This is a genomic window from Bacillus sp. AC266 (assembly GCF_979253805.1).
The window spans coordinates 115,344-173,014 of the sequence record NZ_CEEDEC010000009.1; the positions used below are offsets into that span (position 1 = coordinate 115,344).

The following is a 57,671-nucleotide window of genomic DNA, read 5'->3' on the forward strand; positions in this document are numbered from 1 at the left end:
TATTTGAAAATTTTGACCGTACGTTCGCTACTTAGTGATGGATTATATTCTTGAATAGCAAATGTATTTTCAGCAATCTGTGTCATATTACTGGTTGAAACGTTTTCTACGGCATCATGATTTGTAGAAATTTCAACAACTCTTTCACCGTTGAAAAATAAAAGAACGATTACTAAAACAACTAAACATATTCGTATATAGCGAAGTTCTTTACTTATAGGATGTTCTCCCAAAATAATCATCCTTTCTATAACTATTGTATAGTAGTGGTAGTCATCGTGAAGAAACTAAGAATACCAAGACCGGCTAAAAGGATAAATGAGATTAAAGCGATAAAGAGACAAATACGCCCAACTTGCTTTTTTTCAGGATCTTTACTGAAGAGCGAGATGATCCAAGTGATAATCCCGATTGGGGAAAATATAAAACTAAGAATATATAATAGTATTTTTTCAAATAGATTCATAAAAATCCCCCTTTTTGAAAGTTCTACATGTGCAGTTTTCTTCGTATTAGCGCTAGCGTTATGTAGGAAAGTACAGAATAAACAGCACTATAAACAATCCAAGCGTCTAAGTTTTGTAAAACTAGGTGTATATCAAATCCTGAGACGATAATGAAAAATATAAGTGGAACAGTAAAAGAAATAATAATTACAGCCCATTTGAATTTGTATAGTAAGGTGCTAAAAAAAATACATAATAATGGTAAAGTGAAAAAAACAAAAGTGAAAGGGTTGATAAGTAATTGTAAAATACATATCACCTCGCAAGTTTTGTATTTATTTCTAATTATATGATAAAAAGGGAAATATTTCATCCGGACTATAAATATTCTAACTATTTCGACTGTGAATATTTCCAAGCTTGTCCGTATAAGCTAAAATAAGGTATATAGTATTTTGGTGATTATGTAATAAGAAGATAAACACGTAAGGGTGATATAATATGTGGCGGAAGCTTACCATTATTGTAGTGTTACTTTGTTTAGCGGGATATGCAGCTTATGAACAGTTTGGTAAAGAGGATCAAGTAATGCAAGAAAAGCCTGCCAAAAGTGAAGCTGCTATGAAAGAGATTTTCGCAAGGAACGGTATTGAAATTGGAAAGAGCGCACCAGATTTTGAATTAGCAAAGATAGATGGAACGAATGTAAAGTTATCCAATTTAAAAGGAAAGAAAGTTATTTTAAACTTTTGGGCAACGTGGTGTGGGCCTTGTCAGCAAGAAATGCCTGATATGGAGGCCTTTTATAAAGAACATAAAGAAAACGTAGAAATTTTAGCTATAAACTATACTCCTTCAGAAAAAGGAGGGGGAGAAGAAAAGGTAAGGAACTTCGCTAAAGAAAAAGGAATTACTTTTCCTATTTTATTGGACAAGAACATTGATGTGACAACAGCGTATAAAGTAATTACCATTCCAACTTCTTATTTTATTGATACAGAAGGTGTCATTCAAGATAAGTTCATTGGACCGATGACGCAAAAAGAGATGGAGAAACGGATTGCTAAATTAAAATAACGGTGAAAAGGTAGAGGTGGAAAGTTACCATTTCTGCCTTTTCTTTTTCACGTAGTGATAGCAGCATGTTATGATAAAAGAAATATAAATGTTTAGAGGTAAAGGAGTGTTTGGAGTGGGGAATATATCCTTACCGTTAGATTATGTTGTAATTGATTTTGAAACAACAGGATTTAACCCTTATAATGATAAAATTATTCAAGTCGCAGCAGTGAAATATCATAATCATGAACTAGTAGATCAATTTGTTTCTTATGTGAATCCAGAGCGTTCAATTCCGGACCGAATAACAAGTTTAACAGGTATTACAAATTATCGTGTTTCAGATGCACCGACGATTGAAGAAGTATTACCTTTATTTTTAGCATTTTTACATACAAATGTTATTGTCGCTCATAATGCATCTTTTGATATGCGTTTTTTAAAAAGTAATGTAAATATGCTTGGACTACCTGAGCCTAAAAATAACGTTATTGATACTGTGTTTTTAGCGAAAAAATATATGAAGCATGCGCCTAATCATAAACTTGAAACGTTAAAACGAATGCTTGGAATTCGATTAAGTTCTCATAATGCATTTGACGACTGTATTACGTGTGCGGCTGTTTATCAAAAATGTGCAGCGGTTGAAGAAGAAGGAAAAAGAAAAGCGAATAAGGAAGTACTTGATGAAACAGCGGTATTTGAAGCAGTAAAAGAAATGCTTGTACGAAATAAACGTGATATTGAGTGGATTCGTTGTATGAATGTTGGGAGTTATTTAGATATAAAAGCCTTTTACCCAATTATAAGGTTAAAGGTCAAAGGGCGAAAGAAATATGTGTTAACAGAAAAAATGGAAGACGATGTAAGAGAAATTTGTACGAGCTTAACATACGAGGCAGCATTGAAAAGTGAGATTGGCAACACGAGAATTATGATTGACAGTGTAGAGGACATTTTGAAGCTAGAGAGCTACATTGTAGCAGAATACGATTCTGTATTACGAGCGCTGGATGAATATAGAGCAAATAAAGTAAATGCGGATGAAGAAATTAAAAAATATTTAAATACGATGGTGTAAAAAATCCCATGTGCAATATATGCGCATGGGATTTTTTATCAAAACATAAAATTTTCTTGCAAATCTGATTAAAGAGTTTTTCATTTGCTCATACTATGTAATAAGAAAGCGTAGAAGAAAGGGTGAGCAACATGAGAAGAAGTCGCCGTAGATCGTTTGAAGAACTTGTAAATGAAAATAAACAACAATTATTAAGCGATCGTGATGCAATGGATCGAATTGAAAAACGAATTGAAAAACGTTATGAAATGAAACTTTTTAAGCAGGCTGAATAATTCTTAACACTAGTACGATACTAGTGTTAAGGAGGCGATAGTAATGGGTAATCCGAAAAAGAATTCAAAAGACTTTGCACCAAATCAAATTGGAACACAATCGAAAAAAGCTGGTGGCAATAAAGGGAAGCAAATGCAAGACCAAACTGGCAAACAACCAATTGTTGATAACGGTTAAAAAAAGGAGAATGTCATCATTCTCCTTTTTGTGTGTTTGGATAATATTATAAAAATATTTAAAAAGCTGACTTTCGTCAGCCTTTTTTCGTAATTGTAAAGTTTTCAACGAGTAAACGCCAATTTTGTGGGAATGGTAGACCAATCTTCCAGTAACTAATACCGCCAATGCCTTGTTCTTTCATTAAATTGAATTTACTTTGAATAGACCTCGAATCTTCAAACCAAACCTCGTGTTGTACGCCGTTTTCATCAAAGTAATTAAAATGTGGAGCTTGGGCTGTGAAATCATAGCGGATAGGAACATTGTATTTACGAGCAAGTGCAACAGCTGCGACAGAGCTAACTGCTTTTGCGGGTGGATTCCCTTGTTTGAAAGGAAGTTTCCAATCAAATCCATATAAATTTTGCCCCATCATAATTTTTTGTGGAGGCATTTGAGATTTTGCATATTGAAGTACTTCTTTTACAGGACCAATAGGGGAAATCGCCATCGGTGGTCCACCTTGCCAACCCCAGTCGTATGTCATAATGACGACGAAATCTACAATTTGTCCTTGTGCTTTATAATCGTGAGCCTCAAAAAATTTCCCTTTTTGATTTGAGCTCGTTTTCGGTACAAGTGTTGTACTTAATGTGTACCCGCTAGGTAAGCGTGTTTTCACATTTCGTAAAAAACGATTATACGCTTCGCGATCTTCAGGTGCCACACTCTCGAAATCGAAATGAATGTCTCGCATGCCATATTTTTCAGCTGTTTGCAAAATGTTAGTAATAAACTTGTTTTGAATTGTTGCATCGCGTAAAATAACCGAGGTCAGATCGGCACTGAAATTTCCATTTTCAATATTTGTAATAACGAGCATAGGGATGGTGTTACCTTGCGTTGCAATATTAGCGATTTTCGCTGTTTCCGTCGGTTCTTTTAAAGTGCCGTCTCTTTTTGCTTCAAAGCTGAAGTAGGCTAAATATGTTAAAAATGGATTAATAGCACGTGTAGCATTTACTAAACTTTCTTTTATCGGTATTGTTGAAGGCTGTAAATAAGCAATGGATTCTACTGCTCGTTTTGTTCCTTTCGGTATATATAATTGCTGTCCGACATGGAGAATAGATTTTAATGAAAGGTTATTAACTTTAGCTAAACTGGCGAGAGGGACGTTATACGTTTGAGAAATTCGATAAAGGCTGTCACCTGGCTGTACATAATAATTATTGCCTTTTGTATTAACGATAAGTGCCTGACCAACAACGAGTGTTTCAGCTGGATTTAGTCCATTGTCTTTTACAATTTCTTCAGGTGTAGATCCGTACTTTGATGCTAAACCATAAACACTATCACCGCTACGAACAGTTACAATTTGGATCATGTGCTTGCCCCTTTCGGTAAAAGATTCACTGTTTTTATTTTATTTTTGATTCCACTGTATTATGATTAAATGTATGCAAGGTAGCAGAAGTGAAAGAAGGCGAATAGAAATGTTTGTAGCAGAACATGAAGTTGAAATCCGCTATGCGGAAACAGACCAGATGGGTGTTGTTTACCATTCAAACTATTTAGTGTGGCTGGAACTTGGGCGCACTAAACTTATACAAGAATTAGGATTTTCATATGTTGAAATGGAGAAAGAGGGAATTATTTCTCCTGTATTAGACTTGCAAATTTCATATCGTAAAGCGATGCGTTACGGCGAAAAAGCTATTGTGAAAACGTGGGTTGATACTGTGAGCCCGCTCCGCGTTGTATATGGATATGAAATTTATAATAGTGATGGCGAACTTTGTATTACTGCAAGCACGACGAATATTTGTGCGAAAAAAGAAGGTTTCCGCCCTGTATCATTTAAAAAATTATATCCTGAGTGGTATGCGAAATATGAGGAAATTAAAAAGAAATAAAGTGAAACTTTAATCAGTGGGGGTCTTACTACCCGCAAATAGCGGGATAAAAAAAGCGTGGCAGAAGCCACGCTTTTTTATTTTTCATAATTAAATTGAGGGAAATCATCACCGTCGTTAAGTGTAACTAATAAATTATGTCCATCGAAGAACCACTCATCATCGCCTTCAATAAAGAAGTTAATACCTTCTTCTTGAGTTTGAACAGCAGGGTGCGCAGGGTCATCTTTACGAATACCTAAAGAAAGTCCTTTTTGCACAGTACTGCAACCGCCGTATTGTACGAAAAGGCGTATTGTTTCACCCGATTGTAAGTTTAATTCGTTTTTATACCATTGTGCTGCTTCTTTTGTTACGGAAAGATTCATGTATAGTTCCTCCAAATTATGTTGCCTTTTCTTTTAGTATAAAAAATAACGCAAAAAGACGCTATTAATATGCTTCACGTTTTCTTTTTGCGTTATGTGGGTTACGATCTTATTTTTGCTTTTTTGAAAAGTTTGCTTTTGGTTCAGTTTTATTTATAATTCGTCCGATATTTGCACGGTGTTTATAAATAACCATACCTGCTAATAAACACATCGCAATAATGAAGATTTTATCCCCGCTAACAATGGATGCAATAACAGCAACGACAGCTGTTATCATAGAAGAAAGTGATACGTATCTTGTTGTAAATAAAAGGCTGAAAAAGACAACAGCTAATATTGCAAAAACAACTGGTGAATAGCATAATAGCACTCCAGCAGAAGTTGCAACTGCTTTCCCCCCGCGGAATTTTGCGAAAATCGGATAGACATGTCCAAGAACAGCGGCTAACCCAAACCATAGTGGGTGAATATCTGACCCGAAAATAATCGGTAGACCTGTTGCTAATGTACCTTTTAAAATGTCAGCAATTGTTACGATAAAACCTGCTTTTTTCCCTAATGTACGGAATGTATTTGTTCCGCCTAGATTACCGCTTCCATGCTCACGAATGTCGATTCCATAACCAATTTTTCCAACGACTAATGCAAATGGAATCGAACCGAGTAGATAGGCAACGATAAATAAAAGATATGTAATAACCATGAGTTCAGTCTCCTTTATACAAATGTGTTGATAAAGGGTAAAAAGAGTTTTTCCCATTTATTGTACCATACATTTGTAAAGAGCACATTTCTTTTTTATAAATGAAAAAGTCATTAATTTTTAAAAAAACTTTCACAGGAATGTTACATTTTTCACAGGAACAGAAGAACTATATGTTGTATGATTTTAATCAAAAGACAACAACATGTTGGTGGAGGGTTATGAATGTTGAAACAAAATGTACGTGGAGAAGAATTAATGAAAGTATTTGAGACAATTATCCACGGTAATGAACAAGATTTAATGCAGGAAAATGCAAATGTAGATGGTCGATCTCCAATGGGAGTAATGGGAACGTTCGCATCTGAGAGCGCAAAGTATTATGCAGTAGAAAAATTATTATCAGATCAAGTGAAAAAAGCGATAGATCAAAATATATTATATCCACATGATTTAGATTTTTATGCAACAGGAACGACGACTTGTTCGCAAATTCCGTTAGCGCAAATGCTAGCTAACGGTTTTCATACTGGACATGGACATATGAGACAACCGCAAGACATTAAAAGTGCGTTGGCGCTTTCTTCAATTATTTTTCAGGCGAATCAAAATATGCAGCACGGTGGTCAATCGTTTGCACTCTTTGATATTGATTTAGCTCCATATGTGAGAAAAACAGTAAAGAGACATAAAAAACGACTACAGTCATATCCGCTTACGAAAGAACAAATAGAGGAATTTGCATGGAAAGAGACAGAAAATGATACGTATCAGGCGTGTGAGGCTTTCGTTCATAATTCAAATAGTATGCATAGTAGGGGCGGGGGACAAGTACCATTTATTTCAATTAATTACGGAACAGACACATCGAAAGAGGGAAGACTTTTAATTAAGCAACTTTTAAAAGCGACGCAAGCTGGACTTGGTAAAGGAGAAACACCGATTTTTCCTATTCAAATTTTCAAAATGAAAAAAGGCGTGAACTTTGAAGAGTGTGATCCGAACTATGATTTATTTGAATTAGCGTTAGAAACGACCGCTGAGCGATTATTCCCTAACTTTTCGTTTTTAGATGCTCCGTTTAATGCTGTGCATTATGATGGTCGACCTGAAAGTGAAGTATGTTATATGGGGTGCCGTACTCGTGTTATGTCTAATATACATGGGGAAGAAACAGCAATTGGAAGAGGGAATTTATCGTTTACTTCTATTAATTTAGTAAAATTAGCGCTAATTAGTGGATCGAAAGAAGCGTTTTTTGAAGCGCTAAGTTATTATTTAGATTTAGGCGTTAAGCAATTATTAGAGAGATTTGCTTATCAATGTACAAAGAGAGCAAGAGATTTTCAGTTCTTATATTCACAAGGTGTATGGCGTGGTGGAGAGACGTTACAACCTGAAGATGCTGTGGCACCGATTTTAAAACAAGGGACGTTAAGTCTTGGTTTTATCGGTCTTGCAGAATGTTTAGTAGCGTTAACTGGAAAGCATCATGGAGAAAATGAAGAATCGTGGAAGCTTGGATATGAAATTATTTCCTTTATGAGAGAGAGCATGGATAAGGCGATGGAAGAACATCAACTCAATTTCTCTGTAATTGCAACGCCTGCAGAAGGTTTATCAGGTAAGTTTGTGAAAAAAGATAGAGAAGAATTTGGTGAGATTAGCGGTATAACGAACCATAATTACTATACGAATTCATTCCATATTCCAGTTTATTATAACATTCAAGCGATAAATAAAATTCGTTTAGAAGGACCTTTCCATGCCCTATGTAACGGGGGACATATTACGTATATTGAACTAGACGGAGCAGCTATGCATAACAAAAAGGCATTAAAGCAAATTGTGCAAGCGATGGCAGAGAATGGCGTTGGGTACGGTTCAATAAATCATCCTGTTGATCGTTGTAAGTGCTGTAGTTATCACGGAGTTATTGGGAATGAATGTCCAAGCTGTGGAAATGAAGATGAGGCTAATATAGAAAGAATTCGCCGTATAACGGGCTATCTTGTAGGAGATATGTCGAAGTGGAATAGTGCGAAACGTAGTGAAGAGATGGATCGGGTGAAGCATAAATGAAAGTTATGAATATCATTCATGATAGTGTAGTAGATGGAGAAGGGTTGCGGACAGTCGTGTTTTTTGCGGGCTGTCCGCATCGTTGTTTCGGGTGCCATAACCCGAAATCTTGGAATGTTTGCAATGGAACTGAAATGACGGTAGAAGAAATTGTGAAAGAGATTGAAAGTAATTCATTAACAGATGTAACATTTTCAGGTGGAGATCCATTCTTCCAAGCTGCTGAAGTGAAAAAAGTAGCAAAAGCTGTGAAAGATTTGAAAAAAAATCTATGGATGTATACAGGTTATACGTTAGAAGAGATACAGAGTTCTCGAAATAATGATATGATAGAGTTGTTACAGTATGGGGATGTTTTAGTCGATGGAAGATTTGAAATCGAGAAAAAAGATTTAACACTTCCATTTCGCGGAAGCTCCAATCAACGTATTATTCGATTGAAAGAGTAAAAAGGCGGGATAGATTATATGAATAAAACAGTATTACTTGTTGAAGATGAAAGAAGATTACGTGAAATTGTTAGTGATTATTTTCGTAATGAAGGCTTTGAAGTAATCGAAGCAGAAGACGGGAAAAAAGCGTTAGAATTATTTGCAGAGCATGAAATTGATTTAATTATGTTAGATATTATGTTACCAGAAATAGATGGATGGTCTGTTTGTAGACGAATTAGAAAAGAATCAGCAGTACCAATTATTATGCTAACAGCACGTTCGGATGAGGATGATACATTACTAGGTTTTGAATTAGGTGCAGATGAGTATGTAACGAAACCATTTAGCCCGAAAGTGTTAGTAGCTCGCGCGAAGACGTTATTGAAACGTGCGGATGGAGCGGTAGGAGTATCAGAAGAAAATACTATGTCTTTAGCTGGAATAGAAGTCAATCGACTATCTAGAACAGTTTTAGTAGATGGTGAAGAAATTATATTGACACATAAGGAGTTTGAACTTCTTGTTTATTTAATGGAGAACAAAGGAATTGTGTTGTCACGTCAACATTTATTAGATCAGTTATGGGGATATGATTACTACGGTGATGACCGAACGGTTGATACACATATTAAAAAACTGCGAAATAAGCTAGGAGATAAGGCGAAGCATATCGGCACTGTTATTCGAGTAGGTTACAAATTCGAAGAATAACCTTTAAGTTACTATGCATCTCGGCTTTGGGATATAGCAAATTTACACTCTCCTTTGTAGGTGGAATGTACAAAAAATACTTTTCTTGTCTACAATGGTAGATAGGAGTATTTTTTTAATTGGATTTCACGATGAGTTCACAAGAAGGACACAAAATGTGACTATACTGAAAGTACGAATTCACCAGGGAGGGGAAATAAAACATGGGATATTACGACGGACCGAATTTGAATGAAGAGCATAGTGAAACGAGAGAAGTGAAAAAATCAGGTAGTAAAAAAGGATATTTTTTCACAGGTTTAGTTGGAGCTGTAGTCGGGGCGGTTTCGATTAGTTTTGCAGCACCGTACATGCCATGGGTGCAAAATAATAATGCAGCTGTTTCGTCATTCAATGCTAATAAACAAGTAGAAGGAACTGTAGTTCCAGTTGTAAATAAAGCGAAAAATGAAACTGATTTACCGGGAATGATCGAAGGCGCGAAGGATGTTGTTGTAGGTGTTATTAATATGCAACAAAGTGTTGATCCATTTGCAATGCAACCGACAGGCCAAGAGCAACAAGCTGGCTCAGGATCAGGTGTTATTTATAAAAAAGCAGGAAATAAAGCGTATATTGTAACGAACAACCATGTAGTAGATGGAGCAAATAAACTTGCTGTAAAACTAAGTGATGGTAAAAAGGTAGATGCAAAGCTTGTAGGGAAAGACCCTTGGTTAGATTTAGCGGTTGTAGAAATTGATGGATCTAATGTAAATAAAGTTGCCACTTTAGGTGATTCAAGTAAACTTCGTGCGGGTGAAAAAGCGATTGCAATCGGTAACCCACTAGGGTTTGATGGAAGTGTAACAGAAGGTATTATTAGTAGCAAAGAACGTGAAATTCCAGTAGATATTGATGGCGATAAGCGTGCAGATTGGAATGCTCAAGTTATTCAAACAGATGCAGCGATTAACCCAGGTAATAGTGGTGGTGCGTTATTTAATCAAAACGGTGAAATAATTGGGATTAATTCAAGTAAAATTGCACAACAAGAAGTTGAAGGAATTGGATTTGCTATTCCAATTAATATTGCAAAGCCAGTTATTGAATCCCTTGAAAAAGAAGGAGTGGTGAAACGTCCAGCACTAGGAGTTGGTGTCGTTTCATTAGAAGATGTGCAAGCTTATGCAGTAAATCAATTAAAAGTGCCAAAAGAAGTAACAAATGGAGTTGTATTAGGTAAAATCTATCCAATATCACCAGCGGAAAAAGCTGGTTTAGAGCAATATGATATAGTAGTAGCGTTAGATGATCAAAAAGTAGAGAATTCACTTCAATTCCGTAAATATTTATATGAAAAGAAAAAAGTAGGCGAGAAAGTAGAAGTTACATTCTATCGCAATGGCCAAAAAATGACGAAAACAGCTACATTAGCAGATAATTCAGCTACAAAGAATCAATAATCGGAATAAAAGAAAGTCTCTTTCATGTTGAAAGAGACTTTCTTTATCGGATATACTAAAGAAATAGGAGGGATAAATTATGATAATTGAAAACCCAACTCGTACGGAAATTGGTGAAGTATTAAAGAAAAGTAAAACGATTGCAGTTGTTGGATTATCAGATAAGCCAGAACGCACATCGTATATGGTCTCAAAAGCAATGCAAGATGCTGGGTACCGCATTATTCCAGTAAATCCAACAGTAGATGAAGTACTCGGAGAAAAGGCGGTTTCTTCACTGACGGATATTAAAGAACATGTTGATATTGTAAATGTGTTTCGTCGCTCAGAATTTTTAAAGGATGTTGCGAAAGAGTTTGTAGAGATTGATGCAGATGTTTTCTGGGCACAATTAGGAGTACAAGATGAAGATACATATAAACTTTTACAAGAAAAAGGCTACACAGTAATAATGGATCGTTGCATTAAAGTAGAGCATGTAATGACAAAATAGTATAGATTTTAAAGATAGAAAGATTGATTCAGCCCTCGCTTTTTACATAAGTAGGGCGGATGAACGAGGTGTTCATCATGAGATTTTTTAAAGGCTGTTTTTGGGGATTGTTACTTGTTATCCCATTTTGGATATTGATCATTTGGATCATGATAAAGGTTTGGAATGTATAATGTTGGAATACATATCCATTTCTCGTTGACAAACGATTATTTTTCTGAAATAGTAGCCTAGAGGAATCCTTGTGAAAAAAAACAAGGATTTTTCTATTGAAAATAGTATATAAAAGAGATAAGATAACTTGCCAAAACTATAGTCGAGGCGTTATTCTATAATAGAAACATATGTTCTGATTTGATTAGGAAAGGGGCAAGGAGTTTGGCGAAGCATCAGTTCCAATATAATGAAGATGCAATTCAAGTGTTAGAAGGACTTGAAGCCGTTCGAAAACGCCCGGGTATGTATATCGGGAGTACGGATAGCCGTGGATTGCATCATTTAGTATATGAAATAGTAGATAACTCCGTTGATGAAGCATTAGCGGGATTTGGCGACGAAATTTCTGTCGTAATACATAAAGATAATAGTATTAGCGTAATTGATAAAGGGCGAGGAATGCCTACGGGAATGCATAAGCTTGGAAAGCCGACACCTGAAGTTATTTTAACAGTACTTCATGCTGGTGGTAAGTTTGGCCAAGGAGGCTATAAAACGAGTGGTGGTTTACACGGTGTTGGGGCATCAGTTGTAAACGCCTTATCAGAATGGCTAGTAGTAACGATTAAGCGAGATGGTAGCATTTATGAACAACGCTTTGAAAATGGTGGTACTCCTGCAACGACGTTAGAGAAAATCGGGAAAACGAAAGAGTCTGGTACAACGATGCACTTCAAACCAGATACAACTATTTTCAGCACAACAAATTATAATTATGAAACATTATGTGAGAGATTACGTGAATCTGCATTCTTATTAAAAGGAATGAAAATCTCGATAAAAGATGAACGTAATGATTTAGAAGATGTGTTTCATTATGAAACAGGAATTGAGGCTTTCGTTTCATACTTAAACGAAGAGAAAGATTCGATTCATCCAGTTGTATATTTCTCGGGTGAGCAAAATGGAATTGAAGCAGAGTTAGCCTTTCAGTTTAATGATGGTTACTCAGAAAACATTCTTTCGTTTGTAAATAATGTACGTACAAAAGACGGTGGTACACACGAAGCTGGATTTAAAACAGCAATGACACGTGTGTTCAATGAGTATGCTCGTAAAGTTTCTTTATTAAAAGAAAAAGACAAAAATTTAGAGGGTACAGATATTCGAGAAGGATTAGCTTCGATTGTTTCTGTACGTGTACCAGAAGACGTACTCCAGTTTGAAGGGCAAACGAAAGGGAAACTAGGTACAAGTGAAGCTCGTTCTTCAATTGATGCAATTGTATCTGAGCATTTAGCTTACTTTTTAGAAGAAAACCCGGATGTAGCTACACTTCTTGTGAGAAAGGCAATTAAAGCAGCACAAGCACGTGAGGCTGCTCGTAAAGCGAGAGAAGAAGCGCGTACTGGTAAGAAGAAGAAAAAATCAGAAGGTACTTTAAGCGGGAAGTTAACACCTGCACAATCACGTAATCCTCAGAAAAACGAATTGTATTTAGTAGAGGGTGACTCGGCTGGTGGTTCAGCAAAGCAAGGGCGAGATCGTCGTTTCCAAGCGGTACTACCATTACGTGGTAAAGTAATTAACACGGAAAAAGCAAAGCTTGCTGATATTTTTAAGAACGAAGAGATCAATACGATTATTTACGCAATTGGCGGAGGCGTAGGGAATGAGTTCGCTGTTGAAGATATTAACTACGATAAAGTTGTTATTATGACCGATGCAGATACGGATGGAGCACATATTCAAGTGTTACTACTGACGTTCTTCTACCGTTATATGAAACCACTTATTGAAGCTGGTAAAGTATTTATCGCACTTCCACCTTTATATAAAGTAAGTAAAGGAAAAGGGAAAAGTGAAGTAATTGAATATGCATGGTCTGATGAAGAATTAGGTGATGTAACGAAAAAGGTCGGTAAAGGCTACATGTTGCAGCGCTATAAAGGACTTGGCGAAATGAATGCCGATCAATTATGGGAAACAACGATGAACCCTGAAACACGTACGTTAATCCGTGTGAAAATTGACGATGCATCAAGAGCTGAGCGCCGAGTTACGACATTGATGGGGGATAAAGTAGAACCTCGCCGTAAATGGATTGAGCGTAATGTACAATTTGGTATGCAAGAAGAAGGAAATATTTTAGAAAATGAAATGATTATGGAGACGGAGGTGGAATAACATGCAGGCAGAGAAGTTTCATGACCTCCCGCTTGAAGACGTGTTAGGTGACCGCTTTGCACGTTATAGTAAATATATTATTCAAGACCGCGCGCTTCCAGATGCGCGTGACGGTTTAAAACCGGTACAAAGACGTATTTTATATTCTATGTATGTAGAAGGAAACGTACATGATAAAGCGTTTCGTAAATCAGCTAAAACAGTAGGTAATGTTATCGGTAATTATCATCCACATGGTGATTCCTCTGTATATGAGGCGATGGTCCGTTTAAGTCAAACTTGGAAAGTACGTAATGTTTTAGTTGAAATGCACGGAAATAACGGTAGTGTTGATGGGGATCCAGCAGCGGCAATGCGTTATACGGAAGCACGTTTATCACCAATCGCATCTGAGTTATTACGTGACCTTGATAAAGAAACAGTAGAATTCGTGTCAAACTTTGATGATACGAGTGAAGAACCTATTGTATTACCGGCAATGTTCCCGAACTTATTAGTGAACGGATCTACAGGGATTTCCGCTGGTTATGCAACAGAAATTCCACCGCATCATCTTGGAGAAGTAATTGATGCTACAATTATGCGTATCGATCAACCGAATAGTTCTGTGGAGGACTTGTTAACAGTTATTAAAGGACCAGATTTCCCTACAGGTGGTATTATACAAGGGATAGATGGCATTAAAAAAGCGTATGAAACAGGTAAAGGTAAAATTATTATTCGCGGAAAAGCAGAGGTTGAAACGATTCGTGGCGGGAAGCAACAAATCGTTATTACAGAAATTCCGTACGAAGTAAATAAAGCGAATCTTGTTAAGAAAATGGATGAATTGCGTATAGATAAAAAGCTAGATGGAATTGCTGAAGTACGTGATGAGACAGATCGTACAGGTCTTCGTATCGTTGTAGAATTAAAAAAAGAAGCGAATGCTGAAGGTATTTTAAATTATTTATATAAAAATACAGATTTACAAATTCCATACAACTTTAATATGGTAGCGATAAATAATCGTCGTCCGACACTTATGACATTACCTAAGATTTTGGATGCATATATTGGACATCAGAAAGAAGTTGTTACAAGACGCTCACAATATGAATTAAGAAAAGCAGAAAATCGTCAGCATATTGTAGAAGGTTTAAAGAAAGCATTATCAATTTTAGATGAAGTGATTGAAACAATCCGTGGGTCTAAAGATAAGCGTAATGCGAAAGATAATTTAAGTGCGAAATTTGGATTTACAGAGGCGCAGTCAGAAGCAATTGTTTCACTGCAATTATATCGTTTAACAAATACAGATATTACAGCGCTAGAGCAAGAAGCAGCGGAACTTAGTAAGAAAATTATAGAGTTACAGTCAATTTTACAAAGTGAAAAAAGACTTTTTCAAGTTATTAAAACAGATTTGAAGAGAGTAAAGAAAACATATAGTGATAATCGCCGTGCGATAATTGAAGAGGAAATTGAAGAAATTAAAATCGATGTGGAAGTTATGATTCCGCAAGAAGATGTCATCGTTACTGTAACGAAAGAAGGCTATGTGAAACGAACAGGTTGGCGTTCGCATAATGCATCGAACGGGAAATACTTCGGTATGAAAGAGGGTGACATCTTACTTGAGCGTTTCGATACAAACACGACAGAAACCGTTCTTTTATTTACGAACAAAGGAAATTATATTTATCTTCCTGTGTATGAAATGCCAGAAATTCGTTGGAAAGATTTAGGTCAACACGTTGCGAATCTTGTTTCACTCGAGCGAGATGAATCGTTAATTTGGGCAACAGTCGTACCGAATTTTGAAGAAGAAAAACGATTTATCGTATTTGTTACACGAAACGGTATGATTAAGAAAACAGAATTAAACCAATATAAAGTGCAGCGTTATTCACGGGCATTCGTTGCTGTAAACTTGAAAAAAGATGATGAAGTTGTTGATATATTTGCGACAGATGGGACAAGTGATATTGTTCTTGCAACACATGGTGCATATGCACTTGTATTCAATGAAGAAGAAGTAAGTCCAGTTGGTGTCAGAGCAGCTGGTGTGAAAGCAATTAATTTAAAAGAAGATGACTATGTTGCTTCTGGTAAACCGTTAAATGGTGAAAAAGATCAACTTATTCTCGTTACGCAGCGAGGTGCTGTGAAACGTATAAAGGCATCGGAAATTGAGAAATCAACGAGGGCGAAGCGAGGCCTTGTAATTTTTAAAGAGTTAAAACGTAATCCGTACCGCATTGTCGGTATTGAAATTGTTCGAGATGATGAATTAGTTTACATGAAGACAGAGAAACACATTGTAGAAGAAATTGATCCGAAAGCGTTTCGAAATAAAGACCGGTATAGTAATGGTAGTTTAGTACTAGATGTTAATGATACTGGTGAAGTAATTGAAACGTGGACAAAGAAAAGAACGGAATAAAGTGAAACTTTAATTAGTGGGTTTTTTTCCATCCCCCACTGATTATTAGCCTTCACCAATCGGGCTTTTACGGGCAGTTGGTCTCACGCCTAACTTCCCTCGCATTCGCCTTATTTTGAGGTGGGAGTCTTACTGCGCGTTAATGCGGGATAAAGGGAGCATCTTGCTATGAATGATAGTAAGATGCTTTTTTCTAAGCAAATCATTATGTATATAAAAATAATCTTGTTATAATGATGAAATGAAATCGTTCTCATAAAGTGAAACTTTAATCAGTGGGGATTTTCTTTATCCCCACTGATTATTAGTTGAACCAATCGGGCTTTTACGAGTAGTTGATTCCTCACCTAATTTCTTTGCTTTCGCTGAATTTTGAGTTAGGAATCTTACTGCCCGTTAAAGCGGGACAAATGGAGGGGCAACATGAAAAAAATAGGTGTAGGGATTGTAGGATTTGGATTTTCTAGTACAACATTTCACATCCCGTTATTACAAACGATAGAAGAATACGATATTCGTGCTATTTTATCATCAAAAGAAGAAGTAGTGAAACAAGCATTACCAAATGCTGAAGTTGTTGGTACAATTGATGAATTAGTAAATCGAGCTGATATTGACTTAGTGGTCATTACTTCGCCGAATACAACCCATTTTCCATATGTAAAAGAAGCAATTGTACACGGTAAGCATGTTGTTGTGGAAAAACCATTCGTTGTTTCAATTGAAGAAGGAGAAGAACTTATTTCATTAGCGAACCGACATAATGTCGTTTTAAGTGTGTATCATAATCGCCGTTTGGATAATGATTTCTTAACGATAAAGAAATTATTACAAGAAAAAAGAATAGGGAATGTATACGCATATGAAGCGCATTTCGATCGTTTCCGCCCACATGTACGCGATCGCTGGAGAGAAAAGAACTTACCAGGATCAGGTATATTATATGATTTAGGATCGCATTTAATTGACCAAGCATTATCATTATTTGGGAAACCAGATGCGATAAGCGCAGATGTAATAAAACAACGACCAGGTGCAGAAGTGGATGATTACTTCCATGTTGTACTTCACTATGGAGTGAAGCGCGTTATTTTACATAGTAGCAGTTACGTAAAGCAAGCTGGACCACATTTTACACTGCATGGAGATAAAGGTTCTATCGTGAAGTATGGTATGGATTCACAGGAAGAACAATTAAAGACTGGAATGAAGCCAGGGGATAATGGTTATGGAGCAGACTCTGAAGAGAATTTTGCTACTTTAGAAACAGAAGAAAGCTTAGAGCGTATTCCAACAGAAGTCGGCTGCTATGACATGTATTATAAAGGCGTGCGAGATAGCATATTAAATGGTGAAAAACTACCTGTAACTGCTCAAGAAGGTTTAGACGTTATTAAATTGATTCAATTGGCGACTGAAAGTAGTGAAACGGGTAGAGTCATTGCGGTAAAATAAAAAAAGACACGAATTTCGTGTCTTTTTTTATTAGGAATATGCGAATATGACTCATTATTTAGTTTAGTCGTTTATCATACATTAACTGGATTTGTATGCCGTAAGGATCTTCAATAATACCATATGCTTCACTAAATATATTTTTTTCTAGTGGAGAGATTATTTTCACATGCTTATCGGAAATTAAATTATTATAAAATCTTTGTATTTCTTCTAAATTAGCACTTTGAATGCAAAGTGACATGTTATTTCCAACGCTATAACGTTCAGTAGGGTTCATTGTATCTTCGGCTATCATTAGCTTTGTATTCCCAATTTGTAAAACAGAGTGGGCAATATGATCTTTATTTTCACTTGTAATTTCAAAAGAACTATCTCTTTTGGCCAGTTCTTCATACGTAACAATCATTAACTTCTTGGCCTCTAAATTACGTGTATAAAAATTAATTGCCTCCTTTGCTTGCCCATTCATTGAAAGAAAAATAGCTATTTCTAATGTCATAAATATATAACTCCTTTATTAGTTAATAATTATAATATAGACTAAAAAGGTTTCAATACATGACACCTTTTATGGAGGGAAATATGAAAAAAACTGAACGAATAAATGATATGCTTATCTTCTTAAATAATAAAAGATATTTTAATTTAAAAGATTTAATGGTTAGATATGATATTTCTAAAAGTACCGCTCTACGAGATATTCAATCATTAGAAGAAATAGGTGTACCAATATATTCTGAACTAGGTAGAAATGGGAGTTATAAAATTATAGAAAATAGTGTGTTATCACCAATATATTTTAGTGTGGATGAAATGTATGCGTTATACTTTTCGATTCTTACATTAAATGGTTACAAAACAAAGCCATTTAATATAGAAAGTATTGCGCTTGAAAATAAATTTAAACATGTATTACCTGATAATGTGAGTAAAAATATTTCAATCATGGAACGAACACTTTCCTTTGAAGTAACAAATCATAGTAACTTTAGTCCGTTCTTAAAAGAACTTTTACAGGGGATTTTTGCTGAGCGAGTTTATCATTTAACATATTTAAAAAAAGATGAGGAGAAAGTATTGGTCGCCCAATTTATTCGAATAGAATCTAAATTTGGCCAGTGGTATGCTAAAATCTTTAATTTTGAGACAAATCATGTTCAAATAATTAGATGTGATAAAATTCTTTCTATTGTGGAAACAAGCAATACGAATTCAAAAAATCTTGAAGAATTGTTAAGTTATCTTACTAATTTTCATAGAAGGCCTGATGCAACTGATTTTATTGTCGTTGTTAATCAAAAAGGAAAAGACATTTTTGATAAAGAGAATTATCCCTCCATGAAGATACAAAAAGAAAACGAAAATTACATTATAACAGGCTATTTTAACAAGAAAGAAGTTGATTTTGTTTCAAGTTATTTTCTGAATTTCGGTGAAACGATTATCTCAATTCAGCCTGTTATGCTAAAAGAGTTAATTTATAATAAGGTATTATCTATAAAGCAGCATTTAACTTCGTTAAGATAAAGTTAGTATTAATAATTTTTTTAACACCAAAAAGCCCTTGAAATCTAAATATCCAAAGGGCCTTTTGGTGATTTTATTTGTTCTTTAGAAAAAAATTATTTTTCTGGGACGGACAGTCCATAAAAGAACATCGTAACGATATCTTGTATATGTTTTTCGCGATCTCCTTCAAGAAACTGTGCCCCGAAATCATCACCTAATTTAGTGAACATTTGAATGTATAGCAACATCATTTCTTTAGTAAGGTGAGGGTTAATTTCATTTTTTTGCTGTGCTTGTTCTAGTATTTCTAAATACCAAGGCAGGATTTTTTCGTTTTGATAACTATAAATAAACTCTCGGAGCTCTTCATCTCTTTGCATCATTTGTAGCAACATATCAGGTTGGAATAACCCGCCAGTATTCATTTTTCTAATGATCATCTTTTGCATCATCTCATGAAAAGGTAATTTTTCTTCTGCAAGTTTTTTATAATATTGAAATTCAGATATTATAAATTCTTGTATAAGCTCCCTAAATAACGCATCTTTACTTCCGAAATGATTATAAATTGTCACTTGAGAAACGTTTGCTTTTTTTGCAATATGTTCTATTTTCACTTCATTAAATCCACGTTCTGAAAATAATGTAAAGGCCGCATCTTTAATGGCACGTTTTTTCTTTTCTTTCACTTTTTCAAAGCCGTTCAATACAATCACCTCAATTAAAATATACAAGAAAAAATAATTGAAAACAATATTTTTGAAATATGGACATATAAATATTTCAAAAAGTTGTTGCGAATATGAAAGATGAGGAGTACAATAATTTTGAAATATCACATGTTAAATATTTCAAAAAATGAGGTGGGTTTATGATTTCAGTTCAAAATGTTACAAAACAGTTTTCAAATGGAAAAGGCTTGTTTGATATTACATTTGAAGTGAAAGAAGGAGAAGTTTTTGGCTACTTAGGACCAAATGGTGCTGGGAAATCAACAACGATTCGTAATTTAATGGGATTTATAAAACCGACGGCTGGTAAAGCGACAATTTTCGGATTAGATTGTTGGGAAGATGCTGCGAAAATTCAAAGAGAAGTTGGCTATTTACCAGGAGAAATTTCTTTTATTGAAGGAATGAATGGATTAGAATTTTTAAATTTGATGCAAGGAATGCGTGGGTTAAAAAATATAAAAAGACGAGATGAATTGATAGAACGTTTGCAGTTCGATGTGAAAACACCAATTCGAAAAATGTCTAAAGGAATGAAACAAAAAGTAGGTATAGTTGCGGCATTTATGCATGATCCAGAAGTGTTAATTTTAGATGAACCGACATCAGGACTCGATCCACTTATGCAACAAGTATTTATAGATTTAATATTAGAGGAAAAGCAAAGAGGAAAAACAATCCTTATGTCATCACATATTTTCACTGAAATTGAGAGAACTTGTGACAGAGTAGCTATTATTAAAGATGGTTGTCTTGTAACCGTTGAAAACATTCATGATTTACAAGGCATGAGAAGACAGGTGATAGATGTAACAGTATCATCTCAAGAAGAAATCGAATCTCTTAAACAATGTGATTTGCAATTTGAAGGAATGAAAGGTAGAGAGGCGTCAATTATTGTGCAAGGAAACTATCAAACTGTTTTACAAATACTTTCAAACTATAATGTAACTGCACTTCAAACGAGAGCGACGGATTTAGAACATTTATTTATGCATTATTACGAGAAGAGAGAAGGGGTAAAGCATGAATAAACAACTATTTTTAGCTAGTTTGAAAGAAACGAAAAAAAGTATATTCAGCTATGCTACTGGTGCAGCTCTTTATTTATGGTTATTAATTTGGATATTCCCATCGATGGTTTCAGCCAAAGGTTTAAATGAATTAATAAGTGCCATGCCTGATAGTGTGAAAAAAATTGTTGGAATGGAAAGTCCGATTCAAAATGTAATGGATTTTTTAGCTGGTGAATATTATAGTCTATTGTTTATTATCATTTTAACAATTTTTTGTGTCACGGTTGCAACGCATCTAATTGCTCGTCATGTAGATAAAGGGGCGATGGCATATTTATTAGCAACACCTGTATCCAGGGTGCAAATTGCAATTACACAAGCTACTGTTCTCATATTGGGGCTACTAATAATTGTAATTGTCACTTATGTAGCTGGTATATTAGGTGCAGATTGGTTTTTAAAAGATAATAACTTAAATAAAGAATTATTTTTGAAAATAAATGTAGTTGGAGGGCTTATATTTTTAGTAGTTAGTGCCTATTCATTTTTCTTTTCTTGTATATGTAATGATGAAAGAACGGCACTTAGCTACTCAGCCAGTTTAACAATCTTATTTTTCGTATTAGATATGGTAGGGAAATTAAGTGATAAGTTAGAGTGGATGAGAAATATATCTTTATTTACATTGTTTCGTCCGAAAGAAATTGCTGAAGGAACATATAATATATGGCCAGTAAGTATAGGCTTAACTGCTGGAGCACTTTGTATCTTCATAGTAGCAATTGTAGTGTTTAGGAAGAGGGATTTACCGTTGTAAATTAGAAAGTCCACTGAGAAAGTGGGCTTTTTTTGTTTTTGTAGGAAAGAGATCTCTAGAATATACATTATTTATTAACGACAATTTACAGTCTATTTATTGGAAAGTATCATTAACACTATTAAATTAGTGTATATGTAACGATAATAAATGATGTTAAAAAACTATATGGAATTTTTATGAATATTACTGTAAGAAAATAATTTTTTAATAATTTTCAATAATAACACTTTACAAATTTTAAAAAATTAGTAGAATAAGAAGTAGTAAGAATCGTCTGATAAATATATAAAGAAAAACAGAATTATCAGAAAATTCTTAAATAGCTATCGTTTAGAATTAGGGAGGGTACAAAAATGAAAAAGAAAAAAATGAAAAAACTAACAGCAGTTGTAGTACCGGTTTTAGCAATGAGCATGGCATTAACAGCATGTTCTACATCAGGCGGAGATAAAAAGACAAGCACAAATTCTAGCTCTAGTGGAGATAGTAAGTCAGGGGAAAAATTAGCGGCAAAACAAGTGTTGAATCGAACAGTAAACCAAGAGATTCCAACGATGGATTCTTCTAAATCAACAGATACAGTATCTTCACAAATGCTAGGGAATACGATGGAAGGATTATATCGTCTGGATAAAGATAATAAGCCTATTCCAGCGGCAGCAGAATCTAGCACGAAAAGTGAAGATGGTAAAAAATATACATTTAAACTGCGTAAAGATGCAAAATGGTCAAATGGAGATCCAGTAACGGCGAAAGATTTCGTATATGCTTGGCAACGTCTATTAGATCCAAAAACAGCTGCTGAGTATGCATTTATCGCATTCCCAATTAAAAATGCAGAAGTGGTTAATAAAGGTGAAAAACCTGTAGCTGAATTAGGAGTGAAAGCGGTAGATGATCTTACGCTTGAAGTTGAATTAGAGCAAGCGGTACCGTACTTCTTAAACTTAGTAGCATTCCCATCGTACTACCCATTAAATGAAAAATTCGTAAAAGAAAAAGGGGAGAAGTTCGGTATAGAGTCTGATACAACAGTTTATAATGGACCGTTCGTTCTTAAAGATTGGAAGCATGAACAAGGATGGCAATTAAAGAAAAATGATCAATATTGGGATAAAAAGACTGTAAAACTTGAAGAAGTTAACTTCAGTGTTGTTAAAGAACCAGCAACTCTTATCAATTTATATGATAGCGGTCAAGTTGACTTTGCTTTATTAACTGGAGAGTTCGTAGATAAATACAGAAATAAGAAAGATGAATTCGGAACATATTCACAAGTGAGTACGTATTTCATTCGTATGAACCAAAAACGTGATGGACAAGACACACCATTAAAGAGTAAAAAGTTACGTGAAGCAATTGCACTATCAGTTGATAAAAAGAATTTAGCAAACGTAATTTTAAATGATGGATCAAAAGAAGCTGACTTCTTAGTACCAAAAGGTTTAGCAACTGGACCAGACGGTAAAGACTTCCAAGAAACGTTTAAAAATGGTTTAAAACCAAATGCTAAAAAAGCTGCTGCAGCTTGGGAAGAAGCGAAAAAAGAGCTAGGTAAAGACCAAGTTACAATTGAATTCTTAAACTACGATACTGGTAATGCGAAAAAAGTTGGAGAATATATTAAGGACCAAATTGAGAAGAACTTAAAAGGTGTAACAGTTAACATTAAACTTCAACCATTTAAGCAAAAACTAAAATTAGAATCTGAGCAACAATATGATATTTCATACGGTGGTTGGAATCCAGATTATGCAGATCCAATGACGTTCTTAGATATGTTTGAGACTGGACATTCTCATAACCAAATGAGCTTCTCTGACCCTAAATATGACGGCATGGTGAAAAAAGCTGGAACAGAATTAATGAGCGATGCGAAGAAACGTTGGGAAGAGTTAGGAAAAGCTGAAAAAACATTACTTGAAGAAGATGTAGCGATTGTACCTTTATACCAACGTGGAGATTCTTATGTTTTACAACCAAATGTAAAAGGTGTAGTAAAACATAATATCAGTCCAGAATTTAGCTTTAAGTGGGCATACGTGACTGAAAAATAATAGAGTTAAAAAAGCATTTCAAAGTAGCTTAGCTACTTTGAAATGCTTTTTTTTAGCTCAGTTAAATAGAGAAGAATAAGGCGTATAGTACGTACATATAGTAGATGGGGGATAAATCATACTAATTTATGAAGATAAAAATCAGAATATTTAAAATAAAACTATTTACAAATACGAAAAATAGAGTAGAATAATATTAGTTATAATTTTCAGAAAATTAATCGTTAGCAAGGGGTCTCTCAAGGGTTGGTAATGTACATATAATTAGGGAGGGTACAAAAATGAAGAGAAAAAAGATGAAAAAGTTAACAGCGGTTGTAGTACCAGTTTTAGCAATGAGTGTTGCATTGACAGCGTGCTCTGGATCAGGTGGGGAGAAGAAAACGACTACTACATCTAATAGTGGGGAAGAAAAAAAAGCTGATATTAAATATGCAGCGAAGCAAGTATTAAATCGTACGGAAAATCAAGAAATTCCGACGATGGACACTTCTAAATCTACTGATACGTTAGGGGCACAAATTTTAGGGAACACAATGGAAGGATTATATCGTCTTGATAAAGATAATAAGCCTATTCCGGCTGCTGCAGAATCAAGTACGAAAAGCGAAGATGGTAAAAAATATACGTTTAAACTGCGTAAAGATGCAAAATGGTCAAATGGAGAGCCTGTAACAGCGAAAGATTTCGTATACGGATGGCAGCGCTTACTTGATAAAAACACAGCGGCAGAATATGCGTTTATTGCCTACTATATTAAAAATGCAGAGGCAATTAATAAAGGTGAAAAACCTGCAACGGAATTAGGTGCAAAAGCGGTAGATGATTATACACTTGAAGTAGAATTAGACAAACCAGTACCATATTTCTTAAACTTATTAGCATTCCCGTCATATTATCCTTTAAATGAAAAGTTCGTAAAAGAAAAAGGAGAGAAATTCGGTTTAGAAGCAGATACAACATTGTATAACGGGCCATTTGTAATGGCATCGTGGAAACATGAACAAGGTTGGCAGTTGAAGAAAAATGATAAATATTGGGATAATAAGACTGTGAAATTAGAAGAAATTAATTATAGTGTAGTAAAAGAAGTTGCTACAAAAGTAAATTTATATGATACAGGATCAATTGATTTCACACTACTATCAGGAGAATTCGTAGATAAATATAAATCGAACAAAGATGAATATGGTGAGTATTCAGAAGCAAGTACGTACTTCTTACGTTTAAATCAAAAGCGTAACGGACAAGATACACCGTTAAAGAGTAAAAAGCTTCGTGAAGCAATCGCATTATCCATTGATAAAAAAGGTTTAGCAAACGTTATATTAAATAATGGGTCAAAAGCAACTGATCAATTGGTTCCAAAAGGGCTTGCGACGGGACCGGATGGTAAAGATTATCAAGATACATTTAAAAATGGTCTGAAATATGATGTGAAAAAAGGCGCAGCAGCTTGGGAAGAGGCGAAAAAGGAACTCGGAAAAGATCAAGTTACAATTGAATTACTAAGCTATGATGATGGAACTGCGAAAAAGATTGCCGATTATTTTAAAGATCAAATTGAGAAAAACTTAAAAGGTGTAACAGTTAACACGAAAATTCAGCCATTTAAACAAAAATTAAAATTAGAGTCAGCGCAAGATTATGAAGTTTCGTTTGCAGGTTGGAGCCCAGATTATTCGGATCCAATGACATTTATTGATATGTTTGAATCGAAGAGTCCATATAACCAAATGAGTTATTCAAATCCGAAATACGATGAAATGGTACAAAAAGCAGGTAATGAATTATTGTCTGATCCGAAGAAGCGCTGGGAAACATTAGGGAAAGCAGAAAAAATATTCCTTGAAGAAGATGCAGGATTAGTTCCTTTATATCAAACAGGAAGATCATATGTAATGAAACCGAATGTAAAAGGAATTGTGAAACACAACATTAGTCCAGAATATAGCTTTAAGTGGGCGTATGTAACTGAGGATGGCGGAAAGAAATAACATGAAAGCATTTCAAAAGTGGCTAATATGCTTTTGAAATGCTTTTTTTGTATGAATAGGAGAATAAGGCACATGGAAATTAGAAAGGAGTTCAACAATTGGATAGATAAATGATAGCAGAGATTTCATATTGATGAGAAAAATATAGAACATAGCAATAGAGAAGAATAAGAGGGGATATGTTTACATATAGTAGACGGGGGATAATTCATATAGTAGTAATAGTAAAATAGCAAGTTATTATCATAAAAAAATAAATATTTAGAAAATTTACAAAAATACTTTACAAAACCGAAAAAAATAGTAGAATATTAATTAATAAGAATTTTCTGATAACGAAAGTTAATAGAGAATCTCTAACTGTTAATATCGTACATATAATTGGGGAGGGTACAAAGAAATGAAGAGAAAAAAGATGACAAAATTAACAGCGGTTGTAGCACCAGTTCTAGCAATGAGTATGGCATTAACAGCTTGCTCGGGATCAGGTGGAGAGAAGAAAACAACTACAACGTCTAATGGTGGGGAAGAGAAAAAATCCGATACTAAATATGCAGCAAAACAAGTATTAAATCGAACAGAAACGAATGAAATTCCGACGATGGATACTTCGAAAAGTACGGATACACTTGGTTCACAAATTTTAGGAAACACGATGGAAGGATTATATCGTCTTGATAAAGATAATAAGCCAATCCCAGCTGCAGCAGAATCTAGCACAAAAAGCGAGGATGGTAAAAAATATACATTCAAGCTACGTAAAGATGCAAAATGGTCAAATGGTGATCCAGTAACTGCAAAAGATTTCGTATTTGCATGGCAACGTCTGTTAGATCCAAAAACAGCTGCTGAGTATGCATTTATTACTTACTATATTAAAAATGCAGAAGCGATTAATAAAGGAGAAAAACCTGTAACTGAATTAGGAGTAAAAGCAACCGATGATTATACGCTTGAAGTAGAATTAGAGCAAGCGGTACCATACTTCTTAAACTTAGTGGCATTCCCATCATACTATCCATTAAATGAGAAGTTCGTAAAAGAAAAAGGAGAGAAGTTCGGTTTAGAATCTGATACGACAGTCTATAATGGACCGTTTGTACTTACTGATTGGAAACATGAGCAAGGCTGGAAATTGAAGAAAAATGACCAATATTGGGATAAAAAGACTGTAAAACTAGATGAAATTAATTACAGTGTAGTAAAAGAAGTAGCTACAAGGGTAAATTTATATGATACAGGTGCAATTGATTTCGCGCTTTTAGCAGGAGAATTCGTTGATAAGTATAGAAATAAAAAAGATGAGTTTGGAACATATTCAGAACCAAGTACATTCTATTTACGTTTAAATCAAAAGCGTGCTGGTCAAGATACACCATTAAAAAGCAAGAAATTACGTGAAGCAATTGCATTATCGATAGATAAAAAGAATTTAGCAAATGTCATCTTAAATGATGGTTCAAAAGGAGCCGATTATTTAGTTCCGAAGGGTTTAGCAGCTGGACCTGACGGTAAAGATTTCCAAGAAACATTTAAAAATGGTTTGAAACAAGATACTAAAAAGGCTGCGGCTGCATGGGACGAAGCGAAAAAAGAACTTGGAAAAGATCAGGTGACAATTGAATTACTAAATTATGATACTGGTAATGCGAAAAAAGTTGGAGAGTATGTAAAGGATCAGATTGAGAAAAACTTAAAAGGTGTAACAGTAAATATTAAACTTCAGCCGTTTAAGCAAAAATTAAAATTAGAATCAGAGCAAGAATATGATATCGCATATGGTGGTTGGAGCCCAGATTATGCAGATCCGATGACATACTTAGATATGTTTGAAACAACGAATTCTCAGAATCAAATGAGTTACTCAAATTCAAAATATGATGAGAGTATTAAAAAGAGTAAAACAGAATTAATGTCTGATGCAAAGAAACGTTGGGAAGAGTTAGGGAAGGCAGAAAAAGTGTTACTTGAAGATGATGTAGCACTTGTACCTTTATATCAAAATGCTAGATCATATGTTATGCAACCAAATATAAAGGGAATTGTGAAACATAATATTAGTCCGGAATATAGTTTCAAATGGGCATATGTAGAAGAGAAATAATAACAAATAAAAGCATTTCTAAGGTGTAGTAAAGCACTTTGGAAATGTTTTTTTTTGCACCACTTTTTTATGAATGAATATAAGTATTATAGAAAAATGAAGGAGAATCCCATGAAAAGAAATTCGTACATTGATTTTTTAGCTTATTACGGAATAGGGAGTGCTCATCCTGGTGGTTTTACGTTAACGAAGCAATTACTATCTCAATTGCCACTTAGACACGGAGCGAATGTTCTTGAGATAGGTTGCGGCACGGGGAAAACAGCGGCGTATATGACAAAAGAATTGGGTTATAAAGTGACAGCGGTTGAAAAGAATGAAATTATGATTCAAAAAGCGAAAGATAGATGGTTGTTTGATGGTTTAAATATACAATTGATTCAAGGAGATGTAGAAGGGTTACCGTGTTTAAATGATTCTTTTGAGCTTGTACTTGGAGAATCTATACTCGCTTTTACAAATAAAGAAAAGGTTATTTCGGAATGTTATCGTGTATTACAAAAGGATGGAAAGCTTGTTGTCATTGAAATGATTACCGAAAAACATATTGAGAAGAAAGAGGAGGAAAAGATTGGACAGTTATACGGTATGAAAGAATTATTAACTGAGAATGAGTGGATTCATTTATTTAAAGCAGCAAATTTTAAAAGAATTACAATTGCGGGTGGCGGAACTATTGCAGAAACAGTTGCAGGACATGTGGAAGAGCCAGAGTGGAATGTATCACCGTTTATTCCGGAAGAATTGTATGAGGCGTGGGTGCAACACGAACAAGTACTGCTTATGTATCAACATATTTTAGGGCATCGGATTTTTATATGTGAAAAATAGAAAAAGAGTTGGCTAAAGATAGTCAACTCTTTACTATGTTAGATGAAAAATAATGCAGCCAAAGTAATTCCAAAAATAAAGCCAAATCCGAGTTCAAGGCCCCAGCCACCGCCGCCACAACCACCGCAACCACGACCGCCGCATCCACAGCCACTAAATCCACCATCGAATCCACCACCGCATCCAAATCCACAGTTATCACATCTGCTAATACCACCGCAAATATCACATCCGCCGTTTGAATATGCGTTATAGTACCCGAATCCTGTATCAAAAGATGAGCGCTGTTGCATTGGTTCAATCCAAACAGAATCGTTTGTTACATCTATTATTTTGCCTAAGTGAATGCGACCATCCCGATCTTCAATTCGAACAACTTTACCGAAATAACGTTGGCATGTATCATAACATCTTTTTCTATGCATGTTCTTTCCTCCTTCCGTATTACCGTAATACGATATGTAAGCAGGACAAGTGCGGCTTGTACGAATGACCTATCTATCATAATTGTTATACGAAAGGGGAAATATACGAACAGGATACATAACGAGGAGGAAGAGAAATGAAATCTACAGACCAATTTCAGACGTACGAAGTTCCTTGGGAGGAATTAATAGAAGCACTGCGAGGTGAAATGAAGAAACAAGTAGGGGCGGATATTATTGATACGGTCGTATGTAATTTGAAAGATGGTTTTGAAGTGTATACATATGTGCAGGGTGATTTGGATTTCGAGTATACAGAAGCTCTTGAACGAAAATATGGAAGTGACGGGAAAACCCCTAATTTGTTAACAGTTATGCTGGTAGCTAGCATTTATAATACGGGTGAAGAGAATATACGTTTACATGCAGATCAAAAGGAAAATCCGATTGTTGAAGTATATGTGAAGAAGTAAAGAGTGCGCTAATTATAGCGTGCTCTTTATTTCTTGTATTGAAAAGAAAATCAAACTTTAATGGTGGAATTTATAGCGGGAAAAGTATGAAATCTATGTGTTATTTCAGATATATAATAAGGAAAAAATTCGAAATAAAATATGGGAGTAGTTCATTTTTGTTTACATAATGTAATTGCTGTGAACTGTTGTCCTAAAATACAAGTCATATATCTTGTTTCCTCTCATAAATTTAAACATAGGAATTTGTCTACAAAGGTGGCGAAGCCTCATCATGAAAATTCGAATTTGTGCCACGTTCATGCTGTTTCTATTTATATGTTTACCTTTTTCAGTTTTTGCAAAAGGAGAGGAGGCAAAGGAAAGGGTCGTTTCACTTGTATATGATGATTCGGGCAGCATGAGAAATAACGATCGCTGGAAGTATGCCAATTACGCCTTGCAAAGTTTAGTTGCGCTATTAGATGAGAAAGATAAATTTTCTTACGTTCCAATGAGTAAGCCGGATGCTCCATTAAACATTTCATTAACAAAGGATCAAAGGCAAACAGAAATTGAGGGGATTGGGGCGTGGAAAACATATTTAAATACTCCATTTAGCGCAGTAGAAACGGCGATGCAATCTATAAAAAAGGAAGCAGATATAGATGGGAAACGTGAATTTTGGCTTATTGTATTAACTGACGGGGCATTTAATGATTTGGAGAAAGATAAGATTGGCGGAAAAGAACAAATTACACAGAAGTTAGCACAGTTTAAGAAAGAGATGGATTCTAAAAAGATCTCTTTACACCCAGTCTTAATCACGATGGAAGAGGATTTAGGGCAGCAAGAGAAGCTGCAGTTAAATACGTTTAAAGAGATTTGGAAAAAAGAAATGAATGGAGTTGTCATGCCGTCTAGCGGTGAGGATGGTATTGTACAAAGTGTGAATCAAGTGGCAGCATTAGTTGCAAATCGTGATCCATTTTCTTCTGTTGAGTCGATTGTCAAAACGAAAATAGTAGGGAAAAAAGTAGAGATTACAACACCGTTTCCATTAAAGCGTATGACGCTTGTACGACAATCACCTTCTTTGTCTAATTATAAAGTTATGCAACTTTCCAAACCGTTACAATTGCAGTCTTCTTTTTCTATACATGCACCAGGAGAAGCTAAATTATTCGGAAATATAGTGCATGTAAGTACAGCGAACCAGGAAGTGATTAAGCCAGGGACATATACGATAGAAGTGGATCAGGACATTGAGAAAGAGGGATTACAAGTACTTGTTGAACCAGCGCTTAATTATACTGTTTCTACGTACGACAAAGATGATAAAGATAGAAAAAATGTTGAGAAAATGTATGAAGATGTGACAGCTGTTATTGAAGCGAAACCTACTGAATTACCAATTCAAACTTCTTATTTCGAAGCAGAAGTAGAAATAGACGGAAAGCAGTATCCGATGAAGTGGGATGATAAAAGACATGTGTTTTATTACGAGACAAAGGTTGGTAAAGAGTTAGTACGCGGGAAAGTCCATATGAATATAAAGGGATTTTATAGACAGACGAAAGAATTCAAGATTGAACCAGCTGAAAAACCAAAATTAACACTTCAAGCTGTTACGAAAGATTATGAAGAAAAGGTAACAAATTTAGAACATAGTAAACCATTTATTTTACAGCCCCAGTTAAATGGTAAACCGATGACAGAAGAGGCTGTAAAGAAACTATTAAAATCTACTGGTGTCACATCGAATCAATCGATCAACTATGAATTAAAACAGCATGGTAGTCAAGTTTATGTTTATCCTCGACCTTATTACTCCGACACATTCAATTTTACAGATACCGGCACCGTAGAGGCTACCATCACGATCAATGATTCAAAATTACAAGAAGTAAAGGAAAAGATTGTACTGCACATTGAAAATGCGCCGTTTTTTGAGAAGTATGCGCTCATTTTTAAATTTGTAATTCCTATTACTTTATTACTTTTAATAGTAGGAATTATTATTTTAGGATGGATTGTTCGTCCGAGATTTCATCGGAAAGCATTACTATATTACGAATGGGATCAAGAAGTAGCGAAAGATTGGCTTTATCAATCTGAACCAGAGTTACTTAAAAATAAATGGTGGAAGCACTATTTTGGCATTCCATTCCGAGCAGAAAGAAAGACGGTGCAATCTGTAACATTAATAGCGAAAAAAGGATCGAAATCTATATTTGTAGCAAAAGAATCGCAAGTGGTTGGGATGATTATTGATGGGCTGTTTATAACAGAGGAAGAGGTAGGAATGGAGCATAAGACGTTGTATCCAAATGAACTTTTAGTAATTGATAGAGGATATGGTAAGGAGATTTACCGGTACGAATGTGAATAGTAGATAGGGTGTAAGAGGGGCGGAGGAGGCCCGGCTCTCTTTATTCTTCTTTTCAAACAAGCAAGAATAGGAAGGTGGTTCACATGACATTACAAGTTCCAACAATTTTAATTGGCTTAGGTGGAATCGGTAGTACTGTCACACATCAAATATATGAAAGATTACCTGAGGAGCGTCGTAAAAAGGTAGCGATGCATGTATTTGATACAGATGTGAATACATTGAGTAAATTTGATCATATTCGGAAGTTTAAGACGCAAACGAGCTCGAGTAAAACACCGAGAGAGTATATTGCGGGAGATCCAACGATTCCAGAGTGGTTTCCGATGGACCCGACTATACTCGATAAACCGTTAACAGAAGGGGCTGGGCAGTTACGCGTCATTTCACGATTAGCGTTACGTGCTGCGATGAAAGAAGATAAACTCACATCGTTTTGGCAAGAAATCGAGAAGATTTTTCCAGTTACAAGTGATCAGACCGAATATGGTGTACGTGTCATTATTGTAACGTCACTAGCCGGCGGAACAGGTTCAGGGATGTTTTTACAAATCGCATTATATTTGCGTGAGATGCTCCGGAAGAAATTGCAGCATCATAACATTTTAATTCGCGGTGCTTTTTTAATGCCGGATGTTTTAGTTAAGACGAGAACGGTTAGTGCGAAAGAGTTTGAAACTGTGCAAGCGAATGGTTATGCATCGTTAAAAGAGTTGCACGCTATTACGCTTGGGTCGACTGGTGAATTATCAAAACGAGGCGGCGTAACGATTGAATTAGAATATCGTCCTGATCAAGTGGATGAAGATGGAAGAACAAACCATACGATAAAGCAGCATCATTTACCGTACAATTATTGTTTCTTATATGATTATGAAAATTTACATGGGCACCATTTGCACAATTTATCGGATTATATGGAGCAAATGGCAAATACGATTTATTTACAGTTATTTAGTCCAATGTCTGCAAATCATTTTGCCCAAGAAGATAATCAAATTCAGCAATTGGCAGAATCGAGTGGGAAAGGGAGATATTGCGGAGCAGGAACGGCAAAACTTATTTATCCGTATGAGCACGTTTTGAAATACTGTGCTTTAAAATGGGCGGTTCAAGGCTTAGATGAATCTTGGCTTCATTTAGATCAACTATTTCAAGAGAAGAGGCAAAGATACGATCAAGATGTAAAACGCGGTATGCAGCGTGAAAAGCCAGAGCGCGGGAAAAGTTATTTAGAAGACTTAGAGCATCTTGCTACTCGGCCAGAACAAGCTCATATTTTTTATAGACAAATGTACCATGAAACACGTGAAGGGGCAGAGGGTGGTAAGCTCGGTGTTGCAAAATCAAAATTGTTTTTAGATGCTGTAGAGAGTTACGTACACCGTACAGTGCAAAAAGATGAGGAATTAAACCGCCTGCAGCATGAGTGCAAAATATCGGCTGCGAAGCTTAAAATGATGGAACAAATGAAGGGGGAAGTAGCGAGAGTTGATCATGCGGTTCGTTTATATGCTTATGCCATTCCGAGCCGTGTACATGAGCATGTTACTACCCTTTTATATGACATGATCGAATCAGACCGCTTTACACCGAGTGGCTCAGAAGGACAGTCTTACCAATTAAATACATGGTTTTTAAAGAAAACGGATCCAGTTCATCCAGTTGCAGCACGTTTTATGCTGTATGAAATTCGTAAGCAGTTAGTAGAGAAGATGAATCGACTACATGAAAATAATGAACAAAAGCGTAATTTAATTCAAAACTACGATAAGAAATTTAATGTGAGCAATATTGATGGAACTGTAACGGCTGTTCGCCGCGTTGAAATTGCGCAGCAACAAGGCTGGTTTGGAAAAATGATTAATAATCAGCAGCGTTTGTTTAAAAAAGAATTTGAAGATATTGTAACGCAGTACGTACACAAATTAAGTGAGTATCGTAAAGAAATGTTGTTAGAACTCGTGTATCAATCGCTATACCAAGCAGTTGATAAAATGATTCAATATTGGGAAAGATTCTTTGATAATTTATACGAAACACGTGAAAATTTATTGTTTGAAATCCAAAAGCGAAGCAAGGAATTTGAGGGGAAAACGAACCCGACGAATGTATACGTATTAGCTGAAGAGAAATTGCAAGAAAAGATTTGGCAAGATATGCAGCAACATTTAAATTTAGGTGTATTACCGAAAGATATATCGTCCGAAATTTATATGAGCTTGTACGGGGAATATTGTCGTGATGCGAAAGCCGAAGAAATTCAGTCGAAAAAGGTGGAAGACTTCTATCGTGAACATATATTGAGTTATTGTTATGACGAACTTCAAGTGCGCTATCGTGACAAATTAGAGCTTAATATCGTTGAAGCATTGCGAAAAGAAGCAGATTTCAAGAAGCGTGATCGTGATGAATACGTTCGTGAAAAAATTGAAGATCTTTTCCATTTAGCAAGTCCGTTCGTTCCGAAAGTTTCTCATCATAGAGAATTACAATATTGGGGCGTACATCCATCTTTAAAACAAGAATTGCAAGAAGAGTTATTGCAAGAAATGTTTAAAGAAAAAGATACGGTAAACGAGGCGTTTTCACCATTTGAAGTGATTTGTTATCGTGCTCATTACGGATTATCGCTACAAGATTTTCCTAAGCTTTCATCTGGACATATTGCGAATGGTTTTATGAACGATAAAGGTGATTATTTTCAATCGTATTATCGCCGCGTGAACAAATTAAATAGTAAAAAATCTAGTTTGACGCCGCATTTAGATAAATATTGGCACTTACCAGCCTTTATGCCAGACTTGAATGCAACGCAAACGAAGTTAGATTACGATAAATGTAATCGTGCTCTTCTATACGCGTATATGTATCGCTGGATTAGCTTAGTTGCTGTTGATGGACAGTTCGTGTATCAATATAACGGTGTCGGCCGTAGCTTTTTAATCCAGTCGATGGGGAAAAATATTTCAAGTGAAAGTTATAAGTTGCACAGAGCATTGCTTCATAATCCGTTTATTTATGAAAACATCTTGTCACGATTTGAAGAAGAACAAGAAAAGGCAATGATACAAGGTGGACATTTATATACACATGCATTTGTATTAGGCGCTCAAGATATAAGATGGCTCCGTAAAGAGCATGTTCATAATATTTTAGATATGATTTTAATGTATGACCGTGAGGCAAAATATGACCCGACGTTAGAAGAAACATCTGACGATTTGTTAAGGCTATTCCTTGATGAAATTGAGCTGTATTTCCAAAACTATTACGGAACAGGTGCAGATATGGTTGCGAAGAAAGAGAAAGAGATGTTTATGAAACAATTGTGGGATCGTTCGTATGCGAAAGGGTATGTGGATCCAAATAGTGCGCCTTATAAAAAATGGCAAAATATATTACATGTTCCCGATGAAGAAGAAGTGCCAAAAACGAATGTATAATGAGTGAAAAGGGAATCCTTAAGAATGACAATACAACTTTAGAAATGAGGGATTCCGATGCCATTTTTAGGAAGTGTATATCAAATATTTGGATTATATCCAGAAATTTATTATGGAATGATTTCAGCGGAAATCGCTGAACAACAAATGGAAGAACAGAAAGAACAAGAAAATCAAGAGACTGAATTATAAAACCATGCAGGCTACTCGCCTGCGTGGTTTTTTCGTGTTACAATAAAGCGAATTTTTTAAGGGAGAGAATAAGATGAAATGGATATACTTTATTATTATTAACGTTATAGCATTTAGTATGATGGGGCTTGATAAGCGAAAAGCAAAGAAAAAACAGTGGAGAACGCCAGAAAGTACGTTGTTTTTATCAGCTGTAGCTGGAGGAGCGGTTGGAGCTTGGATTGGTATGTATATGTTTCATCATAAGACACATAAAAGTAAATTTGTCTTCGGTATTCCAGTGCTCGTTATTATAACAGTAGGAGTGTTTTTATACATATAAAGGATTTGCAAGAGGAATGTCGAAAGAAATGCAGATTGAATATTGGTAAAGTAAGCATGTGAGACTTTATAATGAAGAAAAAAAGAGAAGAGGAGAAAAAGGAAGATGGGGAGTCAAACAGCAGAGCAAAAGCAGGGGATTATATATGCAGCAGGTGCGTATACGATGTGGGGAGTCCTTCCGATTTATTGGAAATGGGTGGAGGAAGTACCGGCAGATGAAATATTAGCGCATCGCATCGTTTGGGCATTTGTTTTTATGTTGTTAGTTTTAGGAGTAACGAAGAGGTTTCGTCAGTTTGGTGGGGAGTTAGTGGCCCTTTTTAAACGACCTAAATTATTAATGTCATTAACAATTGCTTCGGTACTTATTAGTGGAAACTGGTTTGTATACATATGGGCCGTAAATCATAACCATGTAATCGAAGCAAGTCTTGGGTATTATATTAATCCACTTATAAGTATTTTACTTGGTACAGTTGTTTTAAAAGAGAAGCTTAATTTTTGGCAATATGTTGCGGTTGGTTTAGCTGGATTGGGCGTTGTTATTTTAACGATACGTTTCGGATCAATTCCATGGGTTTCTCTTTCACTTGCTTTTTCATTTGGATTATATGGATTAACGAAAAAATTATTAAATTATGATGCAACAATTGGGCTTACGATGGAAACGATGTTAGTGACGCCATTTGCACTTATATATTTGTTTATGACAGGAGTTCATGGCTTTGGTTCGTTCGGTTCTATTTCGGCAATATCAACGTTTCTTTTAATAGGGGCAGGTATTGTTACAGCGTTACCACTCTTTTATTTTGCTAAAGGAGCACAACTTATTCCGCTCTATATGATAGGATTTTTACAATACATCGCGCCGACTATTAGTTTAATTTTAGGTGTGTTCGTTTTTGGTGAACATTTTACATCTACTCATATGATTGCGTTTTTCTGTATATGGATTGCTTTATTTGTCTTTTCAATGGCGAAAACAAAGTTTCTACTACAGAAGCGACCAAAATTTATTAAAAATAAATCAGCAAAAGTATCATAATGCGTAGTATTTTCTACGCATTTTTCTTTATACTTATATTATATAGAAATTCCATTATAGTCAGTGAGGAGCTGAAAAACATGGAAACAATTTTACATAATGATCCACTTATAGCAGCTATAATTTCTTGGTTTTTAGCACAGTTAACGAAAGTCGTTTTTAAATTAATAAAAACAGGCGAGTTTGATTTTGCTAAGTTCTTTGCTTCAGGTGGAATGCCAAGTTCGCATGCTTCGACTGTTACTGCACTTGCTACAGGTGTCGGAGTGGTGGAAGGTGTGGAGAGTCCAATATTTGCGGTTGCCGCTATTTTTGCCATTATTGTTATGTACGATGCTTCAGGAGTAAGGCTTGCGGTAAGTAAGCAAGCGAAAATATTGAATGATTTTTTTCATGGTAGACAAACAGAATATAAAAAGTTAAATGAGCTCGTTGGACATACACCGTATCAAGTTGTTGTTGGTGCACTATTAGGAATTGTTGTCGGGGTTGGGTATTGTTTGTAAGCAGAATGTGTGTAATGCACGTTCTGCTTTTCTTTGCTTTCATACATATTTAGATGAGTTTTCGAATATCGTATACGGACTTAGAAAGGGTGGGTGAGCGGTGTGCTACTATATGACAAAGTGCATGAGGAGATAGAGCGGAGAACGACTGCACTTCAAACGATGCAAAGGCAAGAAGGAACGTGGCAATTTTGTTTTGAAGGAGCTTTGCTAACGGATTGTCACATGATTTTTTTACTCAAATTATTAGGGCGAAATGACGAAATAGAACCGTTTGTGAAAAGGTTAGTATCTCTTCAAACAAATGAAGGGACTTGGAAATTATACGAAGATGAAAAGGGAGGGAATTTATCCGCGACGATTCAAGCATATGCTGCTTTACTTGCTTCGGAAAAATATTCGAAAGAAGATATGAATATGAGGCGAGCTGAAATGTTTATTAAGGAACACGGGGGAGTTTCTCGTGCCCATTTTATGACGAAATTTTTATTAGCGATTCATGGAGAATATGAATTTCCTGCGCTTTTTCACTTTCCAACACCAATATTATTTTTACAAGATGACTCCCCCCTCAGTATATTTGGGTTAAGCAGCTCAGCGCGTATACATTTAATTCCGATGATGATTTGTATGAATAAGAGATTCCGTGTAGAGAAAAAGTTATTGCCAAATTTAAATCATATTGCAGGCGGGGGTGGGCAATGGTTTCGAGAGGAGCGGTCTCCGCTGATTCAATCGTTTTTAGGCGATGTGAAAAAGGTAATATCTTATCCATTATCGTTACATCATAAAGGATACGAAGAAGTAGAGCGCTTTATGAAGGATCGTATAGATGAAAATGGAACATTATATAGTTACGCCAGTGCTACGTTTTATATGATTTATGCTTTGCTTGCATTAGGGCACTCTATTCAGTCTCCAATTATTGAGAAAGCTGTGACAGGATTAAAATCTTATATATGGAAGATGGACAGAGGAAGTCATTTGCAAAATTCTCCTTCTACCGTATGGGATACCGCTTTACTTAGCTATTCATTGCAAGAAGCTAAAGTTACAAATGAAAATAAGATGATTCAAAGGGCGACGGAGTATTTATTGCAAAAACAACAAACTAAAAAGGTAGATTGGAGCGTACATGCATCATCACTTGTAGCTGGCGGTTGGGGATTTTCAGATGTTAATACGACGATCCCTGATATAGACGATACTACAGCTGCCCTTAGAGCGTTAGCGCGAAGTAGAGGGAATGATAGAGTAGATGATGCGTGGGGAAGAGGTGTGGAATGGGTAAAAGGATTGCAAAACAATGATGGAGGCTGGGGAGCTTTTGAACGAGGGGTAACGAGCAAGTTACTATCGAATTTGCCGATTGAAAATGCGAGTGATATGATAACCGATCCGTCCACACCAGATATTACAGGTAGGGTGTTAGAATTATTCGGAACGTATGCACCGAATGAATTGCTTGAAGAGCAAAAAAAGAAAGCTATCAAATGGTTAATGGATGTACAGGAACAGAATGGATCATGGTATGGAAAATGGGGGATATGTTATATATATGGGACATGGGCAACGATGACAGGCTTACGTGCATTAGGAGTGCCTTCTACTCATCCATCGTTGAAAAAAGCAGCTTCATGGCTCGAACATTTGCAGCATGAAGACGGAGGGTGGGGAGAATCCTGTCAAAGTAGTGTAGAGAAAAAATTTATTTCTTTACCTTTTAGTACGCCGTCACAAACAGCGTGGGCACTTGATGCACTCATTTCTTACTACGATCAAGAAACACCGATTATTCGAAAAGGAATTTCATATTTGCTCGCGAAGTCTACTATGAATGAAAAATATCCTACTGGTACAGGGTTACCGGGGGGCTTTTATATTCGCTATCATAGTTATGGGCATATATATCCGTTACTTGCTTTAGCGCACTACGTAAAGAAATATAGAAAATAAACCGAGAGATACTCTCGGTTTATTTTGATGGGTAGTAGGTCCCTGTTGAAAAGAATAAGGAACGTTGTAGTTCCTTATTTTTCTGTTGATTGGCGTTTTTGACGTGCATCAGCGGCATTTGCACGTGCGTTTGCTTCTAAGTCATTGTGGTCAGCGAGTTCGCGAGCGAACTCAACATCAATGCCATCGGCAGCTTTGTTTTGATTTACATTCTTTTTTTTCATTCGACACAATCTCCTTGTGTTTTATGCGGCGTTGCAAAGTTAGTTTGACACAAATAGACTTTTTTATACAAAGAGGATTTGGAAAGCATAGAGCCGAAATATACAATATAACTAATAGAAATGGGGGATAGAGATGGAATTGTTGAATGGGAAAACAGCTGTTGTAACGGGTGCTGCGCAGGGGATTGGAAAAGAAATCGCACGAGTTTTTGCAAAACTAGGGGCCAAAGTATTAATTAGTGATGTAAATGAAGAGAAGCTACAAGAAACGACACGTGAATTATCAGATGAAGGGTATGATGTGAGTTTATATCGATGTGATGTGAGTAATCAAAATGAAGCGAAGTCGTTAATTGAATATGCGGTGCAAAAATTTGGTACATTACATATTTTAGTGAATAACGCTGGGATTACAAAAGATGCAATGTTACATAAGATGGAGAAGTCTGCTTGGGAACAAGTATTACAAGTGAACTTAACTGGCGTTTTTTATTGTATGCAGCCAGCACTTCTTTATATGAGACAACAACAGTATGGACGGATTATTAATATTTCTTCTATTAGTAGGGAAGGAAACATTGGACAAGCAAATTATGCGGCTACAAAAGCAGGGGTTGTAGGCTTAACAAAAACAGCAGCGAAAGAGGTTGGAAGTTTTGGTATTACGTGTAATGCGATTTGTCCAGGGTTTATGGATACTGATATGACAAAAACAATACCGGATAAAGTAAAAGAGAAAATGGTTGGAGCGATTCCAGTTGGAAGAATTGGAACGCCGGAAGATATTGCAAACGCAGCTGCCTTTTTAGCATCAGAGTATGCGTCTTACATTACAGGAGAGGTATTAAATGTGAGCGGTGGGTTGCAAGTGTAAATGAATACATAATGAAAAGAACCTGACCGAGTAGGTCAGGTTCTTTCTCGTTAATTTAAGTTAATCCAAACGCTCTTCACTTCTGTATAGTTGTTCAGCGCGTAAGATCCCATTTCGCGGCCAAGACCGGATTGTTTAAATCCTCCAAATGGAGATGCTGCATCAAAGACGTTATAACAGTTTACCCATACAGTACCAGCACGTACTTTACTTGCAACATAGTGTGCTGTTTTAACATTTTCTGTCCACACACCAGCCGCTAAGCCGAATTGTGATTTATTTGCACGTTCAATTACTTCATCAATATCGTTAAAAGGTATTGCAGAAATAACTGGACCGAAAATTTCTTCTTTTGCGATCGTCATTTCGTCATTTACGTCAGCGAATACTGTAGGAGAAACGAAGTAGCCTTGATCGAATGGATTACTTCCTCCGCAAAGTACTTCAGCGCCTTCTTCAATCCCTTTTTCAATGTAGCTCATTACACGTTTTTGTTGTTCTTCGGAAACGAGAGGACCGATTGTTGTTTCAGGGTTAAGACCGACACCTTGATTTAGTTTTTTAGAATAGAGGACGAGATCAGCCATGACATTATCATACATTTTCTTTGGAATAAATAAGCGTGATCCAGCAGAGCATACTTGTCCTTGGTTAAACATAACACCAGAAAGTGCACCAGGAATCGCGCGAGATAAGTCGGCATCTGGTAAAATAATGTTCGGTGATTTACCGCCAAGCTCTAAAGTAACACGTTTCAATGATTCAGATGCTTGTCGCATAATTTGTTTACCGACTGGAGTAGAACCAGTAAATGCAATTTTATCAACGAGTGGATGATTAACAAGTGCTTGTCCAGCTGATTCACCGAATCCAGGAACGATATTAATAACACCTTTCGGGAATCCAGCTTCTTCAATTAATTCAGCTAAGTATAGAGCGGATAGTGGAGTTTGTTCTGCAGGTTTTAAAACGATTGTACATCCTGTAGCAAGCGCAGCTCCCATTTTCCACATTGCCATAAGAAGTGGGAAGTTCCAAGGGATAATTTGACCGACGACACCAACAGCCTCATGGCGTGTATAGTTAAAGTAATCACCGGAAACAGGAATTGTTTGACCAACAATTTTCGTCGCCCAGCCAGCATAATAGCGCATATGCTCAATTGCAAGTGGTATGTCTGCCGCCATTGTTTCACGGATTGGCTTTCCGTTATCTAACGTTTCGAGCTGTGCGAGCTCTTCTTTATGCTCTTCCATTAAATCAGCGAGCTTGTACATAAGACGGCTGCGTTCAGCAGTGCTCATGCGTGACCAAGGACCTTCATCGAAAGCCATTCGAGCAGCTACCACAGCTTTATGAATGTCTTCGCGACCAGCTTCAGCAACGATAGCGAGTGTTTCACCAGTTGCTGGGTTAGGCGTTTTAAATGTTTTTCCGGAAGCGCTTTCAATGAACGCTCCGTTCACATATAGTTTCTTTGTGCCTTGAAGAAATTTCTCTACCTTTTCATGAAGATTTACAGCTAGTTGACTCATTGTATAACCCCCTTGAAAATATAATTTAAACGCGGTACGAGACGGCGTTTATTCCGAAATCAAGGATGTGGGAACTAGATGAAAAGCCTCTACTTAAAATCATAAATAAAAAATGCTGAAAATTCAAATTTCATTTTCGTTACAATTGTAAAAAATATGTAATGAAACATTGTATTCTATATAATTACAAAAAATCCTGCGCGTTTTTGTTTTCTAGTAGGAAAAACTAGAAAAACAGTGGTACAATTATACATCGTGAGAGGAGGGGGAAAATGAAGAATTATCATGATGATCCGCGCTTTCGAGTTGCCCATAGAGAAGCGTTAATTGGTCTTGGATTAGCTATTATTAATTTTATAATATGGTATGGATTTGCCTATGGGCTTGGAAGTAAGGATCCGAGTGAATATACATATGTATTAGGTTTTCCAGCATGGTTTTTTTATAGCTGTATCGTTGGATTTATCGTAATGGTTATTTTGCTTATTTTAGTTGTTCGTTTTTTATTTCAAGATATTTCACTCGATGAGGAAGAAAAAAGTGAGGAATGATAGATGAATTGGTATGTAATAATCCCAATGATAATTTCTTTTATCGTTGTGTTTTTAATTGGTGTATATGCGTCAAGACGTGTACAAGCAACCGCTAATAATAAATTTTTACAAGAATATTTTCTTGGTGGGCGTGAACTTGGTGGCTTATTATTAGCTATGACGATGATTGCTACGTACGGTAGTGCAAGTAGCTTTATCGGCGGGCCTGGTATTGCTTACAATATGGGTCTTGGATGGGTGCTGTTATCAGCGATTCAAGTTGTAACAGGATATATCGTTTTAACGGTTATTGGTAAAAAGTTTGCTATTATCGCTAGAAAGATGGAAGCAATTACGCTTATTGATTATTTAAAGGGCAGATACAATAATAAAGCGGTAGTTGTTCTTTCTGCGTTATGTATTATAATCTTTTTGTTCTCAGCAACAGTAGCCCAGTGGGTTGGCGGCGGACGATTAATTGAGTCGCTAACAGGACTTTCCTACACAACGGCACTATTTTTATTTACATTTTCTGTACTTGTGTATGTGTTAATTGGTGGATTTCGTGCAGTCGCTTTATCAGATACGTTATTAGGAATCATTATGTTAGTCGGAACAACAATCATTTTAATTGCTACTGTCATTGCTGGTGGCGGAGTTGAAAAGATTATGCAGGAACTTATTCAAATTAATCCGAATCTAATAACACCGTTCGGAGCGGATGGAAGTTTAACGAAATCATATGTCACATCATTTTGGATTTTAATTGGGATTGGTGTCGTTGGATTACCGCAAATTAGTGTGCGTGCTATGTCTTATAAAAATTCAAAAGCTATGCACCAAGCATTAATCATTGGAACGGTTGTCGTCGGTACAATTATGATTGGTATGCATTTAACAGGTGTGTTTGCAAGAGTAGTCCTTCCAGGCATAACGGTACCAGATAAAGTAATGCCGCTACTCGCGATGGAAGTGTTGCCACCTTGGTTAGCTGGAGTTTTCTTAGCTGCACCAATGGCAGCGATAATGTCTACTGTGAACTCATTATTATTACTTGTAAGTTCGTCAATTATTAAAGATATATATGTGAACTACATAAATAAAGATGCCGCGGATAGTACGATAAAGAAAGGTAGCCTATTGATTACTGGTATCGTAGGATTACTCGTATATGCTGCCGCTATTAAGCCACCAGACTTTTTAATTTGGTTAAATTTATTTTCTTTCGGTGGTTTAGAAGCAGCGTTCATTTGGCCGATTGTGTTAGGTTTATATTGGAAAAAAGGAAATGCAACTGGAGCTCTCGCATCTATTTTAGTTGGAGTAGGTTCCTATATGTTTATTCACCTTTGCTACCCTAATCCATTCGGTATACATACAGTTGTTTTCCCGATTTGCTTTGCATTTATTTCTTATATAATTGGTAGTATGGTTACGATGAAAAAAGTAGCATGAAAATATAGAAAAACGTAGGAACTTCTAATATGAAGTTCCTACGTTTTTTGTTTATACAAAATTTATCTTTTTCATTCTGTATTCCGTCATGTATTCATAAAGTAATAACAATTGATGGGATGGAGTTGAGGTCTATGAAAAAAATATTATTTTTAGGAGACCCAGGAATTGATGACTCTTTAGCAATTATGTATGGATTATTGCATCCTGATATTGATATTGTTGGAGTAGTAACAGGATATGGGAATGTAACACAGGAAAAGGCGACGAGTAATGCGGCGTATTTATTGCAAATGGCGGGCCGGGAAGATATACCTGTTATTAATGGAACGAAAATTCCTTTATCTGGGGATTTTGTAACATATTATCCGGAAATTCATGGGGTAGACGGTTTGGGACCTATTAAGCCTCCTAAAACTTTTTCTCCCAATATTAAACCTTTTTGTGCATTTTTCGATATCATTGAAAAATATAAAGGAGAACTAATCATTGTTGATGCCGGCAGATCAACAACATTAGCGACGGCATTTATTTTAGAAAAACCAATGATGAAGTATGTGAAAGAATATTATATAATGGGCGGAGCTTTTTTAATGCCCGGAAATGTTACACCAGTCGCGGAAGCCAATTTTCATGGTGACCCAATTGCATCACAATTAGTTATGCAAAATGCAAAAAATGTGACATTAATACCGCTTAACGTTACATCAGAAGCGATTATTACACCGGAGATGGTGAAATACATTACGAAACATTCTAAAACGAATTTCAAGAAATTAATAGAACCGATTTTCAATTATTATTATAAAGCTTATAAAAATCTGAATCCTAAAATAACAGGGAGCCCAGTGCATGATGTAGTAACGATGATGGTAGCGGCAAATCCATCTATTTTAGATTACGTGTATCGTCGTGTTGATGTAGATACGGTTGGAGTTGCGAAAGGGGAAAGTATCGCTGATTTTCGCCCGCAACCTGAAGCAAAAGCGTTGAAAAATTGGGTTAAAATTGGCTGGTCTTTACATTATAAAAAGTTTCTAGAGGATTTTGTGAAAATTATGACGTAGACATAATAGTAGCATACAAGTTAAAATAATGGAGATGATTATTTAAACAATCATCTCCATTATTTTGTTTTTAAGAGATAAATAGAGAAGAGTTACACAATAGGAGAGGAATTTTACTTGAAAAAAACTATAGTATGCGCAGTGATTGTGGGTATTTTTGTTTTGCTGATATCAGGTAACTTTTTAGTGAAAAAAGTGTGGAGTTCAAATAATGATGATGCGCAGTACATAGCATCCTTTATTGAAGAACATAAAGATGAAAAGAATAGTGCACTTTTAATAAAAAGAAATGATAAAGTCGTGTATTCTGTAAATCCGGATGTTGTATTGCCAGTTGCTAGTACGATGAAGTTAATTGTGGCGCTTGAATATACGAAACAAGTTACAGAGGGGAAAATCGATCCGTCTAGTTTCGTTTCAATTAATGATGTGAATCGTTATTATGTGCCGGGTACAGATGGTGGTGCACAAGATAGATGGCAAAATTATTTGCAAAAAAAAGAAAAGATAACTGAAGGAGCGGTTTCTTTAGAAGAAGTTGCAAAAGGAATGGTTAAGTTTAGTTCTAATGCAAATGCTGAATATTTAATGGAGGTATTAGGATTAGACAATATTAATCGGAATTTACAAAGTTTAGCACTTCCTGCACATCAACCGCTATTTCCGATTGTTTCATCTTTATACATTCCGGGATATTTGCATAAAGAATTACATGTTCCAAAATATAAAATAGAGAAAAAGTTAAAAGAAATGTCTCAAGAGCAATATCGTGAATATGCTATGATTATTCATGAACGCTTAAAAAAGAAGGGACCATTATTACAGAAGGAAATTCCTCTGTATTTAGAGGAACGTTACGACAAAATTTGGTCGGATAGATTGCCGGCTGCTTCCGCTAACGATTATATGGTACTGCTTCAAAAGGCAAATCATCAAGGTGGTCTTACAGAAGCGGAAGAAAAAGTGTGGGCGAATATCGTTGAAACAGATATGAGCGCAAAGAAATATCGTAAAACATTCAGGCATGCTGGACAAAAGAATGGTTATACACCATGGACGGTAACGAAAGCAGTTTATGCAATGGATAAACGCGGAAACTGTACAGAAATTGTTTTCTTGGCAAATAATTTAAATGAAGATGACAGTGCTGAAATACGTAAACATTTAGCAAATCTACACTTTCAAGTGTTGCAAAGTGATAAGTATGATGCGACTTTTATTAAATAAACTCGGTGCTATGAGCGCCGAGTTTATTTTTATGTACAAACACTTTTTCACCATCCTTGGGTATGATGGGTAGTAACACTTAGGCGAAAGGGGAAAAGGTGATGAAACAGAGTAAAGAAGAGTTTATTAAGAATGAAGGCGCTGATTTCCCTGGGAAAACATATGTAGATTGTGTATTACAGCACGTATTTAATTTTCAGCGTAATTATTTATTAAAAGATATGTTTCAAGTGCATAGGGCACATATTGCTATGTTAACTGAAGAGAAGTTAATGAAAAGAGAAGAAGCGAAAGTTATATTAATCGCACTTAAAAAAGTAGAGGGGATTCCAAAGGAGAAGTTGCTATATACAGAGCAACATGAAGATCTTTTTTTCTTAGTTGAACATTTGCTTTCTCAAGAAGCAAAGTGTGAATTTGTAAGTAATATGCATATCGGTAGAAGTAGAAATGATATGGGTGTAACGATGTATCGCATGAGTTTACGGCAATTTGTATTGCGGTTAATGGAACATCATTTATTGCTGCAAGAAAGTATGCTGGAGCTCGCCGGTGAACATATGGAAACAATTATGCCCGCGTATACACATACACAACCGGCGCAGCCGACAACATTTGGTCATTATGTTTTGGCAATTTATGATACGATGCAACGAGATTTAGAAAGAATGAAAAAAGCGTATCATCTTTTAAATCATTCTCCAATGGGGGCAGCTGCCCTTTCTACAACAAGCTTCCCAATTAAGAGAAAACGAGTGGCACAGTTACTTGGGTTTACAAATGTAATTGAGAACTCATATGATGCTGTTGCTGGAGCAGATTATTTATTAGAAGTTAGCTCGTTACTAATGGTTATTATGACGAATACGAGTAGATGGATTCATGATTTTTTACTATTAGCGACGAAAGAATATGATGGGATTACTGTAGCGAAGCCATATGTGCAAATAAGTAGTATTATGCCGCAAAAACGAAATCCTGTTTCAATAGAACATGCCCGTGCTATTACGAGTAGTGCTTTAGGGGAAGCATTTACTGTATTTCAAATGATTCATAATACACCATTTGGCGATATTGTCGATACGGAGGATGACTTGCAGCCGTATTTATATAAAGGAATCGAAAAGGCGATTCGTGTTTTTTGTATGATGAACGCAGTTATTCGAACGATGAAAGTAGAAAAGGAAACGTTAAAAAGTCGTTCATATAAACACGCGATTACGATTACAGATTTCGCAGATGTTTTAACAAAAAACTATGAAATACCATTTCGGCATGCACATCATGCAGCAAGTGCGATTGCGAATATGTCTATGCAGCAGAAGAAAGAATTACATGAATTAAATTTCAAGGACATAAATGTATACTTACAAGAAAATTTGAAAGTGAATTTATTAGAAGAAGAGTGGAAAGAAATTATATCACCAGAAGCTTTTATTCAAAAAAGAAATGTATATGGTGGACCGAGTAAAAAAGAGATTGAGCGTATGATTAAAAATCGAAAAGAGTCATTTCAAAAAGAAGAAGAGGTATTTGAAAAGGAAAAACAAAGAATTTTACAAGCTGAAAATGATTTGAATACGTTAGCTTCGAACATTATTAAATCGTAAAAGAAGGATTTAATGAATTAATCGCCAATACTTAATGAAACTATAAATAGAGAGAAGAGATTGTCGATGATTCAATTACATGTATATGAAGAGATTCTTAATTTTACAGAAGAGGTTACACCATTTTTAGAGAAGAATGAGCAGGAAAATAATCTCATATTAGGTGTATTACAAATGGTCCAAGAACCGATATTTATAGGAGTAGCAAAACAAGAGGAAGAAATTGCAGCTGTATTTCTTCAAACAGAAGAAAAGAAACAAATAATTGTTGCTACGTCTGAGATTTCGGCAGTAGCTATTAAGGAACTTGCAAAAGAGTTAACGAAAGTATATCCAAATATTCCTGGATTGATTGGTAATAAAAAAATCGTACAGAAATTAGCGGAAGAGATTGCAGTGTTAGAGAATAAGAAAACTAATGTTGCAATGGAGCAAGGTATATATGAATTAAAACAAGTAAAGAAAAAGTGGAACGGAGATGGAATCTTTCGAGAAGTAAGTAGTGATGAGCTAACATTAATAGAGCAGTGGATATATCAATTTTGCGAAGATGTGAAGCTTCCTACTACGAAAGAAGAAGCGAAACAAACTGCTCATACATTAATTACTAATCATCGTCTATTTGGTTTAGAAGTAGACGGGAAGATTGTTTCTGTAGCTGCAAAAACGAGACCGACTACAAACAATATAACAGTTAATTTCGTATATACACCGAAAGAAGCTCGGAAAAAAGGGTACGCATCTAGTTGTGTCGCTGCACTTAGTCAACGTATGTTAGATGAAGGTTACAAAACAACGACATTATATACGGACCTGGCAAATCCAACATCAAATAAAATTTATCAAGAGATTGGTTATGAGAAGATGATGGAGTCTGTACTCATATTTTTAGAGAAATAGAATGAAAAGGCACGCTATTATAGCGTGCCTCTTTGTTATTCATCAATTCGAATTACTTCACCCTGCGGGAAATTCTCAGTTTCTAGTAAGTTACGAATAGCTTTCGCAACATATTCAGGTGACAGTAGCTTTCCTTCTTTTTTTAATGCGGTGAATCGATCTAAGTTAATAAAGTCTTCCTTATTTGTTTCACGAATTTGTGTTTGCATATTTGTATCAACAACACCTGGTGCAAAAGAAACGATTTTTACAGGGTATTCTTTTTCTACTTCTTCAGTAGCTACGCACTGTGTAAACATATTTACACCGGCTTTCGTTGTACAATAAGCGCCCCATCCAAAATAAGGGTTTTTCCCTGCTCCAGACGAAATATTTATAACTCGTTTATCTATTTTCCAGTTTTTCGTATGTTTCATGAAAGTAGATGTAAGAATCATAGGTGCAAGTAAATTAATGTGAACGTTCGTAATGAATTGTTCGCTTTCTGCTTTTTCAATTGGCATCATTGGTGCGACTGTGCCTGCATTATTAATTAAATGAATAGATGAAACTTTGTCTTCTTCTATAGATGAAACGACTTCGCTAAAACGAGTTTCTAAATTATGTACATCTTGAAGATCTACGGAATGGAAAATACAAGTACTGTTTTTTTGCTCTGCGAGTTTAGTAAGCTCTTTATTTTCTCTTCTAGAAATAGAGATGATGGTTGTGTTTTCTTCTAACAATTGTGCGGCGATTGCCTCACCTAAACCTTGTGAAGTTCCTGTTACGATAACGTAGCGCATAGTTTTATAAACTCCTCTCGTATGTGCGGAATTTTTTTGGACAACGTACACTCTATAGTTTGTCTACATTTTATAGTATAGAGCACTTTTTACTATAAATGAAATGAGATGATTACGTGCCTTTTTTGAATCGCTTTACAACAACAGTAACTGGTGCCGTCACGTTCACTGGGAATACGTTGGGACTTAGTCCTACATCGCCTGCGCCAGGTAATATTTTTGGTACACTTGCTGTATTTACGACAGTAAATACGTCGTTACAAGTACCAGGATTCCCAGCAGGAACAACGGATGACTGGCAATTGAATTCTTCAAGTGCAATTTTAAACCTTCCGGCAGGGAGTAGTATTTTGTATGCAGAGTTGGTTTGGGCTGGTACTTTCCGGACTGATACGGAAGATGTATTACCATTTTTAAATGATAATATTACATTTACAACACCAGCAGGAACATTTTCAGTTACGCCAGACCCTGCTACCGCGCAGCAAGGTTCGGTAGGAAACCAGTTTTATTATGCTCGCTCTGCTAATGTAACGAATCTTGTAAGTGCAGGTGGGGCAGGCACATATACAACAGGTGCCGTGCCAGCTGCAAGAACTTCAGCTGATCCAACAATCAGTCGTTCAGCTGGCTGGACGCTTGAGGTAGTTTATCAAAATGCAAGTTTACCACTTCGGAATTTATCAGTATATGCAGGTCAAGAAATTATCGATGCTTCATCCCCTCCAGTTGATGCTACTATTTCAGGATTTGCTACTCCAGCAACAGGAGCTGTTACAGGAAGATTGCTCGTAACTGCTCAAGAAGGTGATTCTAACATTGTTGGAGATCAGCTTCGCTTTGGACCGAATGCAAATGCTACAGTCGCATTATTCGGACCGAGAAACCCCGCGAATAATTTCTTTCAATCACAAATTTGTAATGATAGTGGCAATCTAGATACGAGCGGCACATTTGGAGATTTGAATCAGCCGTTAGGAATCGCTTTAGCAGTCCGAAGACAAGGGTGGGATATTACGAATGTAGACGCCTCATCTTCTTTAGTAAACAATCAGACGTCAGCAACTGTTCGCTTTGTCACAAATGGAGATGGATACGCTGCAGCTGGTTTTGGTGTTCAAATTGATGCGACAGGTCCAATCATTAATCCTATTAAATCGGTTAATAGAACAGTTGCAGGGGTAGGGGATACTCTCACCTATACGATTACGGTCCCGAACACAGGAACAGGAAGTGCAGAAAACGTTGTATTACAAGATAGTATTCCGAACGGAACGACATTTGTAGCAGGTAGTGTAACGGTAGGTGGAGTAACACAACCGAGTGCGAATCCAGCGAATGGAATTAATTTAGGTACAATCCCAAATAACACGCAAAGAATTGTTACATTTCAAGTTCGAATAACATCGTTCCCGAACCCAAACCCTATTCCAAATCGTGCAATGGTGTCATATCAATTCCGTCCTTTTGTCGGTAGTCCCCCTATTACAAGTACGTCTTCTTCAAATACAGTACAAACGACAGTGAATCAAGCAACTATAAGTATGCAAAAATCTGTAGACCTACAGACGGCAACGCTTAATGACGTATTAACGTACACAGTTAATGTCACGAATAATGGGAATGTTGCTGCAAACAATGTTATTTTTGTTGATAGTATCCCTGCAGGAACAACATTTGTCGCAAATAGTGTTACGGTAAATGGAGTAGCACGTCCAGGAGCGAATCCATCAAGTAGTATTAATCTTGGAAGTATTAATGCTTCACAAACGACTGTAGTGCGCTTTCAAGTTCGAGTAACATCTAATCCTCTTGTAAATCCAATTCCGAACCGTGCAAGTGTAACATTTAACTTTACTCCAGTGCCTGGCCAACAACCAATTTCAGGTCAAGCGACAAGTAATACTGTATTTACTACTATTAATATAGCTGATATAAGAACGAGAAAAACAGTGGATAGAGCTTTTGCGACAGTTAATGACGTTCTTACGTACACCGTTACAATTGAAAATACAGGAAATGTACTTGCGACAAATGTTATTTTTCAAGATCCGATCCCAACTGGAACGACTTTTATTCCAAATAGTGTGACTGTAGATGGGGTTTCACAGCCTGGAGCAAATCCTGCGACTGGGTTTACAGTAGCGAATATATCTCCAGGTGGAAGTAGGACAGTGACTTTTCAAGTACGAGTCACATCTACGCCATCAGGAGGGACGATTGCGAATCGTGGAAATGTATCGGCTAATTTCGTCGTTATTCCGAATCAGCCGCCAGTAACGATTAATAGACAAACGAATACAGTTGTAACACAAGTTAATACAGGTGGTTTAAATGTAATAAAGGAAGTGAATACAACGCAAGCGGCAGTAGGGGACACTTTAACATACACGATTGCCGTCCAAAATACAGGAAACGTTCCGTTAACAAATGTGTTTTTCCAAGACACTATTTCTTCCGCTGTTTCATTTGTTGCAAATACTGTAACGATTAATGGAGTACCGCAAAGTGGATTGAATCCGAATACAGGATTTTCTCTTCCAAATATTCCTGCGGCTCAAACCGTTGTAGTCACATTTGACGTATTAATTGTACAGGATCCAGAAAATGAAGATATTTTAAATCAAGCAAATGTAACAGCAAGTTTTCAAGTGAATCCGAGCGAACTGCCAGTAACAATCAATGTTCCTAGTAACATTGTGAATACAACTGTACAATCAGGGAATTTTGAAGTTGTGAAAGCAGTGAATACGGATGTTGCAACGGTAGGGGATGTTTTAGTATATACAATCGAAGTCATAAATGCAGGTAGTGTACCAGCTACAAATGTATTTTTCCAAGATTCAATTCCACAAGGGACATTATTTATTGAAAACAGTGTATTTGTTAATGGTGTTTTACAAGAAGGGGCAGATCCAGAACTTGGATTCCCATTAAATAATTTGCCTACTGGCGCGAGTGTAATTGTTACGTTTGAAGTATTGATTGATGAAATTCCCCAAGGAAATAATGTCGTAAATAATGCGAATGTAACTGGAGATTTCCTTGTAAATCCAACAGAGCCACCGATTACTGTAACGGTACCAAGTAATACTGTTATGACAGTCGTGAATTCTTCAGGGTTAAATGTAATGAAAAGTGTAAGCGCTACTGAAGCAGGTGTAGGAGATACGTTAACGTATACAGTTCGTATACAAAATAGTGGAACAGTAGCAGCAACAAATGTATCATTCCTCGATCCTATTCCATCTGGAACAACGTTTGTAGCAAATAGTGTAACAATAAACGGAACACCTCAGCCAGGTTTAAACCCAACGACTGGATTTCCGCTTGCCAATATTCCAGTAGGAGGGATGGTAACAGCTGCTTTTCAGGTGACAATCACGAGTGTACCACCAAATAGAGTTCTTCCGAATAATGCAAATGTGACTGCTGATTTTCAAGTAAGTCCTTTGCAGCCACCAATTACAATTGTAACAATTAGTAATATTGTTGTGACGCGAGTGAATGTAGGATCAATTAATGTAATAAAGAGTGTAAACACACCGCAAGCAGGTGTAGGAGATACGTTAACGTATACGATTCTTATTCAAAATACAGGAACTGTTCCTGCAACAAATATTATTTTTCAAGATCCGATTCCTGTTGGAACTGCGTTTGTAGCGAATAGTGTCACGATAAATGGAGTTGTTCAGCAAGGTGCAGACCCTGTGGTAGGTTTTCCAGTTCCGAATATTCCAGTTGGGCAAACCGTTACAGTTACGTTTCAAGTTATAGTGACGAGTGTCCCGAGTGGTGGAAATATTAGAAACCAATCAAACGTTACTGCAAGTTTTCTTATAAATCCAGCTAATCCTCCAATAACGACTGTTACGAATAGCAATTTCGTCGTGACGCAAGTAAACACAGCACAGTTAAATATACAAAAATCTTCATCTGTACAACAAGCGGCACTTGGAGAAATTTACACGTATTCTGTTGTCATTAGAAATAATGGAACGGTAACAGCAACGAATGTCTCTTTCATTGATCCAATTGCTCCAGAAACAACATTTGTAGCAAATAGTGTAACGATAAATGGAACTCCTCAACCTGGATTTGATCCAAATATAGGTTTTACGCTTCCTAATATAGCTGCTGGAACATCATTGACTGTAACGTTCCAAGTAACAGTAGTTGCGCCATCCACGCGCGGAGCCGTACTAAACACCGCATCTGCAACAGCCACTTTTTTATTAAATCCTTTACAGCCCCCTGTAACAACGACGAATACAAGTAATACGACAGTAGTTACGATACCGTTACCTCCTCCTGGTGAAGTAACAGCAACAAAAACAGTTGACGTTGCAACTGGAGCGGTTGGGGATGTATTAACGTATACCGTGCTAATTTCAAACGTAGGAATTATACCTGTTACAGATGTGTTCTTCCAAGATGTCATACCAGAAGGAACGACATTTGTAGAAGATAGTGTAACGATAGGTGGGGTGCAGCAACTTGGTTTAAATCCAGAAATAGGATTTACAGTTACTCCATTATTAATTAATGGTGGAAGTATTGAGGTAACGTTCCGAGTGACGATTACAGAAATTCCAGATAATGAAGTCATATTAAATGATGCAGACGTTACATTTACTTCACAACCAAATCCGCAGGAACCACCGATTACGGAAACGATATTAACAAATTTAGTCGTTACGACAATTAATATAGCGTTTATTTTTCCGTTAAAACTAGTAGATAAAGAAGTAGCGACTGTAGGAGAAATTTTAACGTATGATGTATTGATTTTTAATTTTGGAACAGTGGCAGCGACGAATGTTCAATTTATAGATACTACTTCCGCGGGTGTAGCATTTGTACCAGGAAGTGTGAGCATAAACGGGGTACCAGCACCAGGATTAGATCCTTTTATCGGTTTTACAGTTCCAGATATACCTGTAGATGATTTTGTACTTGTCACATATCAAGAGATGGTAACGAGCATACCAGAAGGTGGAACAGTTGTTAACTTTGTAGATGTTACGGCTACATTTGCTGTAAGTGAAACAGAGCCGCCTATTACTGAAACAACGACAAGTAACACGACATTAACCGAAATAAATGAACCTGGTTTGAATGTTTTAAAATCAGTAAGTGAGCCAATTGTTGCAGTAGGCGATACAATCACATATACGACAGTAGTTCAAAATACAGGGACAGTGACAGCGACGAATATTCAATATAGTGATGTATTACCTTCCTCTATAGCATTCGTGCCGAATAGTGTAACGATAGGTGGTGTGATACAACCTGGGTTCAATCCTAATAATGGATTCCCACTTCCAGATATAAATTCAGGGGGAAGTGTAGAAGTCACGTTCCAAGTAACCGTTGTTAGTGTTCCATCAAACGGAACAATTGCCAATACGGCAAATGTTACTGGAAGCTTTATATTAGTACCAGGAGAACCACCAGTTATAGTAAATCAGCCAAGTAACACAACGCTCACAACTGTAAATAGAGGACGCTTTAATGTTATTAAACAAGTCAATAGAGCTGCTACCTTAGTTGGAGATGTATTAACGTATACAGTGCAAATAACGAATACAGGAACAGTAACAGCTAACGATGTTCAGTTTATTGATACGATTTCAGCAGGAGCGTCATTTGTACCAAATAGTGTAACGGTAAATGGAACTCCGCAACCTGGTTTGAATCCGATTACAGGGTTTGGAATTGGCGATATACTTGTTGGCAATACGACTATAGTGACGTTCCAAGCGACAGTGACAAATATTCCATCTTCAGGAACGATAACGAATGTTGCAAATATAACAGGAAGTTTTACTTTAGTACCAGGAGAACCACCAGTTGTAGTAACAGAGCCGAGTAATACGACAATAACAAGGGTAAATAGAGGGCGATTCAATGTTATAAAAACTGTCAACAAACAGGCGACACGATTAGGAGATACGTTAACGTATAGTGTGCAAGTTACAAATACAGGAACGGTAACAGCGACAAATGTGCAATTTATTGACGTTCCATCACCTAGTTTAGAATTCGTTCCAGGGAGTGTACAGATAAATGGGATTCCACAAGTAGGTTTAGATCCTTTTGTAGGCTTTTCATTACCGGATCTTGCAGTAGGAGATAGCATACTAATCACATTTGAAGTAAATGTAATCGTAATTCCGCCTTCTAGTAGCATTATGAATACAGCGAGAGTAACTGGTGATTTCGAATTGATTCCAGGAGAACCACCGTTTACAATTACGAATTCAAGTAATACGACAGTCACACCAGTAAATAGAGGCAGTTTAGATATGCTGAAAGAAGTAGATCATTCAATTGTTGGAGTAGGAGAAACGGTAACGTACCGTGTTCGCATATTAAATACTGGTACGGCTGATGCAATGAATGTTCAATTTATTGATGTGTTATCTCCGGAAGCGGCTTTTGTACCAAATAGTGTAACGGTAAATGGGGTAGCACGTCCAGGAGTAAATCCGCAGGTTGGATTTACGATTTTAGACATTCCAGTCGGTGAGACGGCGATTGTAACATATGAAGCTACAATTACAAGTTTTCCAGATGGTGGTACAGTGGTGAACGTTGCTGGGGCGTTAGCTGAGTATATTTTAGTACCAGGAGAGCCGCCAGTTACAGTAATGGACACGAGTAATACTGTGATTGTAACGGTAAATACTGCAATTTTATTTGTTGCAAAAGGAGCAAACTTTGAAGTAGCGATGGTAGGAGATGTTGTCACTTACGGAATTGCTGTTATAAATGATAGTACAGTTCCTGTGACGAATATTGCTTTAACGGATATCATTGATCCGAATACGTTATTTATAAATGGCACGGTAACAGTAAATGATGTACCTTTTCCATTTGCTAATCCGAATACTGGTATTCCGTTAGGTGATTTTCAACCAAATGATGCAGCAATTATTAATTTCCAAGTTGTAATAACAGGAGGGCAAATAAATAACTTAGTTACAAATACAGCGACAGCGAGTGGGTTTGCAACTGTGAATCCAAATGAACCGCCTGTAGTAGTTGAAGGCGATAGCAATACAGTTGTTATCCCGTTTATTCCTCAGAATGTTTCAACGACTGTTGTAAAAGTGGCAGATCATCAAACAGCAACAATTGGAGATGTTATTACGTTTACGACAGTTATTACAAATACGGGAGATACAGCGATACAAAATATTCGTTTTCAAGATATGTTAGATAGTAGTGTTCAATTTGTTCCTGGAAGTGTAACTGTTGATAATACGCCAGTGCCAAATGTAAGCCCAGTATCAGGGTTTCTTATAGGAAGTTTAAATCCAGGTGAAGCACGGACAGTTTCGTTCCAAGTAACAGTTCAGAGTGCACCAAGTGGTTCAGGAAATTATATTAATCAAGCGAGTATTCGCTTCGAACATCAAGTAGGCACAGTATTGCCACCTGTTACACAAATAATAGATAGTAACATAGTTGTCATTCCATTCGTTCCAACGATAGAACAAATTTGTGAAACAAACTTTAATTGTTTAGACAAAATTCCATTTCACTGTTCTCCGTGTAATCAGTTGCGAATAAATAAAAAATAAACACAAAAAGAGCATCCTGAAAGAATAGGATGCTCTTTTTGTTTAGATCAAGTAGCTTCTTCTTCGGGAGAAGTGAAAAATTCGTTGACTTTGTTGGAGAGTAGAAATGGAATAGCTCCTTTTATAACGGAAATGTCCCAGTCCCACCATGCAAGGTTTTCTAGTTTTTCAATGATTTCTTGCGGGAAACGATATCGAACTAGTTTGGCAGGATTACCAGCGACGATTGCATATGGAGGTACGTCTTTTGTAACAACACTCTTGGCCCCGATAATGGCCCCGTTACCAATTGTAACACCAGATAAAATGCAGGATTGATAACCAATCCATACATCATTGCCGACTACGACATCACCTTTTGAAGAAGGATGACCAGTAATGTGTGCTCCTTCTTCGAAGAGGACATTAAATGGATAAGTTGTTATCCAATCAGCACGATGTTCACCGCCAAGTACGAAAACGACTTCTTCTCCTAATGAACAAAACTTACCTATTTTTAATTTTGTTTCATCATTCCAAGAAAAAATAATAGGGCCTACTTTACTGTAAGTATAATCACCGATATCATATTTATTATATTCAGGTTTTTGATTTAAATATAACATACTAATTTTATCATCCTCTCTAAAGAAAGTAATGGATATGGAACATTATATGCAAGGTGAAG

48 protein-coding genes (1 of these 48 only partly in view) are annotated in these 57,671 nt (G+C 36.2%); 36 read left to right on the top strand and 12 right to left on the bottom strand.

Annotated features, from left to right (window positions below; translation table 11 throughout):
* Both AC0IXC_RS26520 and AC0IXC_RS26525 read right to left on the bottom strand, forming a co-directional pair.
* Nucleotides 1-242 carry the 5' portion of a YmzC family protein gene (locus AC0IXC_RS26520; protein WP_002033552.1) on the bottom strand. Its footprint begins 91 nt before the window's first position, so 242 of the gene's 333 nt are visible here — the first part of the coding sequence; its start codon is at nt 240-242; its stop codon lies beyond the left edge, outside the window.
* An 11-nt stretch (nt 243-253) separates the two neighbouring features.
* On the bottom strand, nt 254-466 hold the full coding sequence (locus AC0IXC_RS26525; RefSeq protein WP_002033553.1) for a hypothetical protein: 213 nt from the start codon (nt 464-466) through the stop codon (nt 254-256).
* Nucleotides 467-947: 481 nt separating this feature from the next.
* Between AC0IXC_RS26525 and AC0IXC_RS26530 the strand changes: the two genes are divergently transcribed.
* The 4 genes from AC0IXC_RS26530 (at nt 948) to sspN (ending at nt 3,039) form a co-directional block, all read left to right on the top strand.
* The gene (locus tag AC0IXC_RS26530) at nt 948-1,523 is read left to right on the top strand and encodes a TlpA family protein disulfide reductase (RefSeq protein ID WP_002128499.1); all 576 of its coding nucleotides are present in this window, start codon (nt 948-950) and stop codon (nt 1,521-1,523) included.
* A 115-nt stretch (nt 1,524-1,638) separates the two neighbouring features.
* Nucleotides 1,639-2,586, top strand: a complete 948-nt coding sequence (locus AC0IXC_RS26535; RefSeq protein ID WP_016100849.1) for a 3'-5' exonuclease — start codon at nt 1,639-1,641, stop codon at nt 2,584-2,586.
* Nucleotides 2,587-2,717: 131 nt separating this feature from the next.
* On the top strand, nt 2,718-2,861 hold the full coding sequence (locus tag AC0IXC_RS26540) for an FbpB family small basic protein (protein ID WP_002014298.1): 144 nt from the start codon (nt 2,718-2,720) through the stop codon (nt 2,859-2,861).
* Between the two features lie 43 nt (nt 2,862-2,904).
* On the top strand, nt 2,905-3,039 hold the full coding sequence (gene sspN / locus AC0IXC_RS26545) for an acid-soluble spore protein SspN (RefSeq protein ID WP_000527988.1): 135 nt from the start codon (nt 2,905-2,907) through the stop codon (nt 3,037-3,039).
* A gap of 76 nt (nt 3,040-3,115) precedes the next feature.
* On the opposite strand, the gene AC0IXC_RS26550 is transcribed toward sspN, so the two are convergent.
* Nucleotides 3,116-4,408, bottom strand: a complete 1,293-nt coding sequence (locus tag AC0IXC_RS26550; protein ID WP_002066644.1) for a glycoside hydrolase family 18 protein — start codon at nt 4,406-4,408, stop codon at nt 3,116-3,118.
* Nucleotides 4,409-4,517: 109 nt separating this feature from the next.
* On the opposite strand from AC0IXC_RS26550, the gene AC0IXC_RS26555 reads away from it, so the two are divergent.
* The gene (locus tag AC0IXC_RS26555; RefSeq protein ID WP_002142699.1) at nt 4,518-4,937 is read left to right on the top strand and encodes an acyl-CoA thioesterase; all 420 of its coding nucleotides are present in this window, start codon (nt 4,518-4,520) and stop codon (nt 4,935-4,937) included.
* A 77-nt stretch (nt 4,938-5,014) separates the two neighbouring features.
* Here AC0IXC_RS26555 and AC0IXC_RS26560 read toward each other — a convergent pair whose 3' ends face one another.
* Together AC0IXC_RS26560 and plsY are read right to left on the bottom strand one after the other, a co-directional pair.
* Nucleotides 5,015-5,305: a HesB/YadR/YfhF family protein gene (locus tag AC0IXC_RS26560; RefSeq protein ID WP_002033558.1), complete on the bottom strand. Its 291-nt coding sequence runs from the start codon at nt 5,303-5,305 to the stop codon at nt 5,015-5,017.
* Between the two features lie 109 nt (nt 5,306-5,414).
* A complete protein-coding gene (plsY, locus tag AC0IXC_RS26565; protein ID WP_002014306.1) occupies nt 5,415-6,011 on the bottom strand; it encodes a glycerol-3-phosphate 1-O-acyltransferase PlsY in 597 nt (198 codons plus the stop codon).
* A 225-nt stretch (nt 6,012-6,236) separates the two neighbouring features.
* On the opposite strand from plsY, the gene AC0IXC_RS26570 reads away from it, so the two are divergent.
* The 8 genes from AC0IXC_RS26570 to AC0IXC_RS26605 all read left to right on the top strand — a co-directional run bounded on the left by AC0IXC_RS26570 (nt 6,237) and on the right by AC0IXC_RS26605 (nt 17,399).
* Nucleotides 6,237-8,093, top strand: coding sequence for an anaerobic ribonucleoside triphosphate reductase (locus AC0IXC_RS26570; protein ID WP_002033560.1), 1,857 nt, complete (start codon nt 6,237-6,239; stop codon nt 8,091-8,093).
* On the top strand, nt 8,090-8,542 hold the full coding sequence (gene nrdG, locus AC0IXC_RS26575; protein ID WP_002137702.1) for an anaerobic ribonucleoside-triphosphate reductase activating protein: 453 nt from the start codon (nt 8,090-8,092) through the stop codon (nt 8,540-8,542). Before AC0IXC_RS26570 ends, nrdG begins: the two co-directional genes overlap by 4 nt.
* A gap of 18 nt (nt 8,543-8,560) precedes the next feature.
* A complete protein-coding gene (locus AC0IXC_RS26580) occupies nt 8,561-9,238 on the top strand; it encodes a response regulator transcription factor (RefSeq protein WP_002014310.1) in 678 nt (225 codons plus the stop codon).
* A 203-nt stretch (nt 9,239-9,441) separates the two neighbouring features.
* Nucleotides 9,442-10,683, top strand: a complete 1,242-nt coding sequence (locus tag AC0IXC_RS26585) for a S1C family serine protease (protein ID WP_215590049.1) — start codon at nt 9,442-9,444, stop codon at nt 10,681-10,683.
* 79 nt (nt 10,684-10,762) lie between these two features.
* Nucleotides 10,763-11,176: a CoA-binding protein gene (locus AC0IXC_RS26590; protein ID WP_002014313.1), complete on the top strand. Its 414-nt coding sequence runs from the start codon at nt 10,763-10,765 to the stop codon at nt 11,174-11,176.
* Nucleotides 11,177-11,554: 378 nt separating this feature from the next.
* Nucleotides 11,555-13,519: a DNA topoisomerase IV subunit B gene (gene parE / locus AC0IXC_RS26595; protein ID WP_002014314.1), complete on the top strand. Its 1,965-nt coding sequence runs from the start codon at nt 11,555-11,557 to the stop codon at nt 13,517-13,519.
* A 1-nt stretch (nt 13,520) separates the two neighbouring features.
* A complete protein-coding gene (gene parC / locus AC0IXC_RS26600; RefSeq protein WP_002014315.1) occupies nt 13,521-15,944 on the top strand; it encodes a DNA topoisomerase IV subunit A in 2,424 nt (807 codons plus the stop codon).
* Nucleotides 15,945-16,367: 423 nt separating this feature from the next.
* Nucleotides 16,368-17,399, top strand: coding sequence for an oxidoreductase (locus AC0IXC_RS26605; RefSeq protein ID WP_002128492.1), 1,032 nt, complete (start codon nt 16,368-16,370; stop codon nt 17,397-17,399).
* A 58-nt stretch (nt 17,400-17,457) separates the two neighbouring features.
* Here the strand turns inward: AC0IXC_RS26605 and AC0IXC_RS26610 are convergent, their stop codons facing one another.
* Nucleotides 17,458-17,901 carry a VOC family protein gene (locus AC0IXC_RS26610; RefSeq protein WP_002142698.1) on the bottom strand — a complete coding sequence of 148 codons (444 nt, stop codon included), beginning with the start codon at nt 17,899-17,901 and terminating at the stop codon, nt 17,458-17,460.
* 59 nt (nt 17,902-17,960) lie between these two features.
* Between AC0IXC_RS26610 and AC0IXC_RS26615 the strand changes: the two genes are divergently transcribed.
* Complete coding sequence (locus AC0IXC_RS26615) at nt 17,961-18,929, top strand: helix-turn-helix transcriptional regulator (protein ID WP_215590048.1); 969 nt, start codon at nt 17,961-17,963, stop codon at nt 18,927-18,929.
* A gap of 95 nt (nt 18,930-19,024) precedes the next feature.
* On the opposite strand, the gene AC0IXC_RS26620 is transcribed toward AC0IXC_RS26615, so the two are convergent.
* A complete protein-coding gene (locus AC0IXC_RS26620; RefSeq protein WP_471653581.1) occupies nt 19,025-19,645 on the bottom strand; it encodes a TetR/AcrR family transcriptional regulator in 621 nt (206 codons plus the stop codon).
* 137 nt (nt 19,646-19,782) lie between these two features.
* Here AC0IXC_RS26620 and AC0IXC_RS26625 point away from each other — a divergent pair, with 137 nt between their 5' ends.
* The 6 genes from AC0IXC_RS26625 (at nt 19,783) to AC0IXC_RS26650 (ending at nt 28,467) form a co-directional block, all read left to right on the top strand.
* Nucleotides 19,783-20,676, top strand: coding sequence for an ABC transporter ATP-binding protein (locus AC0IXC_RS26625; protein ID WP_215590047.1), 894 nt, complete (start codon nt 19,783-19,785; stop codon nt 20,674-20,676).
* Nucleotides 20,669-21,475 carry an ABC transporter permease subunit gene (locus AC0IXC_RS26630; protein WP_215590046.1) on the top strand — a complete coding sequence of 269 codons (807 nt, stop codon included), beginning with the start codon at nt 20,669-20,671 and terminating at the stop codon, nt 21,473-21,475. Before AC0IXC_RS26625 ends, AC0IXC_RS26630 begins: the two co-directional genes overlap by 8 nt.
* A gap of 356 nt (nt 21,476-21,831) precedes the next feature.
* Nucleotides 21,832-23,535, top strand: a complete 1,704-nt coding sequence (locus AC0IXC_RS26635) for a peptide ABC transporter substrate-binding protein (protein ID WP_061676023.1) — start codon at nt 21,832-21,834, stop codon at nt 23,533-23,535.
* A gap of 281 nt (nt 23,536-23,816) precedes the next feature.
* Nucleotides 23,817-25,532 (top strand): peptide ABC transporter substrate-binding protein, encoded by a 1,716-nt coding sequence (locus tag AC0IXC_RS26640; protein ID WP_012261386.1) that lies wholly within the window; start codon nt 23,817-23,819, stop codon nt 25,530-25,532.
* 400 nt (nt 25,533-25,932) lie between these two features.
* A complete protein-coding gene (locus AC0IXC_RS26645) occupies nt 25,933-27,636 on the top strand; it encodes a peptide ABC transporter substrate-binding protein (RefSeq protein ID WP_012261385.1) in 1,704 nt (567 codons plus the stop codon).
* 111 nt (nt 27,637-27,747) lie between these two features.
* Nucleotides 27,748-28,467, top strand: a complete 720-nt coding sequence (locus AC0IXC_RS26650) for a class I SAM-dependent methyltransferase (RefSeq protein ID WP_002142687.1) — start codon at nt 27,748-27,750, stop codon at nt 28,465-28,467.
* A gap of 38 nt (nt 28,468-28,505) precedes the next feature.
* On the opposite strand, the gene AC0IXC_RS26655 is transcribed toward AC0IXC_RS26650, so the two are convergent.
* Nucleotides 28,506-28,892, bottom strand: coding sequence for a hypothetical protein (locus tag AC0IXC_RS26655; RefSeq protein WP_002128474.1), 387 nt, complete (start codon nt 28,890-28,892; stop codon nt 28,506-28,508).
* A 137-nt stretch (nt 28,893-29,029) separates the two neighbouring features.
* Between AC0IXC_RS26655 and AC0IXC_RS26660 the strand changes: the two genes are divergently transcribed.
* The 8 genes from AC0IXC_RS26660 to AC0IXC_RS26695 all read left to right on the top strand — a co-directional run bounded on the left by AC0IXC_RS26660 (nt 29,030) and on the right by AC0IXC_RS26695 (nt 39,205).
* Nucleotides 29,030-29,365: a hypothetical protein gene (locus tag AC0IXC_RS26660; RefSeq protein WP_002142686.1), complete on the top strand. Its 336-nt coding sequence runs from the start codon at nt 29,030-29,032 to the stop codon at nt 29,363-29,365.
* 274 nt (nt 29,366-29,639) lie between these two features.
* Complete coding sequence (locus tag AC0IXC_RS26665; RefSeq protein WP_215590045.1) at nt 29,640-31,736, top strand: vWA domain-containing protein; 2,097 nt, start codon at nt 29,640-29,642, stop codon at nt 31,734-31,736.
* An 83-nt stretch (nt 31,737-31,819) separates the two neighbouring features.
* Nucleotides 31,820-35,182, top strand: a complete 3,363-nt coding sequence (locus AC0IXC_RS26670) for a tubulin-like doman-containing protein (RefSeq protein WP_016120612.1) — start codon at nt 31,820-31,822, stop codon at nt 35,180-35,182.
* Between the two features lie 57 nt (nt 35,183-35,239).
* On the top strand, nt 35,240-35,374 hold the full coding sequence (locus AC0IXC_RS26675) for a hypothetical protein (RefSeq protein WP_002014348.1): 135 nt from the start codon (nt 35,240-35,242) through the stop codon (nt 35,372-35,374).
* Between the two features lie 73 nt (nt 35,375-35,447).
* Nucleotides 35,448-35,696, top strand: a complete 249-nt coding sequence (locus AC0IXC_RS26680; RefSeq protein WP_016092058.1) for a DUF1294 domain-containing protein — start codon at nt 35,448-35,450, stop codon at nt 35,694-35,696.
* A gap of 105 nt (nt 35,697-35,801) precedes the next feature.
* A complete protein-coding gene (rarD, locus tag AC0IXC_RS26685; protein ID WP_471653582.1) occupies nt 35,802-36,743 on the top strand; it encodes an EamA family transporter RarD in 942 nt (313 codons plus the stop codon).
* Nucleotides 36,744-36,823: 80 nt separating this feature from the next.
* The gene (locus tag AC0IXC_RS26690; RefSeq protein ID WP_000447809.1) at nt 36,824-37,249 is read left to right on the top strand and encodes a divergent PAP2 family protein; all 426 of its coding nucleotides are present in this window, start codon (nt 36,824-36,826) and stop codon (nt 37,247-37,249) included.
* A 102-nt stretch (nt 37,250-37,351) separates the two neighbouring features.
* The gene (locus tag AC0IXC_RS26695) at nt 37,352-39,205 is read left to right on the top strand and encodes a terpene cyclase/mutase family protein (protein ID WP_326997362.1); all 1,854 of its coding nucleotides are present in this window, start codon (nt 37,352-37,354) and stop codon (nt 39,203-39,205) included.
* Nucleotides 39,206-39,279: 74 nt separating this feature from the next.
* Here the strand turns inward: AC0IXC_RS26695 and AC0IXC_RS26700 are convergent, their stop codons facing one another.
* Nucleotides 39,280-39,429 (bottom strand): YfhD family protein, encoded by a 150-nt coding sequence (locus tag AC0IXC_RS26700; protein WP_016100859.1) that lies wholly within the window; start codon nt 39,427-39,429, stop codon nt 39,280-39,282.
* Between the two features lie 133 nt (nt 39,430-39,562).
* On the opposite strand from AC0IXC_RS26700, the gene fabG reads away from it, so the two are divergent.
* Entirely contained in the window at nt 39,563-40,303 is a 741-nt protein-coding gene (fabG, locus tag AC0IXC_RS26705; protein ID WP_002014354.1) for a 3-oxoacyl-ACP reductase FabG, read from the top strand.
* A 50-nt stretch (nt 40,304-40,353) separates the two neighbouring features.
* Here fabG and dhaS read toward each other — a convergent pair whose 3' ends face one another.
* The gene (dhaS, locus tag AC0IXC_RS26710; RefSeq protein WP_002087742.1) at nt 40,354-41,838 is read right to left on the bottom strand and encodes an aldehyde dehydrogenase DhaS; all 1,485 of its coding nucleotides are present in this window, start codon (nt 41,836-41,838) and stop codon (nt 40,354-40,356) included.
* A 272-nt stretch (nt 41,839-42,110) separates the two neighbouring features.
* Here dhaS and AC0IXC_RS26715 point away from each other — a divergent pair, with 272 nt between their 5' ends.
* From AC0IXC_RS26715 to AC0IXC_RS26740, 6 genes are all read left to right on the top strand, one after another.
* Nucleotides 42,111-42,389: a YhdT family protein gene (locus tag AC0IXC_RS26715; RefSeq protein ID WP_002014357.1), complete on the top strand. Its 279-nt coding sequence runs from the start codon at nt 42,111-42,113 to the stop codon at nt 42,387-42,389.
* 3 nt (nt 42,390-42,392) lie between these two features.
* On the top strand, nt 42,393-43,826 hold the full coding sequence (gene panF, locus AC0IXC_RS26720) for a sodium/pantothenate symporter (RefSeq protein WP_002087740.1): 1,434 nt from the start codon (nt 42,393-42,395) through the stop codon (nt 43,824-43,826).
* Between the two features lie 134 nt (nt 43,827-43,960).
* Nucleotides 43,961-44,893, top strand: a complete 933-nt coding sequence (locus tag AC0IXC_RS26725; protein ID WP_471653583.1) for a nucleoside hydrolase — start codon at nt 43,961-43,963, stop codon at nt 44,891-44,893.
* A 117-nt stretch (nt 44,894-45,010) separates the two neighbouring features.
* Nucleotides 45,011-46,120: a serine hydrolase gene (locus AC0IXC_RS26730; RefSeq protein WP_098168392.1), complete on the top strand. Its 1,110-nt coding sequence runs from the start codon at nt 45,011-45,013 to the stop codon at nt 46,118-46,120.
* 101 nt (nt 46,121-46,221) lie between these two features.
* The gene (argH, locus tag AC0IXC_RS26735) at nt 46,222-47,730 is read left to right on the top strand and encodes an argininosuccinate lyase (RefSeq protein ID WP_215590043.1); all 1,509 of its coding nucleotides are present in this window, start codon (nt 46,222-46,224) and stop codon (nt 47,728-47,730) included.
* Nucleotides 47,731-47,796: 66 nt separating this feature from the next.
* Nucleotides 47,797-48,630, top strand: a complete 834-nt coding sequence (locus AC0IXC_RS26740; protein ID WP_002014365.1) for a GNAT family N-acetyltransferase — start codon at nt 47,797-47,799, stop codon at nt 48,628-48,630.
* A 35-nt stretch (nt 48,631-48,665) separates the two neighbouring features.
* On the opposite strand, the gene AC0IXC_RS26745 is transcribed toward AC0IXC_RS26740, so the two are convergent.
* A complete protein-coding gene (locus AC0IXC_RS26745; protein ID WP_088039927.1) occupies nt 48,666-49,415 on the bottom strand; it encodes a (S)-benzoin forming benzil reductase in 750 nt (249 codons plus the stop codon).
* 116 nt (nt 49,416-49,531) lie between these two features.
* Between AC0IXC_RS26745 and AC0IXC_RS26750 the strand changes: the two genes are divergently transcribed.
* Nucleotides 49,532-57,004: a DUF7507 domain-containing protein gene (locus AC0IXC_RS26750; RefSeq protein WP_471653584.1), complete on the top strand. Its 7,473-nt coding sequence runs from the start codon at nt 49,532-49,534 to the stop codon at nt 57,002-57,004.
* A gap of 47 nt (nt 57,005-57,051) precedes the next feature.
* Here the strand turns inward: AC0IXC_RS26750 and AC0IXC_RS26755 are convergent, their stop codons facing one another.
* Nucleotides 57,052-57,609, bottom strand: a complete 558-nt coding sequence (locus AC0IXC_RS26755; RefSeq protein WP_215590040.1) for a CatB-related O-acetyltransferase — start codon at nt 57,607-57,609, stop codon at nt 57,052-57,054.
* Between the last annotated feature and the right edge of the window lie 62 nt (nt 57,610-57,671).

Bases quoted from the DNA above. Each gene is read 5' to 3' on its own strand.
- AC0IXC_RS26525 (WP_002033553.1), bottom strand. From the start codon at position 466: ATGAATCTATTTGAAAAAATACTATTATATATTCTTAGTTTTATATTT.
- AC0IXC_RS26530 (WP_002128499.1), top strand. From the start codon at position 948: ATGTGGCGGAAGCTTACCATTATTGTAGTGTTACTTTGTTTAGCGGGA.
- AC0IXC_RS26540 (WP_002014298.1), top strand. From the start codon at position 2,718: ATGAGAAGAAGTCGCCGTAGATCGTTTGAAGAACTTGTAAATGAAAAT.
- sspN (WP_000527988.1), top strand. From the start codon at position 2,905: ATGGGTAATCCGAAAAAGAATTCAAAAGACTTTGCACCAAATCAAATT.
- AC0IXC_RS26550 (WP_002066644.1), bottom strand. From the start codon at position 4,408: ATGATCCAAATTGTAACTGTTCGTAGCGGTGATAGTGTTTATGGTTTA.
- AC0IXC_RS26555 (WP_002142699.1), top strand. From the start codon at position 4,518: ATGTTTGTAGCAGAACATGAAGTTGAAATCCGCTATGCGGAAACAGAC.
- AC0IXC_RS26560 (WP_002033558.1), bottom strand. From the start codon at position 5,305: ATGAATCTTTCCGTAACAAAAGAAGCAGCACAATGGTATAAAAACGAA.
- plsY (WP_002014306.1), bottom strand. From the start codon at position 6,011: ATGGTTATTACATATCTTTTATTTATCGTTGCCTATCTACTCGGTTCG.
- AC0IXC_RS26570 (WP_002033560.1), top strand. From the start codon at position 6,237: ATGTTGAAACAAAATGTACGTGGAGAAGAATTAATGAAAGTATTTGAG.
- nrdG (WP_002137702.1), top strand. From the start codon at position 8,090: ATGAAAGTTATGAATATCATTCATGATAGTGTAGTAGATGGAGAAGGG.
- AC0IXC_RS26580 (WP_002014310.1), top strand. From the start codon at position 8,561: ATGAATAAAACAGTATTACTTGTTGAAGATGAAAGAAGATTACGTGAA.
- AC0IXC_RS26585 (WP_215590049.1), top strand. From the start codon at position 9,442: ATGGGATATTACGACGGACCGAATTTGAATGAAGAGCATAGTGAAACG.
- AC0IXC_RS26590 (WP_002014313.1), top strand. From the start codon at position 10,763: ATGATAATTGAAAACCCAACTCGTACGGAAATTGGTGAAGTATTAAAG.
- parC (WP_002014315.1), top strand. From the start codon at position 13,521: ATGCAGGCAGAGAAGTTTCATGACCTCCCGCTTGAAGACGTGTTAGGT.
- AC0IXC_RS26605 (WP_002128492.1), top strand. From the start codon at position 16,368: ATGAAAAAAATAGGTGTAGGGATTGTAGGATTTGGATTTTCTAGTACA.
- AC0IXC_RS26610 (WP_002142698.1), bottom strand. From the start codon at position 17,901: ATGACATTAGAAATAGCTATTTTTCTTTCAATGAATGGGCAAGCAAAG.
- AC0IXC_RS26615 (WP_215590048.1), top strand. From the start codon at position 17,961: ATGACACCTTTTATGGAGGGAAATATGAAAAAAACTGAACGAATAAAT.
- AC0IXC_RS26625 (WP_215590047.1), top strand. From the start codon at position 19,783: ATGATTTCAGTTCAAAATGTTACAAAACAGTTTTCAAATGGAAAAGGC.
- AC0IXC_RS26630 (WP_215590046.1), top strand. From the start codon at position 20,669: ATGAATAAACAACTATTTTTAGCTAGTTTGAAAGAAACGAAAAAAAGT.
- AC0IXC_RS26635 (WP_061676023.1), top strand. From the start codon at position 21,832: ATGAAAAAGAAAAAAATGAAAAAACTAACAGCAGTTGTAGTACCGGTT.
- AC0IXC_RS26640 (WP_012261386.1), top strand. From the start codon at position 23,817: ATGAAGAGAAAAAAGATGAAAAAGTTAACAGCGGTTGTAGTACCAGTT.
- AC0IXC_RS26645 (WP_012261385.1), top strand. From the start codon at position 25,933: ATGAAGAGAAAAAAGATGACAAAATTAACAGCGGTTGTAGCACCAGTT.
- AC0IXC_RS26650 (WP_002142687.1), top strand. From the start codon at position 27,748: ATGAAAAGAAATTCGTACATTGATTTTTTAGCTTATTACGGAATAGGG.
- AC0IXC_RS26655 (WP_002128474.1), bottom strand. From the start codon at position 28,892: ATGCATAGAAAAAGATGTTATGATACATGCCAACGTTATTTCGGTAAA.
- AC0IXC_RS26660 (WP_002142686.1), top strand. From the start codon at position 29,030: ATGAAATCTACAGACCAATTTCAGACGTACGAAGTTCCTTGGGAGGAA.
- AC0IXC_RS26665 (WP_215590045.1), top strand. From the start codon at position 29,640: ATGAAAATTCGAATTTGTGCCACGTTCATGCTGTTTCTATTTATATGT.
- AC0IXC_RS26670 (WP_016120612.1), top strand. From the start codon at position 31,820: ATGACATTACAAGTTCCAACAATTTTAATTGGCTTAGGTGGAATCGGT.
- AC0IXC_RS26675 (WP_002014348.1), top strand. From the start codon at position 35,240: ATGCCATTTTTAGGAAGTGTATATCAAATATTTGGATTATATCCAGAA.
- AC0IXC_RS26680 (WP_016092058.1), top strand. From the start codon at position 35,448: ATGAAATGGATATACTTTATTATTATTAACGTTATAGCATTTAGTATG.
- rarD (WP_471653582.1), top strand. From the start codon at position 35,802: ATGGGGAGTCAAACAGCAGAGCAAAAGCAGGGGATTATATATGCAGCA.
- AC0IXC_RS26690 (WP_000447809.1), top strand. From the start codon at position 36,824: ATGGAAACAATTTTACATAATGATCCACTTATAGCAGCTATAATTTCT.
- AC0IXC_RS26700 (WP_016100859.1), bottom strand. From the start codon at position 39,429: ATGAAAAAAAAGAATGTAAATCAAAACAAAGCTGCCGATGGCATTGAT.
- fabG (WP_002014354.1), top strand. From the start codon at position 39,563: ATGGAATTGTTGAATGGGAAAACAGCTGTTGTAACGGGTGCTGCGCAG.
- dhaS (WP_002087742.1), bottom strand. From the start codon at position 41,838: ATGAGTCAACTAGCTGTAAATCTTCATGAAAAGGTAGAGAAATTTCTT.
- AC0IXC_RS26715 (WP_002014357.1), top strand. From the start codon at position 42,111: ATGAAGAATTATCATGATGATCCGCGCTTTCGAGTTGCCCATAGAGAA.
- panF (WP_002087740.1), top strand. From the start codon at position 42,393: ATGAATTGGTATGTAATAATCCCAATGATAATTTCTTTTATCGTTGTG.
- AC0IXC_RS26725 (WP_471653583.1), top strand. From the start codon at position 43,961: ATGAAAAAAATATTATTTTTAGGAGACCCAGGAATTGATGACTCTTTA.
- argH (WP_215590043.1), top strand. From the start codon at position 46,222: ATGAAACAGAGTAAAGAAGAGTTTATTAAGAATGAAGGCGCTGATTTC.
- AC0IXC_RS26740 (WP_002014365.1), top strand. From the start codon at position 47,797: ATGATTCAATTACATGTATATGAAGAGATTCTTAATTTTACAGAAGAG.
- AC0IXC_RS26745 (WP_088039927.1), bottom strand. From the start codon at position 49,415: ATGCGCTACGTTATCGTAACAGGAACTTCACAAGGTTTAGGTGAGGCA.
- AC0IXC_RS26755 (WP_215590040.1), bottom strand. From the start codon at position 57,609: ATGTTATATTTAAATCAAAAACCTGAATATAATAAATATGATATCGGT.